Genomic DNA, 55356 nt, shown 5'->3' with positions numbered 1-55356 from the left:
TTCAGGTCGACGGAGGGCGAGATCTCGCCTCGAGCGCGAGCTCGTTCGAGCGCGGTTCGGATGCCGACGACCCGCGGCTCGATCACGGCGTCCACGACCACTTGTCGGAGCTTCGCATCCTCGCGAATGACTGTGAGCAGTCCCGTCAGAAGGCGCGTCTTCTCGTCCGTCGCCTTCGCCGACTCGGAACCGACGATTGCCGACAGATCGTCTCTCAGGCTTCCCGAGTCCGGGCCGACCTGCAGGGGCGCGCCCAGCCCGGATCGAAGGACGGCATCGACGACGAGGACCTGCTTCGTGCCCCAGCGCCGGTAGATACCGGCCTTGCCCGTGCCCGCCCGACTCGCCACCGCCTCCATCGTCATGGCCTCGAAGCCACCGTCGACAAGCAGGTCGAGCGCCGCCGCGAGCACCCTGTCGTCGACGGACGGGTCCCTCCGGCGCCCCGAGCGAGCGGGGTGTTCTGTGGACCGACCGGTGTCGGGGCCTTGCACTTGCGTGGTCACAGAGCGACTGTATCATCGAGACCAGTCGGTTTCGAGACTTGCCAGTCTCTATTCACTCTCCTTCTGAGGCCGGCAAGAGAGGAACTGGACATGGATACGCTCCCTTCGATCGGCACGAGGCTCGACGGCAAGGTGGCCGTCATCGTCGGCGCCGGCGGCGAGATCGCGCGGGCGATCGTCTCGCGATTCCGGGCCGAGGGCGCCACCGTCGTCGGCATCGACCGCCGAGGCGACATCGAGACCGACGCGACGCTCTTCACGGCCGACATGCGCAACGAGGACGCGGTCATCGAGACGATCCGCGCCATTGTCGAGCGCTTCGGCAGGATCGACGTGCTCTACAACAACATCGGCCCCCTCAACCCGGACGACCGCGCTCTGGAGACGAACACCACAGACACCTGGGAGGCCGTCTTCCGCGACCTCGTCCTGCCGGTCGTCCTGACCTGCAAACACGTCGTCCCCCTCATGCGGAGCAACCCCGGCGGCGGGTCGATCATCAACACCGGCTCGTTCCTGGCCGGCCAGGGTTCGGCGACGGCCCAAACCGCCTTCAACGCCGCAAAGGCAGCCGTGACGCAGATCACACAGGATCTCGGTGTCCACCTGGCGCGCGCCGGCGTCCGCGTGAACTCCCTCAGTCTCGGCCCCGTCGACTCGCCCGAGTCACGCGCCATGTTCGAGCGCCTCGGCGCCGATGGAGTCAAAGCCCGCCTGATCCACGTCCCGACCGGCCGATTCGCGACCCCCGCGGAGGTCGCGGGCGCCGCCGCTTTCCTCGCCAGCGACGACGCCGGATACGTCACCGCCTCCAGTTTCCCCGTCAACGGCGGGATCCCCGGCGCCTACACCATCCCGGCCTAGGAAGGACACCATGACCACGAACTCAGCACCCTTCGACGGCGAGAAGGTCGTCATCATCGGCGGGACCTCCGGGTTCGGCCTCGCCACCGCGCAGGCCGCCGCCCGCGAGGGGGCCACCGTCGTCGTGATCTCCCGAGCGCAGACCTCCGTCGACCACGCGCTCGAGCAGCTCCCCGATTCGGCGACCGGTCTCGCCGTCGACGTCCGCGACGAGGTCGCCCTGGGCGCGGCCCTCGACACCGTGGGCGATTTCGACCATCTCGTGTTCACCGCCGGCGATGCGTTCCGCCCGATGCCTGTCGTCGACACCACCATTCAGGATGCGAAAGCGTTCTTCGACGTTCGATTCTGGGGCGCCTACGCCAGTGCCAAATACGGCAGCCCGCACATTCGCCCCGGCGGCTCCATCGTCCTCACAGCCGGAACGGCCGGCCGGCGTCCTTCTGCGGGGAGCGCACTCGGCGCCAGCGTCAGCACCGCGATGGAGGGCCTCACTCGGGCTCTGGCCCTCGAGCTCGCACCCGTGCGCGTGAACCTCGTCATCGCCGGCCTCATCCGCACCCCACTCTGGGACCCGTTCCCCGCGCAGACACGCGAGGCGATCTTCGCGAGCACCGCTGCGCGCATCCCCGCCGGACGAGTCGGCGAGGGCGAGGACATCGCCGCCGCGAACCTCTATCTCATGCACCAGGCCTACGCCACCGGCACCTCGGTCGTCGTCGACGGCGGCAGCCTTCTCGCCTGACGCCGAGCAGACCCACGACGGCGCCGGCCGTGACCACTGTGACCGAGGACCCCGCCACTCGGAGAGATCACACGTCTGCACCTCGATCACCGCGGATGAATTCGGGCGTCGCGCGCGACGACGGTCGCAGGCCTGCAACTCCGGCTCGTCTACCTCCAGGCGAAGGCGGAGATGTGGGATGCACGCGATCGGCACGACGCGGACGCCGAGCTCCGCGCCACCACAGAAGTCATCCACGCAGCAGAACGCATCTCAACGGAAGTCCGAGCATCCCTGTGACCGATTCAGTCAGCACCTCCCCCGCGACCGACACGAGCACGCACGTCTGTGACCTGACCGGGAGGAACTCATCGAGTCCTCCTTCGTCAGGCGCGGATTCTGGCCTTGCGCCGGGATGAGGGCCAGAGGGCGCGCTCGTCCGCACGCTCGTCCTCCGTCAGGTGCGAAGTGACGTCGAAGCGCATGCTGGTCCGCTGCTCGGCCGTGAAGGGCGGCCATCCCGGATCGCCGGTCTTCGCGAAACGCACCCATGCAGCGTGCATCCGCGTGGCGAGCTCCTGGGGGGCGGGGCCACCGAGCATGGCTGCCGCCTCGGGGTCGTCGAGGGTGTCGAACACGAAGGGCAGCTCCATGGCGTGGCAGGCCCCGAGACGGCCGTCGAACGCCCCCGATTTCCAGGCGAACTCGTAGACGTGTGCGTGCGGGTGGAGTCCGGCGAGCCTGAGAGCCGGAATCCGGTAGAAGCCGTCCGTCAGGATCGCTGCGGCCAGAGTCCCCGCCGACACTCCCGGGCGGTTGCGACGATAGCGCCTCACCGTGCCCGGGCGTCGGGCTCCGTAGAGCCAGGCGAAGACGGATGCGATGATCGACGGCATTCGATCGACAGCCCCGCTCGGAACGAAGAAGAGGTTCGCCTCGTCGGAGTTGGTGCCGATGAGCAGGTCGATGTCGTGACCGGCCCCTGCCGCGATGAGGTCCTCGGGGATGCCCGGCAGGATGTCGCCGTCGACGACGGGTTCGAAAGCCATGAGGTTGCGACCGGCCTCGCCCCACAGCGTCGTGAAAGGACGCTTGGTGAGTTCTTCGCCCACTGTGGACGCCCCGGCGAGCACCCGGTCGACGGGAAGCGCCGAGATCGCGGAACGGGTGGGCCTGATGCCCAGGAGGGCGGCCAACCGGGCGGCGACCTTCTTCGCGGACCGAGGGCTGATCACCGAGACGCCGGCTCCGGATTCGGCGATCGCACGGTGGAAGAGTCCCTGCGCACGGGGCATCGCCATTAGTGAGACGACGCTCATGGCACCGGCCGATTCGCCGAAGAGGGTGACCTGCTGCGGATCTCCTCCGAAGGCCGCGATGTTGTCACGCACCCATTCGAGCGCCGCGATCTGGTCGAGCAGACCGAGGTTCGCCACTCCGTCGCCGACCCAGAGGAACCCGTCGGGCCCGAGTCGGTAGTTGATCGTGACGAGGACCACCCCGTCTCGCGCGAACCGCTCACCGTTGTAGACGGAGACCGACCCGGACCCGGTGCTGAACCCGCCGCCATGGATGAAGACCATGACGGGCGCCGCCCCGTCGAGGGTCGGTGTCCAGACATTCAGGTTGAGGTACTCGTCGCCTGGCGCGATCCGGTTCGGAAGGATCTCGTTCATCGGCCCTTCGCCCTGTGGCTGCGGTGCCGTCGGGCCGTACTTCGTGGCATCCCACGGTTCGGGCCACGGGCTGTGCGGAACCGGCGGTTCGAATCGCAGCTTTCCCACCGGGGGTGCGGCGAACGGGATACCGAGGAACTCGAGAATGCCGGTCGGGAGCTCAGCGCCTGTGACGTCGCCGCTCGCGCACGATGCCGTAGTCATGACGTCGGACCCCCTGCACTGGCGTGAATGTCACCGGGAATGAGTAAGGCAACGTCGGGACCGAACGCTTTCGCGGCCTCCCCTTGATAAGCCTCTCCGACCACTGCGGCACTACGAGTCACGTCGATTCCAATCTGCGCTGATGGATGGTGAATCCCAAAATACGTCGAATCCTCGCGATTGACGACGAGCAACTCGACCAGCGTCGCGATCCTGCACTTGCGTGTTCACATCACGAATGTATCATCGAGACCAGCCGGTTTCGAAACCGCTAAGTCTCTATTCACGCTTTTTAGGAAGCCGATGGGAAAGGGCATGAACGTGGATGCAGAACTCCCCTTGGTCGGTGACGCGACGGCAGGGCGGCCGTCATCGTGACGGAATTCCGGGCGCGCACACCACTCGGCCTGAAGCGGATTCGGGTCGGGTTACTGGCCATCACCACCGGCGATGACGCGGAGTTGACGCCTGAGCTTCTGCGCGGAGATGTGGCCCAGCCGGCCGGTCAGCTCATCGTTGAGATCGTTCGTCGCTGTGATCATGGCGCGGCAGAACTTCTCGCCGCGATCCGAGAGGGCGACGAGGGTGGCCCGGGCGTCGTTCGAGTCCGGTTGCGACACCACGTAACCGAGGGCCTCCACCTCGCGCACCATGGCGCCCATCGCCTGGCGGCTCACGCCCGCCTTCCCGGCCAGGACCGTGATCCTGGTGCCTCCGGGCTCGAGTCCAGCGAAGACGGGGATGTGCGACGGGCGGACGTCGGGAAAGCCCCCGGCGACTACCCGGGCCAGTGCCGTCTCGTTGACCGTGCGGGCCGCAGCTTCGAGGAGACGCCCGAGATCCTGCTGCGCGGACTCGGCGAAATCTGCCAGAACGTCATCGCTGATAAGAAACCTCCTTGACAAAATAAGGAAACCTGATTGACTATTGATTGTCAACCTAGTTGCGTATCTGAGTGATCCGCGACGAGCATCCTCAAGGAGTCATTATGTCCGAAGCCCTCTATACCGCCATTGCCACCTCGACCGGTGACGGTCGCGCCGGTGGGCGCGCCGTCTCGTCCGACGGCCTGATCGACTTCACCCTGGCCATTCCCAAGGAGATGGGCGGCCCGGGAGGCGCGACGAACCCCGAGCAGCTGTTCGCGGCCGGCTGGGCCTCCTGCTTCCACTCGTCCCTCAAGGCGGTCGCCGCCATGCAGAAGATCACCTTCACCGATTCGGCCGTCGTGGCCGAGATCAGCGTGCTCCCCACCGAGGCCGGCGGCTTCAGCCTCTCCGCCGCGCTGCACACCGAGTTCGCCGGCATCGACCAGGCCACGGCTGACTCCCTTGTCGCGGCCGCGCACCAGATGTGCCCGTACTCCAACGCGACTCGCGGCAACATCCCCGTCACGATCGATGCGAGCGTCGATGCCTGAGGTCGGCGGCGTTCCCGGCCCCGGCGGTCGGCTTAGCGACATCCACCTCACAGGGCCCCTCGATGAGACGACCACTCTGAGTGCAGAGACCGACGGGATTCGTTCCGTCGTGTTCTTCCTCCGCTCCAGTACGTGCGCGATCTGTCTCGGTCACGCCCGAAACCTCATCGCGATGAAGGCCAGCGGGGAACTCGGAGAGGCCCGTGTTCTCGCGGTCACGCCAGGCGGCGCGCGCGAGGCCGATACGGTGCAGAGCCGACTGCGCTCCGAAGCGCTCTCCGTGTTCGCGTCCGGCGACGGACATGCCGCGGTCGGCCTGGGGAAGTTCCTCACGCTCCAGCACAGCGGCACCTTCGTGCTCGATGCCGACGGGACGATCCTGAGCGCTCGTACGGCGACCATCCCGACGGGCAGCTTCTCGAAAGACGAGGTCAAGGCGGCTCTCGCCGCCTGAGTGCACCTCGAGCCGGACGGGACGGATCCCTTGCGCGATCCGTCCCGTCCGGACTTCCCCGCACACGCCGAAGACGACCGCTCCGGGAGGAGTTCTGATGGCCACGGACATGCACGACCTGATCGACACGCACGCGCACTTCGTCACGGGCGACTACATCGCCGCCGCGACCGAGGCGGGGCACGAGTCACCCGACGGAATGCCGGGGTGGCCCACGTGGGCCCTGCCGACGCAGCTGGCTGAGATGGACCGCCGGGGCATCCGTCGCGCGGTCCTGTCGATCTCCACCCCGGGAGTCCATTTCGGCGACGACGACCGGGCCGGCGAGCTGGCCCGGTCCGTCAACGACGAAGCGGCCGCGATCGTTCGGACGAACCCGAGCCGATTCTCGTTCTTCGCATCCCTCCCGGTACCCGACGTCGACGGCGCGATCCGAGAGGTCCGCCGGACGATGGGCGAGCTGGGCGCGGTAGGCGTTCTGCTGGAATCCAACGCCCACGGCCAGTACCTGGGCGATACCGCGCTCGACCCGCTGTGGGTGGAACTCGACCGTCGGCACGCCGTCGTGTTCGTGCATCCCACCTCCCCGCCCGGGTGGGAACGCACGGCGCTGGGGCGTCCGCGCCCGATGCTGGAGTTCATGTTCGACAGCACCCGGAGCATCGTCGACCTCGTGCTCGCCGGGGTCCTCATCCGCTACCCGAACCTGCGGGTCGTCGTTCCGCACGCCGGAGCCACCCTGCCTTTCCTGTCGGATCGCATCGCGCTGTTCCAGGAGGTGTTCGGCACCGCCGACAACGCCATGCCGTGGCGGGATGCGATGCGTCACCTCTGGTTCGACATGGCCGGCACCCCGTTCCCGACCGGTGTTCCCGTCTTGACCGACATTGCCGGAACCGACCATCTCGTCTACGGCAGCGACTCCTGCTGGACGCCCGCGCGCGGCGTCGACGCTCAGATCGGCTCCATCGACGCCGCTCCGGCGCCGATCGGAGCATCGAATTGGCGCGCGCTCACCACCAGAAATGCCGTCTGCCTGCTCCGTCTCTCCTGAAACCCGATCGTCGCTCACCCGAGCTCGGGTTCACCGTCCGCCCGAGCTCGGCCTGCTGAATCCGTCAACCGAAGTGGGACCCACCAGTGAGCCCAAGCGGGACCCACTTTGCCGACGAGGCAGCCGGGCTTTCGCTTCAACGGTGTGGTTCGAGCCCTCCGCCGCTGCATAGTGATGTTATGGAAATGAAGGAGGCGGCCGAGGCCTATTGCCGGGTCATCGAAGCCGCAAGGGGCGCAGAGCGCTCGACTTTCGCAAACGAGGTTGCGATGAGCTTGTCTGCGGTCGTAGCCGCTGCATATCGACTGCCCGACGTTGATCTCGATTCCTCAACCGTCTTCGTGGGTCCGGGCGAACCCATCTCTCATGCGCGGTGGTTCTCGCGAATGAAAGACATCCAGAGCGTCCTGGAGGATTGGGACAACTACTGGACCACGCACGATGCCTACTACGTCGACGAGACGACTGGCCTGCCAGATTTCTATCTCGGCACTCTCGAGGAGAAGGTGGCGAACTTGTCGCTCGCCGATGATCTCGCCGATATCTGGCGGGACCTGCAGAACGGGCTCGACTCCCTGAGTCGTGGCATGACGTTAAAAGAGGTGACCTGGGATTGGCGATTGACCTTCGGAAGTCATTGGGGTGCGCATGCCACTGAAGCTCTCCGGGCCATCCACCAGCAGGTGACGGATTAGTTCCGAGACCGGGACGAACGACGAGGGCTCGCTTCCGGCCGCGGACGATCTGACTCCAATACCGTCTGTGAGATGTGATGGCGAGCGAAAGAGTTGGGCCGTTCGCGATAGCATCCGCCGATGAAGTGGATTCTTTACGACATCGGCGGTGTCCTCGAGATCGTCGATGACCACGGTTGGCCGCAAAGCTTGCACGAGCGATGGAGTACCCGTCAGGGTCTGACTGTCGATGAGCTGCGAGCTCGGCTGCAGGCGGCCGAACTGCCCGACATGGCTTTGAGAACTGGCGTCGCAGAGGAGTACTGGCGGAAGCTCGGTGCCGCCCTCGACGCCGACGAGCCCGCTACGGCGACAATGCGGAGCGAGTTCTGGGATGCCTACTGCGGTCGGGCGAACACGGAGTTGCTCGCTCACGCCAGGTCGCTTCAAGGTCGCGCCGGCCTCGCCATCTTGTCGAACTCCGGCGATGGCGCACGGGAAGAGGAAGAGCGACGTTTCGCATTCTCCTCGCTCTTCGATCCGATCTGCTACAGCCATGAACAGGGAGTCGCGAAGCCGGACGCAACCGCCTACCTGACCGCTCTGGATCGAATGGGCGCCTCAGCCGAGCATGTCCTCTTCATCGACGACAACGAGGAGCCCGTGCGCGGCGCAGAGGCCTGCGGGATTCGCACCGTTCTCCACCGCGACAACGTGACCACCATCGCTGCGATCGAGACCTTCCTCGCGAGCTGAACCAGCACGGTTCCGCACGTCAGGTGCCGCAGACTAGGGGAACGCTGGAAGTTCGCACGCGCCCCTTGTGATGAAAACCTGTACTGGCCTGAACGGTGGTCGTGATGTCGGCATCCCCGGTTCGGGCGTTAGTGTCCGTGATGACGACGGCGCCGGCGATGCTCTGCAGCACGCGGCATTGCCGAGCATGGCGGCTCGATGCCACGCCGCCTGCGAATCTTCGGCTGAACCGGGGACGACTCGGTGGCCTCGGATTGCCAGCGTGTCCGCAAAAGAAGCGCCCGCAAGCATGACGCAGCCGAGCTCGGCGTTCTCGATCGGCACACCAGCGGGCTGTCCGTTCCTGTGCGACCGTTGCCTCAGGCGGACAAATCCCGTCTCCTGCCTTTCAGCCGTTCTCCCTCAAGGCGGTCCAAGATCGAGGTGTGAGAAACCAGAAGGAAAGGCCCTCGGATCGTTCTCAAGAGCAGCTGACCGGCGGTGCTGCCATCGGTGTGGGAATCTTCTCCCTAGCGTTCGGCGCTTTCGGCTGGGTTCAAGTCGCCGCCGGAGTCTCCGAACCAGCGAGGTCCTACGGCGAAGCACTGCTGGGCACAATCCTCGGGCTTTTTCTCCTGATTTACGGGATGGTCAGGACTTTCCGAAAGAAGTGAACGCGAGCGCTTCCCCTGTACATCGCGCCACTACTCTTTCCTGACACCATGACTTCGCACGTGATCCGAGAGCTCACGGAGCAACTCGCCTCCGTGGCCGATGTCAGCAGTTCCGGCCCTGACTATGTGTTCGAACCCAAGAACGGCGTCGATACCGCTCTTGAGCTTTTCGGCTACGACGGCGAATGGTTCCTCTTCGCCGGCGGCATCGTCCGAATTGAGCCAGATCATTCGAACAGCTCCGACGCGGACCTGGAAGCCAAGACGGTCGCTTGGGCACTCGCCACCGGAGGTGCGGGCAGATACCGCCTCGGGTTCCGCAGACGCTGGATCCTCGGTGACCACGCCGCCATCGCACGCCGGCTGAGGCCGGGACGGGAACCCAGACTTCTCGAGTCGCGAAGCCCCTGGGACACGTCAGGTCTGCTGGTCGTGCCGCCGGAACTCACTCCGCTTCAAGACCGCTTCTGCATCCAATGAAGCCTCGCCCACCACTCACGGCTCGGTGACTTCGAGAGCGATTCGCGAATGCCACGGGTGAGCTACACGGGTGCAGTCGCCTGTTGGCCCTTCCACTCTTCAGCGAGCAGGGCGTATCCGACCCCGTCGATCCACCCGAGGTCGCGGTGGAGGGAATCACGCACTCCGTAGAGTTCGCGACGCATTCCGACGCGCTCGGCAAGGCGACACGACGGCTCGTTGGATGCGAACGCGTTCGCCACGACACGGTGAAGTCGAAGATCTTCGAAACACAGCCGCAGTGCTTTCCGCACTGCCTCGGTCGCGTAGCCACGCCCACCCGAGCTCGGGTTCACCGTCCACCCGAGCTCGGCCTGCCGACCGGCGGCCTGGGCGGCTCCTTCGCGCTGCCCCCACGCATCCTCGACTCTGACCATGACGTCGCCGATGACCAGCCCGCCTGATTCGATGACGAGGAGATCGCGGAGGCGCTTCTCGAGGAGGGCATGCCAATCGGCTCGATCCGCGGGATGCCATTAACCCCATCGACTGACCTCCTCGAGCTTCCGGTATCCCCACATGGCATCCTCGTCGGCCATTGTCACTCTGCGCAGGGTGAGTCGCTCTGTTGACAACGGCCACGCCACGCGGTCGAGGGGTGAAGGGGAAGGGTCGACAAAGCCGATCATGCGGCAAGCCTGCCAGCCCTTTCCATCCCCTCGAAATGCGACGTCCGACTCCGACCTTGCAGAGGGGTTCGGCCGAGGGCGAGCTCTACGCTTGTCGCATGACCCGTGTCCGCCTTGCCTAGCAGCGAGACGCAGAGGTCATCGAGGGGATCGAGAACGACGCCGATCAACTTCTCATCCATAGGCTGAAGCCAGCGTCCTGGTCTCCTGCGCCCACGGGAATTGCCCGATTGTGTGAGCCGGGATTTCTTCTCGTCGCGGAACTCGAGCATGGCCCGGTCGCGGGCTTTGTGCACGTCTTGGAGGTCGGCGGTATCTGCCACCTGGAGCAACTGTCTGTCGCGCCCGAGCACGCTCGGCAGGGCTTGGGCCGGTTGCTCGTAGAGGCCGCTAAGCAACGAGCTCGAGAGCTCGGCTATTCTCAAATTTCGCTCCGCACCTACGCTGATGTTCCGTGGAATGCTCCCTTCTACGGGACTGCCGGCTTCGCGGAGGATCAGCCGGCGACACCGTTCCACCGGTCGCTGATAGACGTCGAGGCTCGATATGGCCTGAACCGATATGGACGCCGCGTGCAGATGGTCGCACCGCTGGCGCCGCCGCAGGGTCGTTGACTCGGTGAGCGTTCACGGTATGGGCATCTTCCGGGATGACACCTGGGCTATGCGAAGGACGCTCGGTAGATGACGCCCTCGGTGTCATCTCCGAAGGAGACGCCACGAATCGTCGAGGCCCTTCCGATCTCCTCGAATAACGCCAGCTCGGCTTCACGCCCCTGGAAGAGCACGAGGGGCTCGATTGGCCCGGGCCCAGCCTGATTCTTGTTCGCCCCTGTGAAAAAGCCCCCGTCAGACCCCCCGCGGTCGTAAGGGATTCAAGAGCCCCGGGGCACCGGCACGTCCGCCCACAGGACGTCACCCGTTCTGAGCAGCGTGGTCTGGACGAGTCCGTCGACCGACCTGAACATCTCGGGCCACTCGAAGGACGGGTCTGCGAGGTGTCCGACACGGGATCTGCCGAGCCAGACCTCGACCTGGAGGCCATCGTCGGAGAGCCGCAGCAGACCCGTCTCCTGACGCCACCCCACCTCCGTCGCCTGGTGCTCGATGACCGGAATGCGCGACCTCCGCCCCGGCTCCAACACACTGACCGCGACCTGCACACCGAAGAAGTTCTCAGCGCTCGGCTTCGGCTGGCGAGCGAACGTCGTCTCCGGAATGCGTTCCAAGGCCTGGATCAGCTCGCCCGGCTCGGCGACGTCGTAGAAGGCGGTCGAAAGTCGCCAGGTGTTGAGCAGATCGAGGCCCGTGTTCCCGTGGTCCACCCGCGCCCAAGCGAGAAAACGTCCGTCGAACGACACGCTCACATGACGACCGTCGCGAGACGTATGCACCCTGAGAGCGTGAAGAGATAGCCCGGCTCCGCGACCCTGTCCGAGAGGAGCGCTGACGATCGCCCGACGCGTCGTGAGCGTGTACGACGTTCGCTGCTTGATCCACCGCTTCACGAAGAAGCGTCCCACCAGGGTGTAGACGACGGCAAGGTCAACGGCAACAGCGATTGCGATGGCGGTAGTGCCCAGACCCGGAAAGTCGTCGGCGTAGGCAAGGGGCGCCAGGAAGAAGGCAACGAAGGAGATGTACAGGCCGACGAGCGCCGAGAAGACGCTGTACGGGATGAAGAAGAAGTCGGCGGGCGTGAAGATCACGTCGGGGTCAGGGCGGCCCGACCACAGGACGGATTCGCTCGGAGAGAGCTCGACGGCTGTCTCCGCTCGAAAAAATGGCATGGGACCCCCCGTCGGACTCTCGAATAGTAGGGCCGATTCCGGTCGCCGCCCACTCCCCCGAAGGAGAGCCGCGCTCGACCCGTCGCTCGGCGACCGCGGGCGAGATCATCAACTGAGGTCGGGCGCGCCCCCGGCCCGTGCCGCTCGAACACACCCCGGCGGCACGAACACCACGCCTAGGCGGAATGTTCGTGCCGGTGCGGTGTGTTCGACCGGCGCCAGTAAGCGCCACGGCTACGGCACCAGCACCACCTTCCCGTGCGGCGCCCCCGACAGGCTGAGCTCGGCAGCGGCCCGCCACTCGCCGAGCGGGAACGTCGCCGCGATCGGCAACGTGAATTCCCCTCGAGCGGCCAGCGCCGCGTAGTCGGCCAGGAACGCCGACGACGGGTATCCGCCCGCGGCCAGAAGCTCGTCGACGTTCACCCGAGCACCCTGGCTGCGCGCCTCGTCGTGGTTCGAGATCGTGACGACATGCGTGGGATCCCCCGCGATCTCGATCAGGTCGGCGATGGCGCCGGTGTTCGGACGCGAGACGTCCAGCACGTGCTGCACGGGGCCGTCGGCGAGCCCCCGGACCCGCTCGACCATTCCCGATCCGTACGGGGTCACCTGCGCTCCGAACCCTTCGAGGTCGCCGGCGAACGTCGGGCCAGCGGTGGCGATCACGCGGGCTCCGAGACGCAGCGCGACCTGCACGGCTGCGTAGCCGACCATGCCGCCGGCGCCGTGGATCAGCACCGTCTCGCCTGGCTGCACTTCGAGAAGGTCGAGACTCCAGACGGCGGTCTGCAGCACCATCGGCAGGACGGCGGCCTGGACGACATCGAGCCCGGCCGGAACAGCGAACCACTGACTCATGATCGTGAAGTCCGCGGCACCGGCGCTCGGCTGCACGGCGAAGTCCGAGGCTCCGAAGACGAGGTCGCCGACCGCCACATCGGTCACGCCGTCGCCGAGCGCGTCCACGGTGCCGGCGACGTCGAAGCCGATGCCGCGGGGCAGGACGCCCGGCATGAAGCCCCGGCACAGCTCCCAGTCGGCAGGATTCAGCCCGGTGGCGGACACGCGGATCCGGATCTTCCCCTCCCCGGGCTCGGCGATCAGAGTCCGCTCCTCCCGCAAGACGTCGAGGGGCTCCCCCACCTCGTGGAATCGGACGACCCGGGACTCGACTTCGCTCATGGCGCTCTCCTTCAGAATTGACGTGGGATGCTCGGGCCGGCTGAGCACGGCGCGCCGGTGAGGTTCCGTTCCCTCGCCGTGGGTCGTGTGTATCCGCCCCTGCATCCGTAGTGACAGTCGCAGACGCTACCACGTTGTGACAGTCGCTGTCGCTACGTGCGCTACGCTGTCTGCATGCCGAGGAGCGGGAAGGAAGCGCGCGAGCGCCTGACCAAGGCCGCGCTCGAACTGTTCGCCGAACGAGGGTTCGACGACGTGACCACCGCCGAGATCGCGGCGCGGGCCGAGGTGACCGAGCGCACGTACTTCCGGCACTTCCCCGACAAGCGCGAGGTGCTGTTCGACGGCGAGCGGATGCTGACCGAGTGGGTGACCGCGGCGCTTTCGTCCGTTCCGAGCGACATAGCGTCCTGGCAGGCGATGCGTCGCACCGTCGACCTGATCGTGCCGCGGCTCGAGGCGAACCGGGTGGACGGCGATCGACTCGCGGCGCTGATCGAGGTCACGCCCGGCCTGCGAGAGCGCGCGGCGGCCAAGGAGGTCACTCTCATCGGCCTGCTCGTCGACCTGCTGGTGGCTCGGGGTGCGGCTTCGGACGAGGCGGCTCTCGTCGCGCGGACCGCTTGGGGTGTGCTCGGACACGCCATCGGCTCGTGGCGCGCTACGCCCGGCACCCCGCTGCAGCAGCACGTGGATCGGGCCTTCGCCTTGCTCGGTGGGCTCGTCGGCGGCTGAGACCTTTCGAGGCCGCGCGGCGCAGCCCGGTTCCGTCCGGTGTCGTACCGGCACCCTGCCCTGACCGATCCGCCATGCTGGGGGGATGCGCCACCCGACCCTCACCGAGCCGCTCACCCTCGAGTACGGAACGATGCCCCGCGCGGAGCTGCTCGCGGCTCTCGGCGTGGCCGGCGTCGAACTGAACCCGTCGGCTTCGACCCTGCTCGAGGAAGCGGTCTTCGACAGACCCGAGCCCGGAGTCGTCACTCTCGTCGAACGATCCGTCGCCGAGCTCGGTCTCGCCGATGGGGCGACGCTCCCCCACCTCTTCCGGGCCGGAGTCGAGAGCGGGTTGGTTCTGTGCCCCCTCGATACCGCGCCCTACCTCCGCCTTGCGCTGCCCGGACAAGCCACGGCCCCCGACGCGGTGATGTCGAACGGACGCGCCCCATCCGCATCCCTGACCATCGCCTCTCCTCCCCCGCGTGCTGATGCCGAGCACCCCAAAGGGTTCTATCTGCGGGTCGTCGAGGGTCGGCCCTGGCTTCGCGGCTACCGGTGCGACGACGAGTTCAGGTGGGATCCGGAGGACAGCTTCGTCTTCGCGCTCCCCCGTTGAGCGTCGTACGTCGAATGCCCGGGCGGTGCGTCGCCTCGGCGCGTGAGCGAGACGCGAAGGGGCAAGTCTGCCTCTGAGACCGCGTCTCACACGGGCGGCCAGTGCCGGAGTGCGAGGTCGGCGACTGCTTGGAGCTGTTGGCATGTAGCGCCCGTGGCCGCTTGGACGGCGATGCCGTTTCCCGTCGTCATGACGAAGCGCGCGATCAGGTCGGGATCGGCCGCGGCCGGAAGATCGCCCTCGGCGACGGCTCGGCGGAAACGCTCGGAGAGGAGCTCCTGGCCGTCCGCTCGCCACCCGGCCAGGATGTTCCTCGCCGCAGCGGCGGCGTCGCCGGTCGCGAGAGCCCCCTGGACCCCGAGGCATCCGGCAGGGCTGTCCGGCATCGTCGTCGCCTGGGCCGCACCGGCGAGGAAGAGTTCGGCGACCTCGCGAGCGGTCGAGGCTTGAAGGGCACGTGCGACGTAGGACGCCGGGCCATTCGTGTAGCGCTGAAGCGCTTGTCGAAAGAGTTCCTCCTTGTTGCCGAACGCCGCGTACAGGCTCTTGCGGGAGATGCCCATGGCGTGAGTCAGCTCGGTCAGACTCGCCCCCTCGAAGCCCTGCTGCCAGAAGACGAGCATCGCCTTCTCGAGAGCGTCGTCGGCATCGAAGCCACGAGGTCGACCGAGTTGCGCTTGTTCCATAGGGGAACCATACGCCTTCTGCACCGATCGGTTTCGCTGTGCTACGGTCACTTCGGCACCCATCGGTGCCGAATTAGTCCCGTCGGCTGTCGATCGCCTGGCCGACGGGCGACCCTGAGGAGAACCCCATGACCACGACCAACGCCGACCTCCGCGCCTGGTACGACCGCTACGCCGCCGCACTCAATGCTCACGAGTTCGACGGAATGGACGAATTCATCGCCGACGACGTACTCGCCGGGGGTGAGCACGCCCGTCGGGACGACGTCGTCGGAGTTCTGAAAGGGATCGTCGACGCCGTCCCCGACATTCGTTGGGACGTCGAAGAGATTCTCTTCGACCGCGACGGAATCGCCGTGAGGGCGGTCAACACGGGTACACCGACGAAGGAATGGCTCGGCGTCGCTCCGACCGGCAACTCCTTCGAGATCGTGGAGTATGCGATTTACAAGGTGCGCGACGGCCGATTCGTCCACATGACCAACCTGCACGACTCGGCCGAGATGCTTCGTCAGCTCACCGCCTGACCGGCGGGGCCTCGACGTCTTTTTCCGCCGGTGGTCACAACTTCGAGGGCGGTCCTGTCTTAGCTGTTGACCGGATGGCACAGCTGCCCCGGCATCATCGGAAGGCACACCATGAAGATCGTCGTCATCGGCGGAACCGGACTCATCGGCTCCCGCACCATCGCCAAGCTCACCGAGCACGGCCACGAAGCAGTCTCCGCCTCGCCCAGCTCGGGCGTCAACACCCTGACCGGCGAAGGCCTGGCCGACGTTCTCACCGGCGTCGACGTCGTGCTCGACGTGTCCAACTCGCCGTCGTTCGAAGACGCCGCGGTCCTGGACTTCTTCACCCGCTCGACCACGAACATCCTCGCAGCCGAGAAGGAGGCCGGCGTCAAGCACCACGTCGCCCTGTCCGTCGTCGGCTCGCAGAACCTCCCGGAGAGCGGCTACATGCGCGCCAAGGTCGCCCAGGAGAAACTGATCCGCGACTCCGGCGAGCCTTACACGCTCGTGCACGCCACCCAGTTCTTCGAGTTCGTCAACAGCATCGCCGGTGCCGCCACGGTCGGCCAGGATGTTCACCTGTCGCACGCTCTGATCCAGCCGATCGCCGCGGACGACGTCGCCACCGCCGTCGCCCGCGCCACCGCCGGCGAACCGCTCAACGGCACCCTCGAGATCGCACGACGAGACTGGCGATGAACGTCGCGCAGTCCGCCCGCGCCCGGCACGAGACCTACATCGGACCGTGGCTCCCCGACCCCATCGATACGAGGGCCGATCCGTCGCTGGGGGCCGAGCGGGGCGAAGCCATCGAGTACGCCGTCTTGCTGTTGCTGGAAAAGTTGACGCCGGCCGAACGCGCCGCCTACGTGCTTCGTGAGGCCTTCGACTACCCGTACCCGCTCATCGCGGACATCATCGGCACCTCCGAGGCCGGTGCTCGCAAGCTCTTCAGCCGTGTCAGGCAGCCCCTCGCCGCCGAGAGGCGAAGGCCCGCACCCGCGCCCGAGCACAAGCGCCTCCTCAGTGCATTCCTCACCGCCGCGCAGTCGGGCGACGTAGCGAGCCTCGAGAAGCTCTTTGCGGAGGATGTCGTCAGCTACTCCGACGGTGGAGGCGTGAAGCTCGCGGCCCGCATACCGATCCTCGGTCGAGCCCGTGTCGCGAGATTCGTCGCTGCCTTCTCCTCGCATTTCTGGACCGGCGTCGACATCGTATGGGTCGAGGCCAACGGCAGGCCCGCTGTCGAGGTGTCGCGAGGCGGTGTTCCGTTCACCATCCTCAGCGTGACGACGTCCGACTCCGGTATCGACCAGTTGCTCTGGCTCATGAACCCCCGAAAGCTTCGGTCGATGACGGCATTAGGACCTCAGAAGCTGTAATCGACGAGCCAGATGGTCGTGGACCGCACTCTTTGTGACCCGTAGCGTTGTAATCCTTCAACGACGAAAGGTCTGCGGTATGGCTGGCGGGACTCTTTACACCGGTGCGCGAATCATCCGGGGCGACGGCTCCGAGCCGATCGACGACGGCTTCCTCCTCGTGCGGGACGGCCTCCTCGAGTCCGTGGGGCCGATGTCCGAAGCGCCGTCCGACGAGTCTCTCGCCTCGGTGGACCTGGCGGGCAAGACGGTGATGCCGACGATCGTGAACCCTCACGGTCACATCGGCTACCTGAAGCACGGAGTGACCGACGCCGCAAACTTCTCGCGCGAGAACGTCCTCGACCATCTGCGTCGACTCAGCTACTACGGCGTCAGCGTCTTCCAGTCCCTGGGAACGGACCGCGACGACATCGAGATCACGATCCGCAACGAGCAGCGCGATGGCACCCTCGACGATCCGGAGCTGGCCCTCCTCCTCTCGGCTGCCACCGGCCTCGCCGCTCCCACGCCGGGCAGCACGAACGGAGGCGCGTTCTTCGCGCCCGAGGCCATCCTCGAGGTGTCGAGCCCCGACGAGGCTCGCGCGGCCGTTCGTGCCGTCGCGGCCAAGCGACCCGACGTGATCAAGTTCTGGGTCGATTCCCGCGACGGTACGAAGGAGAAGCTCGCCCCCGAGGTCTACGCCGCGCTCATCGACGAGGCGCACCGGCACGGGCTGCGGGCGATCGCCCACATCTACGAGCTCGACGACGCCAAGGGCGTCGTCGCAGCCGGTGCCGACGGAACCGCGCACATGGTGCGCAATCCCGGCCCCGACCAGGAACTGCTCGACATGCTCGTCGCGAAGGACGTCTTCGTGTTCACGTCGATGGGGATCCAGCGGGCGCTGCCGGCAGGCCCTGGCTGGCTCGACGACCCGACCCTGCTGGAGACGGTTCCCGTCGAAGACACGTCGGGCGTGCGCGCCATGATGGCGGCCATCCCGGAGGAGGTCGACGATCGACTCCGGGAGGGATACGCGGTTCTCGAGCGGGGCTTGCGCGACTACCTCGCGGCCGGCGTTTGTGTCTTGCTCTCCGCCGACAGCGGCGTCATGCACCAGTTCATAGGCTACGCCGAGCACCGCGAGCTCGAGGCGATGGTAGTCGCCGGCATGCCCGCTCTCGACGCGATCACGGCAGCCACCCTGCGCCCGGCAGAGATGCTCGGCCTCCACGACCGCGGGAGTCTCGTCGCAGGCAAGCGAGCCGACCTCCTGATCCTGCACGACGATCCGCTCACCGACATCACGAGCACTCGCAGGATCTCGTCCGTCGTCATCGGCGGCACCCCCCTCGATCGCGTCGCGATGCGCGCGACCTGGATCTGAAGCCCGAACCGGAAAGGAACACCGTCATGTCATCCACCCTTCGCCAGGCGATCGCCGGCAGTCACCCCCTCGTCGTCCCGTCGATCTACGACGGGATCTCGGCCCTCCTCGTCCGTGACCTCGGATTCGAGGCCGCGTACATCGGCAGCTACGCCACCGGAGCCACCCGGTACGGCGTGCCCGACATCGGCTACATCGGCCTCGAGGACATGGCCGACCAAGCCCGCCGTCTCGCACCGATCGCCGGCGTCCCCCTCATCGTCGACGGCGAGGGCGGTTGGGGCAACGCCATCCACGTCGCGCGAGCAGTCCAGGTGCTCGAGCGCGCGGGCGCCGCGGCCACTCACATCGAAGACCACGATTTCGGCAAGCACCTGACCATCAAGTCGTCGGTCATCCCGACCGGGCAGGCGGTCGACAAGATCAAGGCCGCCGTCGACGCCCGCGACTCGGAGGACTTCCTGATCATCGGGCGCACGGACTCGATCGGCGTCGAGGGCCCCTCGGCGGGTGTCGATCGCGCTCTCGCCTATCAAGAGGCCGGCGCCGACGGTCTCTTCATCGCCGGATTCCTCGACGCGGACTCCTGGGCTCGCCTCACATCCGATGCGCGCGTGCCGATCTACGTGCCGGACTTCCCGCGCCAGTCCGCCGCCGACCAGGCCGCACAGGGTGCCGACGTCGTGCTCTATTACGGCCTCGCCCACATCGCGGCGAAGGCGGGGATGCAACAGGCCCTCGAGGTCCTCAAGGCCGAGTCGTCGACGCAGAGCATCGAGAGCCGGTTGAGCACCGCCGGCTTCGACGAGTTCCTCGGCATCGAGAAGGCCCGCGTCCAGGCGAGGAGGTTCGGTCTCATCGATCCGGACGACGACTCCATGGCCGAGGCCACCCGGGCGTTCGAGGCTCAGAAATGACCGGCGTCCTCGCGGTCGTCGGCGTGGGCGGCATGGGGCAGGCCATCGCGCGGCGCCTGGGTTCCGGCGACAGGATCCTGCTCGCCGACTTCAATCGCGACTCCCTGGAGACGACCGCGACGCGCCTCCGCGGCGACGGATTCGACGTCACCACCCACGTCGTCGACGTCTCGTCGCTCGACTCCGTGCACGAGCTCGCGGTCGCGGCTGCCGCACTCGGGTCGGTCACGCGACTCGCGCACACGGCGGGGCTCTCGCCGGTCCAGGCCTCCGTCGAGGCCATCCTCGCCGTCGACCTCGTCGGTGTGGCGCACGTGCTCGCCGAGTTCGAGCACGTCATCGCCCCCGGCGGCGCGGGTGTCGTCATCGCCAGCATGGGCGGGCACATGATGCAGCCGCTGCCGCCCGAGCAGGAGGTGCGGCTCGCCCGGACCCCGTCCGACCAGATCGCTCGCCTCCCCTTAGCGGCTGCCGACCAGTTCGACAACGGCGGGAGCGCCTACAGCTTCGCCAAACGAGCCAATGCGCTCCGTGTTCGGGCCGCGAGCGTCGCCTGGGGCAAGAAGGGCGCCCGCATCAATTCGATCAGCCCGGGCGTCATCGCGACGCCGATGGGGTTGGCCGAACTCGACAGCCCCACGGGTGGTGCCATGAGGGCCATGATCGACGGCTCGGCCGCGCGACGCCTCGGGACGCCGGAGGACATCGCGACGGCGGCCGGGTTCCTGCTCTCCCCCGCTGCCGGCTTCATCAGCGGAACCGATCTGCTCGTGGACGGCGGCGTCGTCGGCGCCTTGACGACCGGTCAACTCGACCTCGGCGGGATCACGGCCGCGGGCTGAGGTCACAACTCGATCGGGGCGAGGAACCGGTCACGCGCGATCGAGAGGATCGGGCCGAGATCCTGGGCCGAGTCCCGATCGGTGCGCCAGCACAGGTAGGTGACGGCGCGGACGGAGTCGAGAGCGAGAGGTCGGATGACGACGCCCTCGGCCGCGAGGTAGCGGTGCCAGGGCGCACTCGGATTGGCGACGGTCACGCAGCAGGACCCGCCCGCCGCGACCATGGCCGCGATCCCGCCGACGATGTCGGAGCTGACATCGATGGTTTCGAGGACCTCGCGCACGAAGGGCTGGAGCTCGGGCGCGTTCCGGTCGGATCCGGGTTGGAGGAGGAGCCGGAGGCCGGCCAGGTCCGCGGGATGCACGTCCGTCAGCTCGCGGTAGCGCGGCTCGTCCGGCAGAGCGATCCCCGGGGCCTCGTGCAGCACGGCGAGGTACTCCAGTCGGTTGTCTTCGCTGCGCCGGTTGACGAGCCCCAGCGAGAGCTTGCCGGAGAGGATGTGGTCCATCTGCAGGAATGAGTCGAGGGGTTCGAGCCGAACGTCCGCGCCGGGTTCCGCCTGTCGGATCACGTCGTCGATCACGGCTCGGATCAACTCCGGCGGCACCGACCGCATGCCGACGTAGAGCTCGACGTGCCCGTGGACCCGGCGTCTCATATCGCGCTCGAGATCGTCAAAGTTGGTGATGATCCTGGTCGCGTGCGGGATCAGCGCGACGCCGAGAGGCGTGAGCTCCACCTTGCGCGTGCCGCGGACGAAGAGCGGCGCGCCGATGTCGAGTTCGAGCTGCTGGATGCTCCTGCTCAGGGGCGACCCGGAGATGTTGAGCAAGCGCGCAGCCCGCGTGTAGTTGAGGGTCTCCGCCACGGCGAGGAAATGGCGGAGGTGTCGGAGTTCCATCGGCCGATCTTCGCCTATTGCGACCTCAGCGGCAATGGAATCCTGCCCATTCGGTCGTGGATTGTTGCTGATTCCGATCCTACAGTCGCACTCACACACAAAGAAGTGGGCCCATGATCACGTCTCCGACCCTTCGGAACGACCGGATCCGGGCACGAACGAAGGACAGATAATGACGTCTCCCTTTTCCACCGGCGCGACGCCGCAGAGAGCCCGCCCGTATGCGCTGATCGTGATCGTGTTCATCGTGATCGAGGCCACAGGCATCTTCGAGCAGCTCATGGTCTACGTAGCCCTGCCGACCCTCGAGAGGGTCCTCGACATCGACATCGCCGCCGTCTCTTGGACCATCACGGTCTTCCTCCTGGTCGGGGCGGGAACCGTCGCGCTCGTCGGCCGCCTGGGAGACGTCTACGGTCGCCGCAGGATGCTGGTCATCCTGCTCGTGCTCTCCATTGCGGGATCGGCCGTCAGCGCCGCTCTCGGCAGCTACGAGGGGATCCTCATCGGGCGCGCGTTGCAAGGGACGAGCGCGGCGGTGTTCCCCCTCCTCGTCGGCATCGCCCGGGAGGCGGTTCCCGCGCCGCGCGTGCCCGTCCTCGTCTCGCTCACCACGGGAACCGCGCTCATCGCCGGTTCGCTCGGCGCCCTCCTCGCCGGGGTCCTGCTGGGGCTCGGGCAGTGGCGCCTCATCTTCGTGGCGTCGGGAATCTTGTCGATCGTCGCGCTGCTCCTGACCATCTTCATCCTGCCGAGGTCGGTGGTCGCCCCCCGCGAGAAGACGAGACTCGACGTCGTCGGGGCGGTCCTCCTCGCTCCTGCCGTCGCGGCCGTCCTGTTCGGCATCGACACCGGAAGCGGAGCGGGATGGCGAAGCCCGCTCGCCGTCGGCCTGATCGTTCTCGGCGTCGTCCTGATCGCGGTGTGGATAGTCGTCGAACTGCGGATCACCAGCCCGATGTTCGACCTCCGGATCTTCCGCGATCCGGCCCTCACGATGACCCTCGTCGCGACCGCGCTGATCGGCCTGGGGGTCTTCGCCGCCGGGTCGCTGCTCAACCCGATCCTCATGCAGAGCCCGACGAGCTTGCCCGTGGGTCTCGGCCTCACGCCGACGGTCGCCGCTCTCTACGGTCTCATCGTCGGTGCCGTCGGGTTCGTGTTGTCACCGGTGGCGGGCCGCATCGCCGCCCGTCGCGGCGCGAAGGTCACGCTCTCGATCGGCGTGGTGCTCGCCATCGTGGGCTTCATCGGCTTCGCGATCGGGGTCCACAACCTCCCCGTGGCGATTCTCGCCACGGTCTTCACCGGTGTGGGGAGCGCCTTCATCCTGGCGGGGCTTCCGAATCTCATCGTCGAGGTCGTGCCGCCGCACAACACGGGCGAGGCGGTCGGCATCATCTACGGAGTCGGTCGCACTCTGTTCGAGGCCGTCGGGACGGCACTGGTGGGCCTGCTGCTCGCCTCGTCGGTCGTTCCGCAGACCACCGCGCCGACACGGGCCGCGTGGAACATCGTGATCGTCTTCATCGTGGTCGCGTCGGCCATCGCGCTGATCATCGCCCTTCTCATCAGGAAGGCGAAGCCGATGGACCAGCGTGGTGAGGTCGTCGAGGCAGTGGCCGAGGTGACGCAAGACCCGACCACCGGGCCGGAACGGAATCGGGGTGCCGCGACGAATCGTCTCGGCAAGCCTGCGGTCCCGGGGCAGTGAGGCAGGAGCCCCGTGTCGCTCAGGAGCTTGTCGACGACTCAGGAGCGCCGAGGCGCCGGACGTAGGTCTGCGTGGGCCGGCCCAGGAGCGAATGCTCGAAGGGGGCTCCGAGGGGGCGCCACCCCGCCGCCTCGTAGAGTCGCACGGCGACGGCATTGTCGGTGAGGACGTGGAGGACGGCGGTCTCGCATCCCCCGGCTGCCAGTCGGCCCTCGATCGACGTGAGCAACAGGCGACCCACGCCACGGCCCTTGGTTGACGGATGCACGGCGAGGAGCCCGAGCAACGCGGCGTCGGGCGGGTCGGTCGGAACGCCGGTTCCGGCCGCGGTGGCCAGGGCGAAGCCGAGCACGTGGCCGCGGGCGTCCTCGGCGACGACCCAGCCCGCCGAGTGGTCGAACTTCGGGCGGGCCCGCTCGGCGACTCCCGGATGGGCGACTCCGTCGCGGTCGGCGCAGCTCGCGGTCCAGAGCGCGACGCAGGCCTCACGGTCGGCCGGCATGCCGTCACGGAGTCGGGGTGCGCGGCGGGCGAGGGGAGGGCTCACGAGCGTCAGCCGACGGCCACGGTGACCGCGTGCAGAGGTGCGGCCGGAACCGCGCCAGGGTACGCGCCGAGAGTCGGACGGAGGTACTGCCCGTCGACCTCGACGGTTCGGCCCGCCCCGGTGGCACCGTTCCAGCCGTCTTCGACGGCAGCGAGGAACAGGTTCACGGATGCACCACCATCGACGTTCACGACCACCTGCTCGGGCTCTCCCCCGTCGGCCGCCCAGGCCATCCGCACGAGATAGCTCACGAGGGCCTTGGGATCGGCGACCGTCGTGCCGGATCTCAGGTGCACCGTGACCGTCTCCTCGAACGTCTGCACCCGGTCGGCGCGGGAGGTGATCTGCGCGCTCGAGACCCCGGGCACCTTCTCGATGTCGGCGGTGAGAGTGGGCACGTTGCTCTTCGGGAGGAAGAGGAAGAGGCACAGCATCGTCAGCCCGAACAGGGCGGCCGTTGCGACGAAGAACCCGACGGGGACTGCCCAGAGGGGGTAGGCGCGGCGCTGGGCCCAGCGCATCCATCCCGAGAACTTGTTGTCGCCCGACTCGTAGGCGAACGGGCTGTCGGATCTCATGCGTGTCTCATCCCCTGCTCCTGCTGGCGGCGGCCTCTAGCTCTCTAACGGACGGCACCGGTCAGCGCGACGATGGTGATCGCGATACCCGCCGCCAGGAATCCGATGCCTCGCCCCAGCAGGACGGGCGGTGCCCACGAGGATTCTCGCCGTCCGATCTCGACATCGGCCCGCGGGTCGGCCCCTCGACGCAGTTTCGCCTGTCGCCACAGGAGGAGGGCGGCTCCCAGGACGATTCCGATGATGCCGAGGATCAGGGAGGCAACTCCGACGCCAGTCATGACCGAACTCTGGGGCACCGTCCGGCCACGTGTCAAACCGCCGGCCGTTGCAGCGGTGGGCGGTACATCCCCGAGGCGCAGTTTTTGCTCCGGGAGAGTTGTAGGCCGGCGTGAATTCACCTGGACGGACAACTGGTCGGGTTGTCGCCCAGCGTGAATTCACCCGAAGCGACAACGGCTCGCGGGAATGAACCGATTGCCGGGGCCGGCGCGGCGGTGCATCCCCCGGCGACGTGAAACACCGTGCAGCCGGTGGCCGTCCGGGGCGGACCCGATGACGCAGACCGCCGCCGAAGACTCCCAGGCTGACGCACCCGCCCAAAGAGCCCCTCGAGAAGCGGAGCGCGCGTACTCTGGGCCGCATGATCGGATCACTGGAGTTGGTCATCGTCGACTGCCCCGAACCGCAGGTGCTCGCGCGGTTCTATTCGGAGCTGTTCGGCTACGAGATCGTGGGCTACGACCCCGACTGGGCGGAGCTCGTGCCGCCGGGCGGAGGGCGACCCCTCGTCGCCTTTCAGCAGGTCGCGGACTACCACGCGCCGGAGTGGCCGAGTCAGTCGGTTCCGCAGCAGTTCCACTTCGACGTGCGAGTGGAGGACTTCGAGGTCGCCGAGCCTGCAGTGCTGGCATTGGGGGCAACGAGAACCGGCAGCGAGACGCCCTCGTTCCGGGTGTACCTCGACCCCGCAGGCCACCCGTTCTGCCTGATCAAGCCGGAGGACTGAGGCCCGACCTAGCGCGGCCCGGGCGAACCGCGGCCCGGGCGCAGACGCCAGGGGACCGCACACGCCAGCGAACCGCAGACGCCCCCGAACCTCAGCCGCTCAGCGCGAGCCGCCGTAGGCCGCCGGCACGAGGTCGAGGCGCGGCGCACCGGTGCGGATGAGCTCGAGGATGGCGTCCGCGACCTGCTCGGGCGTGTCGAAGTCGGCACCCGCAGTCATCGCGAGGGCGTCGTCGCGGCCGGCCCGGATCGACGTCAGGAACTCCGTGCTCGTGGCGAACGGGATGACCGTCGACACCGCGATCCCGGTGCCCTCGAGCTCGTTCCGGGCGATCGCCGACAGCCTCTCGAGCGCGATCTTCGAGGCGACGTAGCCGCCGGTGCCGGGCACGTCGGCGAACGTCGTGCCCGAGCTCACGTTGACGATGCTTCCCGCTCCCCGGCTCCGCATGGCCGGCAGCACGGCCTGCATCATCGCGAGCGGCGCGACCACGTTCAGGTCGAGCACCGCGCGGAAGTCCTCGACCGCCAGCTGCTCCACCGTGGCCTGGAGCCCCTGGCCGGCGTTGTTGACGAGCACGTCGATGCGACCGTAGGCGTCGAGGGCGGCCTTCGCGACGCGCGCGACGTCGTCGGCGTCGGTGACGTCGGCGCGAACGGCGATCGCCTGCCCGAGTTCGGCAGCGAGTGCCTGCACGCGATCCTCGCGCCGAGCGGCCAACACGAGACGCGCCCCCGCCGCAGAGGCCGCGCGAGCCGTCGCCGCTCCGATGCCGGAGGACGCTCCAGTGATGACGACGACCGATCCGTTGATGTCCATGGTGCCTTCCTCTCGGCGACCGGAAGTCGGCCGCCTCGCCAATTACGCTACTCCTCAGTAGCGTAATTCGTGCATCCTGCCGTAGGGTCGTCGTTGTGAAGGGTTCCGAAAGCGATGCCCGTGTCGACCGGTCGGCGCCGGACGGTCAGCGGCCTGGTCGGCCGTTCGATCACTCGCGGGATGCACTGGTCCTGTCGACCACGCTGGACCTGCTTGCCGAGCGCGACTACGACCGGGTCACCCTCGACGAGGTCGCGACGCGCACGGGCAAGGCCAAGACCACGCTGTACCGACGCTGGGCGACCAAAGACGACCTGATAGTCGCCGCGATCCGCGCCGCGGGGAGGCCGCCCGAGGTCGACGACCTGCCCGACCTCGGCTCCCTGCGTGCCGACCTCCTCGCCGTCGTCGACTCGCCGTGGCTGGGTGGTTCGGCCCGACGTCTCGCGATCTTCCTCAACCTCGCGTCGGCCGCGCGTGGTTCGGCGCGTCTGGCGCCGATCGTGCGGGCGGAGGTCACCGAGCCGTACGTCGACGTCTACCGGCGGTTGCTGGAACGGGCCGTCGAGCGAGGCGAGGTGTCTGCGGGTCTCGTCCCGCGCATCCCCCTGCTGGCTGCCGTCGTTCCGGCCATGAGCACGCACGCTCTGAGCGCCGGATCCGGGCCCGTCGAGCGAAGCCATTTCGTCGCCGTGATCGACGACGTCGTGCTGGCGGCCCTCGGTGTCGTGCCCCCGCGCGACTGACGCCTCGGCCTCGACAACGCGCGATTTCACGGAGAACGCGCCATTCGAACGACGTGTTCTCCGTGAAATCGCGCGTTCTCGCCGGGAGGCCGATGCGCGGGCAAACGCACAGCACCTCGAAGGCCCGTTGCTCCGAACACAGGGGTGACGGCGATACGATGCGCTGTCCCCTCCTGACGACGAAAAGAACCGATGACCACGCGCGCTCTGCCTCGCAGCGGCAAACCCCTCTCCCCCCTCGAGCGCCACCCCCGGGCCGTCAAGGCCGTCGGCCCCGTCCTCGCCGCCATGGGCGTGGTGTTCGGTGACATCGGCACCAGCCCGATCTACGCCGCGAGCACGACCTTCGGAGTCGGCGGCTCGACCGGAGGCGGCCCCTCGCGCGAGTTCGTCCTCGGATCCACCGCGACTCTGATCTGGTCGCTGTTCCTCGTCGTGACGATCCTCTACGTCCGCTTCCTGATGCGTGCCGACAACCGCGGCGAGGGCGGTCTCCTCGCCCTCTTCGGCCTCCTCCGGCGCAGCAAGATGCGCACCCGCACGATCGGCGTCTTCACCGTGATCGCGATGTTCGGGGCGGCCATGTTCCTGGGCGACAGCGTGATCACCCCGGCCATCTCGGTCCTGTCGGCGGTCGAAGGGCTCGAGGTGGTCCAGCCGGACTTCGCGAAGTTCGTCGTGCCGATCGCCCTCGTGATCCTGCTCGGGGTCTTCGCGATCCAGAAGTTCGGCACCAGCTTCATCGGCAAGCTCTACGGCCCCGTCATGGCGCTGTGGTTCCTGGCCCTCGCGGTCGCCGGCGTCTTCTCCCTCGCCCAGGACCCCGAGGTGCTGCAGGCCCTCTCCCCCAGCTGGGTCGTGCTCTTCTTCGTCGACCAGCCGAAGATCGCGTTCGTCGCCCTCGGCGCCGTCGTCCTCGCCGTGACCGGGGCCGAGGCGCTCTACTCCGACCTCGGCCACTTCGGGCGCAAGGCCATCACCCGTGCCTGGCTCTTCGTGGTGTTCCCCGCCCTGGTGCTCAACTACCTCGGTCAGGCCTCGCTGGCTCTGCGCCACCCGCAGGACGCCGCGACCTCGTTCTTCGGCCTCGTCCCGAACTGGGCCCTGCTGCCGATGGTGATCCTGGCGACGCTGTCGACGATCATCGCGTCTCAGGCCGTGATCTCGGGCACCTACTCGGTGATCCACCAGGCGTGGCGGCTCGGGGTGTTCCCTCCGCTCAAGGTCGTGCACACGTCGGAGGAGAGCGAGGGGCAGATCTTCGTGCCGGCGATCAACGTGCTCCTGGCGGTGGCGGTGCTGGCAGTGGTCGTCGGATTCCGCAGCAGTGCATCCCTCGCTTCCGCCTACGGCATCGCCGTGACGACGACCATCTCGATCACCGCGATCATCTATCTGGCCTGGTCGTGGAAGACCAAGAAGAAGGTGACGCTGACGATGATCGTGACCGCGGGGATCCTCGTGGTCGTGTTGTTCTTCCTCTCCGCGAATCTCCCCAAGGTGTCGTCGGGCGGCTGGCTGCCCTTGACGATCGGAGCCCTCGTGTTCCTCGTCATGGCGACCTGGTGGATCGGGCTCCGGCGCATCGCCGCCGGACGTCGGCGCAACGAGGTGTCGCTCGACGATCTGCCCGACCTGCTCGCGAAGGCGAAGGGCAGCCTGTACCGGGTGCCCGGCGACGCGGTGTTCATCACGCGGAACCCCGAGATCGTGCCGATCGCGCTGCGCACGATGGTCTCGCAGAACCACTCGCTGCAGAAGCGCGCGATCCTGCTCAGCTACAAGACGATCGACGTGCCGTCGACCGTCGGATCGCCGCATCGGATCACGGTACGGGCGTTCCCGGGCGGGATCGTGCAGGTCGTGGCCAAGGTCGGGTTCCGCGAGTCGCCCCGCATGACGGCGCTGCTCACCGAGGCCGGCCGCGTCGACGACGGGTGTCTCGACGACTTCGCGGCATCCCGCGCCACGTTCTTCATCTCGACGCCGGTGCCCCGCTACAACAAAGGCAGCAAGATGTTCCGCTGGGCGCAGATCCTGTTCCTGGCGCTCGACCGCCTCGCCCCGGACCCGCTCGACGTCATCGAGCTGCCGCGCGACCGGACGATCGTGCTGGGGCGCGAGATCCCGCTGTAGGTGGGATGCGCGGGCCGGGCTGGGGCTCGGGCTGGGGGCTGAGGGCTGCGGCTCGGGCTCGTCGCGCGGCGGCTCGCACCCCCGTCCGGCGCAGCCGCACCCCGTGCCCGCGGAGCTGCACCCCCGTCCCGCGGAGCCGCACCCTTAAGCGCGCTCGCGCCCCCTGGTCGACCGGGGTTTGGTGCGGAGAGCGGGGTGCGGCTCTGGCACGTGAGCGGCTCGCACCCCGGTGCCGCGCAGCAGCACCCCGGTCCCGCGCAGGCGCACCCCGTCGCGCAGCCGCACCCCGTCGCGCAGCCGCACCCCGGACCCGCCACCGGCCGTCAGGCGACCCCGACGGGCTCCAGGTGCTTCCGGAGGATGCTCGCCAGCGTCTGCACCTCGGGGTCGCGCAGCAGCGACGTGTGGTCGGTCTCCGTCGCCTCGACGCGCAGGTCGCCCGTGAGGATGTCCTGCCAGCCCGACAGTCCCCGGTCGTTCGTCTTCGCCAGGACGTAGAGCACCGGGCCGTCGTACGGCTGGATCACGTGCTTCCGCAGCGCGAGGACCGAGCGGTCCGCGATGGCGTCGAACTGACGCTGACCCTCGTGGGTCACGACTCCGGCGAGGTGTGCGCGCACGTGCCGGCTGACCTGGTCGACCTCGGGAAGACCGTAGGGCAGGATCCGACGCACCTGCTTGTCGAGAGCCGCAGCGGCGATTCCACGCAGCCCGGAGGACGGTCGCGCCGCCGATTCGACCGTGGCCGACGGGGTCGACGGGGTCGCGCCCGGCTCGTCGCGAGCGAAGGTGTCGAGGATGGCGACCAGCTCGACCTCTTCGCCGCCCGCCCGCAGGATGTGCGCGACCTCGAGGGCGACGAACCCGCCGAAGCTGTGTCCGACGACCACGTAGGGACCGTGCGGTTGGACGGTGCGCATGGTGCGGATCACTCGCTCGGCATGGGCGGTGACGGTCCGGTCGGGGAGGCCGCGGCGCTCCATGGCGTGTGCCTGGAAGGCGTAGACGTCGCGTTCCGGGAACTGCCGCGCCAACGGCAGGTAGGTGAGGGCGAGGGCGCCCGCACCGGCGATGCAGAACAGCGGTCGCCCGCCGGTGCCCGTGTTCAGCGGCACCACGTCGGGGTCGCTCGGTAGGGCCGATGCGTGGTTGCTCACGCGTTTGGTGAACTCGGCCAGGGTCGGGAACCGCAGGATGTCGCTCGACTCGAGGGTGACCCCGAGGTCGTCCTCGACGGCGGCCAGCAGCTCCTCCGCCGAGAGGGAGTCGCCTCCGAGCGCCATGAAATCGTCGTCCGCGTCGAGACCGGGGATCTCGAGTACCCGGCACCAGATCTGCGCCATGACGTACTCGTGCTGGTCGAGGACGTCGTCGGAGACCACGCGCTCGGGCACCGGGGGCAGATTCTGCCGGTCGACCTTTCCGCGTTCGGTGCGGGGCAGAGCGGTGAGCTGCACGATCTCGGCCGGGACCATGTACTCCGGCAGCGTCTGGCGGAGGGCGCGCCGCACCGCCGGCGTCGACGGGGCGCGGAGCCCGGCCGTCGGCACGATGTAGGCGAGCAGGCGCGTCGGCTTCTCGTCGGACTTCTGCGCGATCACCACGGCATCGCGGATCTCGTCGAGGCCGGTCAGCGCCGCCTCGATCTCGCTGGGCTCGACCAGGTAGCCGCGGACCTTGACCGCCGAGTCGGCTCGGCCCGCCATGACGAGGTTGCCGTCGTCGTCGAGACGGCCCAAGTCGCCCGACCGGTAGCGACGTCGACCGTCGTCCGTGACGGAGAACAGCTCGGCGTTCCGTTCGTCGTCCCTCCAGTAGCCGCCGCTCAGACCGCGTGACACGAACACGATCTCGCCGACCTCGCCCTGAGGCAGCTCGACGCCGTCGTCGCCGACGATGAGCACCTCGGCGTTGGGGGCGGCCCGACCGGCGGGGATCACGCCGGTGGGTGCCGGGGCGTCGCCCGGCAGGGTCCAGGCCACGATCATCCCCCCGGTCTCGCTCGATCCGGCCCCGTTCACGTAGAACGCGGACTCGGGCAGCACTCGTCGGAGAGCCGCGACGCCGGCCGCCGTGATGGCCTCCCCGCCGGTGAGGATGAAACGGAGGTGCTCGAGCTTCTCCCCGTCGGGCAGCGACTCGGCGAGCGACTTCGCCAGGTACGGCGTGCTGTAGTACGCGGTGAGCCGCTTGTCCTCGAGGTAGGCCCGGAGCGCGGGGATGCCCTCTTCGCGAGCATCGAAGCACCACATGCCGGTGCCGTTCAGCAGGGGCGCGAGGAAGGTGGCGACGCCGGCGACGAACCCGAGCGGGAAGGTCAGGAGAGCTCGGTCGCCCGGCCCCACTCCCACCAACTGGCGGTGGTAGCCGACCTGCTGGCGCAGGGTGTCCTCGGTCTGGAGCACGCCCTTGGGGAGACCGCTCGAGCCGGAGGTGAAGACGATGGAGACGCCGTCGCTCCCCTGGCGATCTCGGCCGGCCGCGAGGCGCTCCTCGACCGCGTCGGCGAGGTCGGTTTCGCTGAGCGTCGACGCGACGGCCCGGGCGACGATCTCGTCGAACGGGAGGGACGTGGCGATGTCCGCCCCGATCTCGGCCTGGTTCGTCGAGACGAGACAGACCTTCAGGCCGGATGCTCGGGTGTAGTACCCGAGGCGCTCGACCGGGACGTGCGGGTCGAGGAACACGTGCGTCCGACCGCTCTTCAGCACCGTCAGGATGGCGAGCAGCGCGTGGGCCGTGTGCTCGGAGAGGATGCCGACGGGCTCGTCGCCGTCGCCGAGGGCATCGACGAGGTCGAGCGCGGCGAGGTCGCTGAGTCGGTCGGCTTCAGCGAAGGTGAAGCCGACGCCGGCGGAGGTGAGGGCGGGCTGGTTCGGAAGTCGGGCGGCGATGAGACGCCACTGAGCGAGAAGGGGGGACTGGGTGGAGTCGTCGGTGGCTGCGGGCACAGCGGTGGCGAGCGTCATGAGGATTCCCTTCGGGTCGGGAATGGATCGGCAAAGAGTTCGGGCTCTCGAACGTAGGCGTCCTCCATGCGGAGGACAAGGGAACGCCGGGGGACAATCCAGGCGGCGCACGAGATGATCGGGGGTGAAGAAAGGACCACCCGTGACTTCCTCCTCTGACGAACGACTCGACGCACGACGCGATGACCGACTCGGCGAAGCGCTGCTCGAGCGCCTCCGCGCAGCACTTCCCGAGGGCGCCGTCGTCACTGCCGTCGACGCGATCGCCGAGCGCAGCTCCGACCGGTCGGGCGTGCTCGGCCAGACCGGAGCCCTCGCGGTCGTCCGCCCGAGGACCACCGCCGAGGTGGCAGCCGTCCTGGCCCTCGCCAACGAGACCCGTACCCCGGTCGTGCCGCAGGGAGCCCTGACAGGCCTGGCCGGAGCCGCCAACGCCGTGGAGGGGGCGATCCTCCTCGACCTCGGTCGACTCGACCGGATCCTCGCCATCGACGCCACCGAGCGCACCGCCGTCGTGCAGCCCGGCGTCATCGTCGCCGACCTCCAGCAGACCGTTGCCGCACAGGGCCTGTTCTACGCTCCCGACCCCGCCTCGGCCGAATGGGCGACCGTCGGCGGCACCATCGCCACGAACGCCGGTGGGATGCGCGCTCTCAAGTACGGCGTGACCCGCGACTCCGTGCGATCCCTCGAGGTCGTCCTGGCCGACGGCACCGTTGTCCGGACCCGCCCCGACACCGTCAAAGGCGTGGCCTCGCTCGATCTCACCGCCCTCGTGATCGGTTCGGAGGGCACGCTCGCGGTCGTGACCGAGGCGACGCTTCAGCTCCGGCCGGCACCGGGCATCCCCCGCGGTGTCGCTGCCACGTTCGCCGACGTGCCCAGCGCGCTGGCGGCCGCCAACGCCGTGATGACCTCGGGGTCGCTGCCCACGACACTCGAGCTGCTCGACGACGTGGCGCTGGGGGCGATCCGCGCCTGGGCGCCCGACCTCGGGCTGCCGGAGGAGGCGAACGCGTGGGTGCTGGCGGTCTCCGATGCCGCGGACGGCGACGAGGAGCTCTCGCGCTTCGAGGCGGTTCTGCAGGCTAACGGGGCGATCACGGTCGAAAGAGCCGCCGACGCCGAAACCCTCGACAAGCTGTTGGACGCCCGGCGTGCCCTGAATCCGGCCCTCCGCGAACTGCGCGGCGCCTCGCTCAACGGCGACGTCGCAGTCCCCCTCGGACGGCTGGGCGAGTTCTTCGCCCGCCTGACCGCGCTGGCGTCCGAGCGCGGCGTCGAGATCTCGGTGGCGGGCCACGTCGGCGACGGCAACCTGCACCCGGTGGTCGCGTTCGACGGGGACGACCCCGAGCAGGTGGCGGCCGCGCATCGGGCTCACGACGAGATCCTCGGGCTCGCGCAGGCGGTCGGCGGCACGATGACGGGCGAGCACGGGGTCGGCGTCGAGAAGCTGCCCGGGCTCGGCGGCGAGCTGTCCGAGCGGGTGCGCGACCTCCAGCTCGGCATCAAGGCCGTCTTCGACCCCCGCGGCATCCTGAACCCCGGGAAGAAGTTCGGCTGAGGCGCAGAGGAGCACAGTCCCGAAAGGGCGGCACCCCTTTGGGTGATTGCAGCGGGGTACACGCACTGGGAAGACTGTGGCGATCCCTCTTCGCGTACCCCCGACAGCCGACGAGGACACCCACCCGGAGTCCACCCGCATGCCGTTCCTCGCCCGCACCGCTCGACACCGCCGTCGACCCTCGCTGCTCCGCGCTGCCGCCCTGGCCGTGGCCGGCGTGCTGGCGGTCGGCGCCTTCGCAGCCGTGACACCGAGCGCACCCGCCCGTGCCGCGACGATCACCCCCATCCAGTGCACCGCCGGCGCCGGGCTCCTCGTCAGCTCGAACGGCAGCGCCAGCATGCTCTCGCGGGTCGTCATCACGTCGGGCGGCGCGACGACGACCCCCGTAGGGCAGCTCAACGACGTCGTCAACGCGATCGGCTGGTACAGCCCGGACGGCACGAACGGCTACCTGTACGGCATCAACGATCAAGGCCACTACGTGCGCTTCGGCGAGAACGCCGGCGCCGGGGAGCAGGACCTCGGAGTCTCGACGGACTCCTCGGGAGCCACCGTGTCGCTCACGTATCAGAACGGCGTGTCGATGGTTCCCGCCCCGGCCGGAGTCATGACCGACGACGGCTACCACCTGGCGATCAACCAGGTCGCGCAGGCGAACGGCTACTACCGCATCGTCAAGACCTACCTCGGGGGTGCCGGGCCCCTCACCAGCACCTACATCCCTCTGTCCGGTGTCCTGCTCCCGGCGAACCCCGTCGACTTCTCCTTCAACCCCTACGACGGCCTGCTGTACTCGTACATCGGCGGCTCCGTCTATTCGATCGACGCCGACACGGGCGTGACCGCTCTCGTGCCGACCACCACCGCCCCCGGGACCACCGCGATCAACGCGAAGGCGGGCGGCTCGTGGACCGACTCGCTCGGCAACCTCTACTTCTACGAGAACCTCTCCCCCGGCACCGACATCCTGAAGCTCGACCCGAAGACCGACATGCTCACCCGGGTGGCCGCCTCCTCCCAGTTCAGCCAGTTCGACGCGACCGCCTGCCTCCCGCCGTCGCTCGGCAAGACGGTCTCCCCGTCGTCCGCCACCACCGGAGGTGCCCTCACCTTCACCTTCTCGCTCGCCAACCCGACGGCTCACGCCGAGGCGGGTGCCTCCTTTGTCGACACCCTGCCCGCGGGCAGCGGGCTGACCTGGGATGCCTCCTCCATCGCTCCTCCGGCCGGCAGCACGGTCGCGATCAGCGGGTCGACCCTCACGGTGACGGGCATCAGCATTCCCAAGGCCAGCGACGGTCTCCTGCAGTTCACCGCCGGGGTCAAGGTCACCGGCGCCTTCACACCCAAGGGCTACACCAACACCGCGAGCTTGACGGCGGGTGGCACGACTGTCGCCTCCGACGATCCCACGCTCCCGGGCAGCACGGATCCCACCCCGTTCACGCTGTATCTGAACCCCGCGGCGCAGCCCGACACGGCGACCACACCGCAGGGAGTCGCCGTGACCACCGCCGTCGCAGCCAACGACAGCGGCAACGGCGCCGTCGACGCGACGACCGTCCGGCTCGTCGACGGCACGGGCGCGCTCGTCACCTCACGCACCATCGCCGGACAAGGCACCTACACCGTGGGATCCGACGGCACGGTCGCCTTCGCCCCCGTCCCGACCTTCACGGGAACCGCGACGTCGGTCGCCTACAGCATCGCCGACTCGTCCGGGCACCGCTCGACCTCGACCCTCGTCGTGACCGTGACGCCGGCACCCGCCCCCTCCGGTGTCCCCGACACCGCGAGCACGGCCTGGAACACGGCCGTCGGCATCACCCCGACGAGCAACGACGACGCGGGATCCACGGCCGCACGGTTCGACCCCACCTCCGTCCGACTGACCGACCCCGTGAGCAGCGCGGCAGTGACCTCGGTCACCGTCGCCGGTCACGGGTCGTACGCCGTCGACACGACCACCGGAGTCGTGACGTTCACGCCCGTGCCGGCCTTCTCGGGGTCGGCGACTCCGGTCGGATACACCGCATCGACCACCTTCGGCACCGCGGTCTCTTCGACGATCACCGTCTCCGTCGGCGCCCCTGCGGCCCCCACCGCCACCGACGACACCGGATTCGCCCCCTTCGCCCACCCGCTCACCCTGACCCCGTTGGCGAACGACGACGCCGGTCCGAACGGCGCCGTCTTCGACTCCACCTCGCTTCGCCTGCTCGACTCCGCCGGCACCTCCCGCTCGACGGTGTCGGTGGCGGGTGAGGGCGTCTGGACGGTCGGCGGCAGCGGCTCCGTCGTCTTCACGCCGGCCGCGGGCTTCTCCGGTGCGGCCACGCCGCTCCGCTACACGGCCACGACCAACGGCGGCGCCACGGTGACGGGACGCATGACCCCGACCATCGGCGCCGCGCCCACCGCCGCGCCGAAGGCCGTTCTCGTGCCCGCCGGACGCACCGCGACGCTGGCGCTCCTCGCCGGAGACGCCGCCGGTAGCCGCGCGACCATCGACGCCGGCTCGGTCGTCGTGGTCGACAGTGCCGGTGCCTCGCACACCACCCTCACGATCTCGAGTGTCGGCTCGTGGACGGTCGGGGCCACCGGCTCCGTCGCGTTCGTCCCCGTCACCGGCTACGCCGGGACCACCACGGTCGGCTACCGGTTCGCGGACTCCGACGGCAACACGGCTTCTTCGACAGCCTCCGTCACGGTGGCGACTCCCCCGGTAGCCGTGGCCGACAGCGCCGTGATCCGCTCGGGAGAGACCGCGACTGTCTCGCCGTCGGCCAACGACTCCCGTTCCGGAACGGGGGCGGCCTTCGTCTCCTCGACGCTGCACCTCGTCGACCCGACGACGGGGGCCGCGGTCGACACCGTGACCGTCGACGGCCAGGGCACCTGGTCGGTCGGCAGCGCGGGCGCCGTGACGTTCGTGTCGTCGGAATCCTTCAGCGGCAGCGCCACCCCGGTCCGCTACACCGTGCAGGACCGCGACGGCGAGAGCACCGGAGCGCCGATGTCCGTCACGGTGAACGCGATTCCCGCGGCGGCGGCGCCCGACACGAAGACCGCGAAGCCAGGGCAGACCGTCACGATCGACCCTCTCGCCAACGACAGCTCGGGCCTCGTTCGCACCACGCTCCGTCTCGTGAATCGCGCGACGAAGACGCTCGTGACCACGCTGACGGTCCCCGACGAAGGCACCTACGTCGTCGACACGACGACCGGCTTGGTGGCGTTCACTCCGGCCACCGGTTTCACCGGCACGTCGACCGTCACCTACTCGGCGTCGAACGCGTCCGGCGTCGCCGTGGAGAGCACCATCGTGGTGTCGGTCGCGGCCGCGTCGACGATCGCACCGGCACGGTCCGGCGATCCCGCACTCGCCTTCACCGGCTCGCGGGGTGTCGGCCCGATGATGCTCGTCGCACTCCTGGCCGTCGGGGCCGGCGTGGGGCTGCGCCTCCGCCTCGGTCTCCGACGCCGCCGGGGAACGGCCGGACGCCATCGTTCCGTGAACTGAGCGTCGTTCGCTGGGCTGAGCATCGGTCGCCGGGCGATCGGCAGCCTCCGAGGCGTAGCCTCCGATCGACAGATGGAGACCCCCTTGACGCTCACCGCCACTTCGACACTTCTTTCCGCAGGGCCCCTGCTCTTCGCCCCCGACACCTCCCCCGACGGAGCGGCCGTGCTGTTCGCCGCCGACGTCTCTCAGGCCACGATCTTCGCGTTCGAGCTGCCGTCCGAGACGACCGGCGACGCCGGCGACGGTGCAGGCGGGCCGGAGGGCGCGACCGCGGAAGCGGCGGCGGACGTCCGCGTCGACCGCTTCGGCACGAAGGTCGCCGCGCTCTTGGGGGTGGAACGCGAGGATGCGGTCGTGCGAGGCATCGCCGTGCATCCCACGTCTCACGCCGTGTACTTGTCGGTCGCCCGCGGCCACGGCGCCGACGCCGGTCCGGCCATCGTGCGAGTCGGGACGGACGGCGAGCTGAGCGTCGTCGAGCTGGACGCCCTGCCGGCCACGACGTTCGAGCTCGACGACGCGCCGGCCGCGGACGACGAGCGCACGGATGTCTGGCTCGACGGCACCGACCCGGCCTCGGCACCGCGGGAGATCTACGGGGTCACGCTCGACATCGCGCAGGTGCCGGTGCGCCGCTCGACGATCACGGGGCTGGCCTGGGTCGACGGGACCCTCTTCGTCGCGGGGCTGAGCAACGAGGAGTTCAGCTCGCGGCTGCGGCAGATCGCCTACCCGTTCGAGGCGTCCGCCACCGAGACGTCCGTGGAGATCTACCACGTCGACCACGGCACCTACGAGACGCAGTCGCCGATCAGGGCGCTGACGTCCTTCGACAACGGGTCGAGCATCCTCGCCAGCTACACCTGCACGCCGGTCGTGCAGTTCTCGGTCGCCGACCTGCGCGGCGAGGGCCTGGTCCGCGGACGCACCGTCGCCGAGCTCGGCCCGATGAACCAGCCGTTCAGCATCGTGTCGTACGACCGCGACGGCGAGGAGTTCCTGCTCGTCTCGAACACGCGCCACCCGCTGCTCAAGATCCCGGCCTCGACCATCGACGGCCAGAGCCACCTCGACCAGCCGCTCTCCGACGACGGCGCGTCGCGGGGAGTGCCGCGCGAAGAGCTGCCCCAGCCCGGCATCACCTGGATGGCCGCTCTCGACCGCGACAGCATCGTCGTGCTGCAGGCCGCGGGCGACGACACGCACCTGCGCACCCTGCACGCGGACGAGCTCTGAGCGAGGCCGCGGGCGACGCCGCCGCCGCCTACCCGGCGGGGGCCACAGAGCACGTTGTCTGGCGCGACGGGGTCTTCGTCGTCTCCGGCCTGAAGGAAGCAGTCGTCTCCGGCCTGACGGCAGAAGTCGTCTCCGGCCTGACGGCGGCCCCGGCCGGGCATCGCCTCGCGGTCGTCCCGGCCGGCGCCGTCGCCCTCGGGTCCGAGCTCGTCGGCATGGCCGGTTCGTGGCGGACCATCGCCGACGAAGCGCGGTTCACGCCACGCTTCCCGCCCGTCCGGGGAGCCGACTACGTGGTCGTCGAGCGGGTCGAGCGCGTCGAACTCCTTCGCCAGGGGGATGCCCCCGCCTCCCCCTGGCGGGAACTCGCCCGCCTCACGATCCCTCCGTTTGGCCTCGCGGCCACCACCGTCGTCGAGACGATCGACCCCGACGTCGCCGAGGTCCCGGCCAACCTCCTCCGCTTCGCCGTCACGTTCTCGAACCCGATGGAGGAGGGCTCGGCCGCCGGCCACCTCCACCTTCTCGACGAGTCGGGCACCGAGCTGGGCGGCAGCCTGCTCGGGATGCCGCCCGAACTCTGGGACCGCCCCCACCGCCGCCTGACCGCGCTGGTCGAGCCCGGGCGCCTCAAGCGCGGACTGCAGCCGAACGTGCAGGCGGGTGCGCCGCTCGGCGAGGGCGACGTCGTGACCCTGGTCGTCGATGCGGCTCTGCGCGACAGCACCGGGGCGGAACTGGCGCGGGAGGCACGGCGCACGTTCCGGGTGGGCCCGGCGGTCCGCTCCCGGGTCGACCCGGCACGGTGGGAGCTGCGCTGGCCGTCGACACCCGGCGCCCCGCTCGTGGTCCGGTTCGACAGGCCCCTCGACCGCGCGCTGGTGGAGCGGTGTCTCCGCGTGAGAGACGGGCTGGGGCATCCCACGCTCGGCCGTTCGCTTCTGCAGGGGGATGCACGGACCTGGGTCTTCACGCCGGCCGCCGACCCCGCCGGGACGGGTGCCGGGCCGACCGCCCCTCCGGCTGCCCTGCCCCACGCCCTGCATGTCGACACGACGCTCGAGGACCTGGCGGGCAACTCGGTCCGGCGCGTGTTCGACCGCGACCTAGGCTCGGAGGCGGACGACGGGATCGCCGCGGCCGAGGTGGTCCTGACCCGGGTGCCGATCTGTCTCTGAGGCGGCGCCCCCGCCACGCGTACCCAAGTGGACCTTGCCCCGCGTCGGTGGCTCGCGGCACGCTGGCGGCATGACCGAAATCCTCCGCCTCGCCGCGTTCGCCTCCTCTCCGACGGGAGGGAACCCGGCCGGCGTCGTGCTCGACGCGACCGGGTTGAGTGATGCCGAGATGCAGCGCATCGCGGCGGAGGTCGACTACCCCGAGACCGCGTTCCTGATCGACCCGCGGGTCGACGGCGACGAGCGGCATGTGCGGATCCGCTACTTCTCGCCCGACGCCGAGGTGCCGTTCTGCGGTCACGCGACCATCGCCACGTCGGTCGTGTTGGCCCAGGGGCGTGGAGTCGGACCCTTCACGCTCGAGACGAACGTCGGCCCGATCGGGGTGTCGACCGTGCTGTCCGACGACGGAAGCGTGATGGCCTCGTTCACCAGTGTCGAGCCCGCCGTGCGTCCGCTGGCCTCCGATGTCGCCGCCCGCCTGCTCGACCTGCTGGGGCTCAGCCGGGACGACCTCGACGGGCGGTATCCGCTCAGCGAAGCCTTCGCGGGCAATTGGCACCCGATCGTCGCCGTGCGAGACGCCGCGCTCTTCGACTCGTTCTCGTACGACGGGGCCGCCGTCCACGAGCTCATGCTCGCGAGCGGCTGGACGGGCACGGTGTCGGTGGTGCACGTGGGCGCTGCGGGGTCTCCTGTCGCTGCGTCGGGCGTCTCTGCGTCGGCCGCTTCGACGCCGGGCGCCTCGGTATCGAGCGTCCCTGCGTCGGCCGCCGCCCTCGTCGTCGTCGAGGCGCGCAACATCTTCCCCGTCGGAACGATCACCGAGGACCCGGCCACCGGCTCGGCCGCGGCAGCGTTCGGCGGCTACCTCCGTGCGCTCGGTCTCGTCACTCCCCCGGCGCGCGTCGAGATCCACCAGGGTCGCCACGTGGGTCGCCCCAGCCTGCTGGTCGTCGACGTGCCCGCGGTCGGCGGCATCACCGTGAGCGGTTCGGCGCGCCCCATCGTCTGACGCGCGTCGTCCCGCCCTCGCGCACTGACGCCTCTCACCGAGCCCCAACGTGTGGCTCGCGCCTTCCCCCACGAGCGAACCGACGCGGTTCGGCCATGGCGCCACGTCCGCGGCGCTGGCACCCCGGCCGAATTGCGTCGCATCACTCCAGCTCCCGCGTCGCCCCAGCTCCCGCGTCGCCCCAGCTCCCTCGTCCCTCGGAGACCCGTGTGCCATCCGGAGCAGTTGTCGCCGGCCGTGAATTCACCCCTCGTGACAACTGTCATTTTCCGTGCCCAGTTGTCCGTGGGCATGAATTCACCGAAACGGACAACTCCGGCGGTCCTCGCCCGGTTGTCCGTGGAAGTGAATTCACCAGATGCGACAACGGCACGAAAAGAGAAACCTCTTCCCCCGGCCGCGGCGGAAACGAGACCCGGACGCAAACGAGACCCGGACGCAGGGCGGAGGCGCCCCCTAGCCCGGCTTGCCCTCCGACTCGGGGACAGCTAGAAAGGTCTACTCGCCGAATGCGGGGCCGGTCGGACGATCGGCAGGAGATCGCCGGAAGGCGAAGCGACGCGAGGGATGCACGGTGACAGGCCCACACGACCCGACGGTTGCATCTGCAGCCGGCACCGCACCGGGGCTGGTCGCCCTCAGCGCGACCGCACATCGGATCCTGCACGCCTGCCGAGCCGTCGGCGGCGTGCCCTTGATCGTGGGCGGGACGGTCCGCGATGCCATCCTGTCCGGCGACACCATCGCGCCCGCCGCCGCCATGACCTCCTCCGCGCGTGCCGCGAAAGACGTCGACATCGAGGTCTTCGGCGACGTGCGTGAGACCGACCTGATCGCCGAACTGATCCGTGTCGCCAGGGCCGGTGTCGCGCGCGTCGACGTGGCACGGGTCGATGGCGTCGACCGAGCGTCCAGTGTCCTCGAGGTCGCCTGCGACGGCGAGCGGTTCGACGTGTCGATCAGCTCGCAGATCGGCTTCGTCGAATCGGCCGGCAGCCGGGGCTTCACGGTCGACGCCCTGGCGTGGGATCCCGCGACCTCGAGCATCCTCGATCCTGTAGGCGGTCGTTCCGATCTCGCTGCCCGCCTCATCCGCCTCGTCTCCCCCGACGGCTTCGTGAGGGATCCGCTGCAGGTGCTTCGGGCCGTCCAGCTCGTCGCCCGCTTCGGGTTCGCTCTCGACGACGAGACCGCGGCAGCAGCCCGTCGAGCAGCGGATGCGTTCCCGAGCATCACCACCGATCGAATCCGGATCGAGTGGCAGAGCATCGCCACGCACGGTCGTCACATCGGTCGGGCCCTGACGGCTCTGCACGAGGTCGACTGGCTCCGCTGGTTCCCTGCGCTGGCAGCGACACGCGGCCTCGAACAGGATCCGCGGTGGCACCCCGAGGGAGACGTCCTGACGCATCTCGGGCTCGCCGCGGAGCACGCTGCCGCCCTGGCCGATGCCGAGGCCTGGCCCGACTCGGAGCGCGAACTGATCGTTCTCGCGGCTCTGCTCCACGACGTCGGCAAACCCACGACGACTGTCAGGCTTCCCGACGGCCGGATCACCAGCCACGGCCACGAGTCCGTCGGCGCACCGATCGCCGAGGCCTTCCTGGAGGCGATCGGGGCTGACGCCTCGCTGAGACGACGGGTGGGGATGCTCGTCCGGGAGCACATGATCCACGTGAGCGTCGCCGGGCGGCCGAGCCGGGCATCCCTCCGCCGTCTGATCCGACGGCTGGGCGAGGCCGGGGTGACCCTCGAGGAGTGGGCGGCCGTGGTGGCCAGCGACGTCGGCGGGCGGGGGGATGCGGCACGCCCGAACCCGGCGGCCGTCTGGCTCGAGGTCGCAGCCGAGGTCGCAGCCGAGGTCGGCGCCGAGAGGGCCCCCGATGCCGGCGTCTGAGCGGACCGTCGCGCCTAGGAGGCCGCGATCACCCGGTCCAACCAGTCGGAGAGGAGCTGCTGCTCGGCGGTCGTGAGCGCGTCGAGTGTTGGAGCGACCGCGCGGAGTGCCACCGCAGCCGCGCGGGGCCCGGCGTCGGGTGCTGCCGGAGCGTCGGTCAGCATCTGCGCGAGGACGCCGTTGAGCACCGCGTCGGCCAGGCCGGGGTCGCGCTCGTCGGGCGGGGTGGCGAGGAGCGTCGTGATGACGCCGACACCCGCCGTCTGGAAGAGTGCGACCGCCCGGTTCTCGGCTACGCGCAGGCGGCCGGCCACTGCGACCCGATGGATGCGTGCCTCGAGCACGCGCTTGCCGAGGCGCGCGGCAGGTGATCCGGAGACGCGGGTGGGGTCGCTGAGCAGGCGGAACAGCGTCGGGTTGCCGAGGCCGAACTCCACCTGGCCCTGCCAGCCGGCACGCAGGTCGGCGACGGGATCGACGCCTTCGGCTTCGGCCGCCTCGACGACGGCCGCCTTCGTCGAGACGAACGTCGACATGACGTGCTCGGCGACCGCTTCGAGGAGGCCGTCCTTGTCGCCGAAGAGGCGGTAGATGGCGGGGGCCTGGACGCCCGCCGCGTGCGCAACGCCTCGCGTGGTCACGGCGGACGGGCCCTGCTCCTGGAGAAGCCGGGCAGCGGCATCGACGATCCGGGCTCGGGGTTCTGAGGAGGTGGCGATATCAGTCACGAATCAACGATAACGCATTCTTGCTATCGCCGCGATTCCAGTGTTACCGTTGGCTTGCTTCCATCGTTAGCACCTCGCATCCCCCGCCCGAAAGGCCCTTCATGATCATCGTCACCGGAGCAACCGGCGCCCTCAACGGCGCTACCGTCGACCACCTGCTCGAGACCCTCCCGGCGTCCGACGTCGTCGTCGTCGCGCGCGACGCCGCCAAGGCGCAGCGCTTCGCCGATCGGGGCGTCGAGGTGCGGATCGGCGACTACGGCGACCCCTCGTCCCTGCCGGCAGCGTTCGACGGCGCCGACCAGCTCCTTCTCGTCTCGTCGAGCGACCCCAAGGCGGACGCCGTGAGCCTGCACCGCTCCGCCGTCGAGGCCGCCGTCTCCGTGGGCGTCGGCCGCATCCTCTACACGAGCCACCAGGGTGCCGCCGTCGACACTCCCTTCGGCCCGGGGCGCGACCACTTCGCGACCGAGCAGATCCTCGCCGAGTCGGGGGTCGCCTGGACCTCCCTGCGCAACGGCTTCTATGCGCACAGCCTGAACTGGCTGCTGGGGGCATGGCGGGAGACCGGCGTCATCTCGGTCCCCTGCGACGGACCCGTGTCGTGGACCTGGCGCGAAGACGCCGCCGAGGCCGCCGCGCGCATCCTCCTCTCGGACACGGCCTACGACGGCCCGACGACCCTGACCGCCACTGCCGCGCCGACCTTCACCGAGATCGCCGCGATCGCGACGGAGGTCGCCGGCCGTCCGGTCGAGACCCGCGTGCTCGGCGAAGAGGCCTACATCGCGGCTCAGGTCGCCGCGGGGCAGCCGGAGTTCATGGCGAGGTTCATGCTCGGCATGTACGAGGCCGCCGATCAGGGCTTCTTCGCCGGAACGTCTCCCCTGCTGGGCGAGCTGCTCGGGCGCGAGGCGCGCACGGTGCGCGAACTGCTGGAGGCGCCCGCCGCGGCTCACTGAGGCGTGCGCGGGGTGCCCGGCATCCCGCCGCGTCGACGCTTTGCGCTCCAGGGCGTACCGTTAAGTCCATGAGTGACAAAGGGGTCCGTTCCGCCCGCACCGCCCAGGGCCAGCCCGTCGTGAAGCGGCCCTGGTGGTTGGTCGCACGCAGCATTCCGTTCGCGGTCGTCGTTGCGGGGGTCTGGACGGTCCTCTTCGTGTCGCGCCTCGTTGCCTACCTGACCGGCTCGATCGCCGGGGGATCGGGCATCCTGCTGATCGTCATCACCGGTGCCTTCGCCGCAGCGACGATCCCCTCGGTGGTCTGGCTGCTCCGGCACCGCCCTGGATCATCGCGCTAGGAGTCCGGCGCCAGCGCTGCGGCGCTCACACCCGAAGCGCTCACACCCGAGGCCTTCACACCCGCACGAACAGGTAGACCGCCAGCACCAACCCGCACAGTGCGATGAGCGGCCGTAGCACCCGGGCCGGCACCCGCCTCGCCACCGACGGCCCGATCAGTCCGCCGAGCAAGGCACCCACGCCGAGCGGCCACACCGCGTGCCACACCACGCGGCCGAGCACCGCGAACAGCACGGCGGGCAGCAGATCCGCGGCGAACAGGATCACGTTCTTCAGCGCGTTGGCGCGGTGGAGCACCGGCTCCGTCGTCAGCAGCATCAGCGCGATGAACAGCACTCCTGATCCCGCCCCGAAGTACCCGTTGTAGAGCGCGACCCCTGCGCCCGACAGGCCGACGGTTCCGCGACCGAGGCGGCTTCCCCGGCGTTCCTGCCAGCCCGTGATCGTCGGCTGGAGCAGCAGGATCACCGAACCCGCCGCCACGAGGAACGGAACCACCCGGTCGAACACCCCGCTCGGCGTCGCGACCAGCAGGGCCGCGCCGCCGAGCGACAGCAGCACGGTCGGCGGCAACCACGTCTGAAGGGTCCGCCGGTGGCCGGCCAGATCGGGGGATGCACGGAGCGCCGACCCGAAGCCGCTTCCGAGCAGCGCGACCGAGTTCGTGACGTTGGCGGCGAGCGGCGGGATTCCGACCGCGAGCAGAGCCGGGTACGCCACCAGTGACGTGATGCCGCCGGCCGTGCCGATGACGCCGGCGACGACCCCCGCGGCCAGCAGGAAGAGCAGCTCGATCGGACCGGACATCGCCCTCAGCCTGTCAGACGGGGAGTCGTGGCGCACACGGCCCGCCGGAACGGGCCAGACTGGGTCTCATGTCTGCTTCTCGTACCGCCGGCCGTCTCCTGCTCGGCGGGGTCCTCGTGTTCGCCGGAACCACCCACCTCACCATCGCCCGGAAGGCGTTCCGGGCTCAGGTGCCCAAGTCGATCACCGACAACCTCCCCGTCTCCGAAGACCAGGTCGTGCTCGGCTCCGGCGTGGTCGAGATCCTGCTCGGGGCCACCATCGCCTCCGGCATCAAGCGTCGCGCGGTGGGCACCCTGGCCGCGGTGTTCTTCACGGCGATCTTCCCGGGCAACCTCGCCCAGTACATCAACAAGCGGTCGGCGTTCGGGCTCGACACCGACGCCAAGCGGGCCGGTCGCCTCCTCGGCCAGCCGCTGCTCGTCGCCTGGACCCTCTGGTCGACGCGCCGCTGACGCCCGGTCAGACCGGCGACGACGTCCCTGCAGCGAAGTCGCCCGTCAGCAGCGACCACACCTGCTTGTCGTAGAAGGTGTCCCCCACCTTCCAGGCCTCACGCGCCACCCCTTCGAACGTCATGCCGAGACGCTGGGCGACGGCGGAGGACCGTGCATTGTCGGCGCGGCACCGCCACTCGGCGCGGTGGATCCCCCGTTCTTCGAAGGCCCACCGCAGGATCGCCCGGCTCGCGAGCGTGATCAACCCCTGCCCCTCGGCGCCCGGCTCGAGCCAGCAGCCCACCTCGCAGGTGCCCGCCGCCGCGCTGAACTCGACGAACATGACGCCGCCGACGAGGGTCCCCTCGCTCCAGATGCCGTAGATGCGGGCGCCGTCGCGGGCCGTCTGCTCGGCGTAGCGCACCAGCGTCGCCGTGGCGCCCGCCAGGTCGGTCGTCACGAAGCTCGGCCCCACCCACGGGCGGATGTGCTCGCGGGCGCGGTCCAGGTGCGCGGCGAACTCGGCCGCGTGCCACGTCTCGAGGGGGCGGAGCTCGGCGGCGGGGGTGAGTGCGGAGGCGAACATGCCGCCAGCTTCCCACAGCTCGGTCCGACCCCGAGGGCGTGGGATGCGCGCCCCGCCGCCCGGTCGGAGGCCGCCTCCCCCTCGCCCCTCGCTCCGGCCTCCGGCGGCGAACGTTTTCGGTTGTGACTTGTTGTCCGTCGGCGCCCGACGCGGGGCGACACGCCCGGGGCCGTCGACAGTCGCACCCCCGAAACACGTGCCGACACCCGGTCGACGAGGGGGCCGAAGTGGCGTCCGGGGTGCACGTCCGCGGCACCGGGGTGCACCTCCGCGGCACCGGGGTGCGACTCCGCGGGCTCGTGGTACGCGGAACGGTCAGCCCGCGCCCCCGGTCACCCCCGCCGAAAGCCGCCCTCCGTCGACAACACCTGCCCGACCATCCACCGGCCCTCGTCGCTCACCAGCCAGGCGATGAGCCGCGCCGGGTCGTCGGGCTCGCCGAACCTCCCGCCCGGGAATCGCGCGACCAGCGACTCGACGACGTCCGACGGCCGATCCCCACCGACGAGGTCGAGGTACCCCGTGTTGACCGGGCCGGGGTTCACGGTGTTCAGGAGGATGCCCTGCGGAGCGAGCCACGCCGCCACCGAGGGCGTGACCCCGGCCAGCGCGGCCTTCGACGTGGCGTAGGCGATCTCCGACGGCATCGGACCCTGCGTCTGCCCGGACGTCATCCAGATCACCCGCCCGCCCGGCCTGCCGTCGTGCTGCGCGGCGAAGTCCCGCGTTGCGAGCAGAGTGGAACGCGTGTTGACCTGCCAGTGGTGATCCAACCGCTCGGCCGTCATCGACGCGAGATCACCGTCGTCGCCGCTGAGCGCGTGGTTGCAGACGAGCACGTCGAGGTGGCCGAACGCCGCCACGCCCCGCGCGATCAGGTGGGATGCCCCCTCCGCCGCAGCGAAGTCCACCGACGTTTCCTCGACCCGGGCCCCGGCCACCGCCGACTCCCGGAGTGCAGCCACGACCTCCTCGATCGGGTCCGAGCCCCACGGCTGCGCTTCGTCGTGAGGAGCCCAGTGCTGCACCAGCACGCTCGCCCCCATGCCGAGCAGCCGCGACGCGATGGCGAAGCCGATGCCCCGCCTCCGGCCCACCCCCGTGACGACGGCGACGCGCCCGCCGAGCGGCAGATCGGGCGCGGGCGGGTCGGACAGCGGCAAGACGTCGTCGGCGTGCATCCCGCCATCCTCCCACCACGCCAGCCATGCCTCGCCGCGCCGCCTCCCCGCGCCGCCTCCCCGCGCCGCCTCCCCGCGTCGGCCGCACGAACACACGCGAGCGGCACGAAGACACCGCCAAGGCGGGGTGCTTCTGCCGCCCGGGTGTGTTCAACCAGCAGCGGCGGCGAACCGCACGGCCAGCGCCGCGAACGCATCGGCCAGCTCGACGGGTTCCACCTTCGACACGTCGGCGTCGAGCTGTCCGAATCGCGCTGCCAGGCCGGCCCACGACCACGCCCCGAGCGTCAGCCGGCACCGTCCCTCCCCCAGGTCGACCACGGTGTCGCCCGCGAGATAGGGCGAGACGACCGAGGCCCCGACCGCCAGCTCGACCGAGCCGCGACACGGCCACTGGTCGACCCCGGACGAACCCTTGAAGCGGGCCTCGACGAAGGTCGCCACGTCTCCGCCCGGCAGCTCGCGGGGAACGAAGCCGAGTCGGGTCGAGACCGGCCGGGTGATCCGATCCACCCGGAAGACGCGCCAGTCGTCGCGCTCGAGGTCCCACGCGACGAGGTACCAGCGACCGCCGCGGGAGACCACGTGGTGCGGCTCGACGCGACGAGGGGCGTGCATCCCCCGTTCTGGCGAGGCTTCGCCCGGCGACGCCTCGCCCGTCGGTGAGGCGTAGTCGAACCGGAGCACTTCGTGAGCCATCGTCGTGCGGCTCACCTCCGTCAGCACGTCCAGATCGAGGGCCGCGGACGGGGATGCACCAGCCGCAGCCACCGCGGTGAACCGAAGCCCGTCGACCCGATGCCGCAGTCTCGACGGCAACACCTGGCGGACCGTGGCCAGTGCGCGCGCGCCCGCCTCCTCGAACGCGGTGCCCGCGACGGCGACCTGCTGCAGCGCGACCGCCAGCACCACGGCCTGCTCGTCGTCGAAGAGGAGCGGAGGGAGCTCGGTCCCCGCGTCGAGGCGGTACCCGCCGTCCGGGCCCTTCGTCGCCTGGATCCGGTAGCCCAGCTCGCGGAGGCGGTCGACGTCGCGGCGGACCGTCCGGTCGCTGATGCCGAGGCGCTCCGCGAGGAGCTGTCCGGGCCAGTCTCGCCGCGCCTGGAGCAGCGACAGCAGGGTGAGCATTCGCGACGAAGTGGCCATGCGTCGATTGTCGCCGAAGAAGCGGACAGAAACTGACCTGAATGGCGGACAGGCTGGTCTCACCGCAGCAGCGAAGGCTGCCGGATCACGACACGAGGAGATCGACATGACCGTCACCAACACCACCCACCTCAACTTCCGCGGCCAGGCTCGCGAGGCGCTCGAGTTCTACCACTCCGTGTTCGGCGGATCGCTCACCGCAATCACGTTCGCCCAGATGGGTGCGGCCGAGGACCCGGCCGAGGCCGACCAGATCATGTGGGGACAGGTGGAGGCGCCGAACGGGTTCCGCATCATGGCCTTCGACGTGCCGTCGGCCCGGGCGTTCGACCGCGGCACGGAGTCGTTCTTCGAGTCGCTGCGCGGCACCGACATCGAGGAGATCACCGCGCTCTGGGCCCGGCTCGCCGAGGGAGCGTCGGTGCGGGTGCCGCTCGCGCCCGCTCAGTGGTCGCCGATCTACGGCATGCTGACCGATCGCTTCGGCATCACCTGGGTCGTCGACGCGGCGGCCGACCAGGCGGCGTGATCGCCCGGTCGCTCGAGAGAACGCGCGATTTCACGGAGAACGCGCCGTTTGAATAGCGCGCCGACCGTGAAATCGCGCGTTGTCGGGCAACGCCGGCGGTTACCGGCGGGCCGGGCTCAGGCGCCGGCGGGCACGCTCTGCGGTTCGGCGACGGCCGCCGCCCGCGAGGCGAGGGGGCGTCGACGGAGCGTGGGATCCACCAGAGCCGGGGTCCGGTACGCCATGTCGAGCGCACTCACGTCGGTGCCGGGCGGCACGATCGCGTCGATCCGGTCGAGGATCTCGTCCGACAGCACCACGTCGACACCGGCGAGCAGGTCGTCGAGCTGCTCCATGGTGCGCGGGCCGATGATCGCCGAGGTGACTCCGGGGTGCGCGACCGCGAACGCCATGGCGAGGTGCGTCATCGAGATGCCCGACTCCTCGGCCAGGGGCACGAGCTGCTCCACCACGTCGAGACGGCGCTCGTCGGAGAAGTAGCTGAAGTGGGCGGCGCGGCTGAGGTCGGTCTGCTGCCCTCGTCGGATCCGCCCGGTGAGCATCCCGCCGCCCAGGGGGCTCCAGACGAGCGTGCCCATGCCGTACTTCTGCGCGACCGGCAGGACCTCGCTCTCGATGCCGCGGTTGAGGATCGAGTACGTGGGCTGCTCGGTGCGGAAGCGCTCGAGGCCCCGGCGCTCGGAGACCCACTGGGCCTCGACGATCTCGGAGGCGGGCATCGCCGACGACCCGAAGGCGCGGATCTTGCCGGCGTGCACCAGGTCGGACAGTGCGGAGAGGGTCTCCTCGATGTCGGTCGAGGGGTCGGGGCGATGGATCTGGTAGAGGTCGATGTAGTCGGTCTGGAGTCGGCGCAGCGAGTTCTCGACCTCCCGCACGATCCAGCGGCGCGAGTTGCCCTGGTGGTTCGGGTCGTCGCTCATCGGCAGGTTCAGCTTGGTGGCGAGGACGACGTCGTCGCGCCGCCCGACGAGGGCCTGACCGACGATCTCCTCCGACTCGCCGTACGAATACATGTCGGCGGTGTCGACGAAGTTGATGCCGGCGTCGACTGCGCGGTGGATCATGGCGATCCCGGCCTCGTGGTCGGGGTTGCCCATGGCGCCGAACATCATGGCGCCGAGGGCGTAGGGGCTGACCTTGATTCCGGTCCGGCCGAGGGTGCGGTACTGCATGGTGTCCTCCTGGGATGACGAGTGGGGATGACGTAGGATCGAGCTAATCGGAACGCTCTTCCGCAACTATACGGAAACGCTTTCCGTTTGCAAGCTCCCACCGACCCCGAAAGCGAGACGACGGATGCGCGCCGACGCCCAGAGGAACCTCGACTCCCTGCTCGACGCCGCCAAGGCGGTCTTTCTGGAGCAGGGGGTGGATGCACCGGCCAAGGTGATCACCGACCGGGCGGGTGTCGGCGTCGGCACCCTCTACCGTCACTTCCCGCTCCGCTCCGACCTCGTAGTTGCCGTCTTCCGCCACGAGGTCGACGCGGCCGCCGACGCCGCCCCCGCCATCGCGGCCAGGTACGAACCGGGCGAGGCGCTCTCGCGCTGGCTCGACCGGTTCACCGAGTTCGTGGCGGCCAAACGAGGGCTCGCGGCGGCGCTCCACTCCGGCGACCCGGCGTTCGAACCCCTGCCCGGGTACTTCCAGGAGCGCTTCGGCCCTACGCTGACGAGTCTCTTGGAGGCCGCGGCCGCGGCCGGCGACATCCGAGCCGACGTCGACGCCGTGAACCTCCTCCACGCCGTCTCCAACCTCTGCATGTCTCCCACCGACGACGGCCCCGACTACAGTCGACGGATGGTCGCTCTCCTCGTCGATGGTATGCGCTTCGGCGCGCCCGCTCGCTAGCCCTCCGTTCGCTCGATGACCGACGCTCCGCGCCCTCCCCGCGACCCCCGCGGGCTCCCGTTCTTCGACCCGAAGGCGCGGCCCGGCGATCCGAAGCCGCCACGCCTGGGCGAGCCGAAGGCCCCTCGGGCGCCCCGACCCAAGGCCCGCAAGGTGGGTCAGCAGGACATGCGCGACATCCGCGCTCGCTTGCGCGGCACGCTCTACGAACGCGTCACCCCCGACGCGGGAATCAGCGGCGATCAGTACTCCGCCCGTCAGATCGTCGACTTCTCGCTCGACCTCGGCGAGGTCATGCTGTCGTCGGGCGCCGACGTGCGAAGCGTCGAGGTGGCGATCGTGGCCGTCGCGACGAAGTGGAACCTCGCGCCCCTCGAGCTGGACATCTCCGGCAGCGCGATCACGATCCAGTACGCGCCGGCCGAAGCGACTCCCCTGGTCAAGGTGCGGGTGATCCATGCCGAGGGGGCCAACCTCAACCGGCTGGCGAACGTCTACAAGATCGTCGACGGCCTCCTGTTCGACGATCTCGACATGACCACCGCCGTCGAGTCGCTCGTCGACGTCCTGCGCTCCCCGCCGCGGTGGCCCCGCTGGCTCATGGACGGCGGACTCGCGCTCCTCACCGTCTCGGTCAGCTTCCAGGCCGGCGGCTCGTGGCAGGCCGGCGTCGGCGCCTTCGTGTTGATGCTCGCGCTCCAGGTCGCGGGGCGCCTCCTGGTGCGACGCGGCATCCCCCAGTTCTTCGTCTCGGGAAGTCAGGGCGCAGCGGCGGCCGCCATCGGGACTCTGGCGATCTGGGCCGGCGTGCTCAGTGCCGGCGGCGCTGCGGCGATGGTCGCGGCGGCGGTGGTCGTGCTGCTCCCCCACCCCACGCTGGTGACCTGGGCGCAGGATGCGATCTCCGGCTTCCGCGCCATGGCCCTGTCGCGCGCGCTCATCATCGGGCTCGCCATCGGGGGCGTCGTGGTCGGGGTGCCCGCGGGCCTGGCTCTGACGCACGGCCTGCACCTCGAGGTCGACCCGACGAACATCCACCTCACGGCCCTGCCGCTCGGTATCTCGCTACTGTCGACCATCGCCGCCGCCGGAGCGAATTGCTTCGTCCAGGGCGCCAGCGCGCGCATCATGCCGATCGCCGTCGGCGCGTCGCTCCTCGCAGCGGTGGTGCTCTACGGTCTCCGGCAGTACGGCCTCCCGCTGCTCGGGGCGACGTTCCTGGCCGCGGCGGTGCTGGGCGCCGTCACGACGGTGGCGGCCGCTCGGATGCGCACCAACGCGGCCGTGATCGCGGTGCCGGCGTTCTGCGGCGCGCTGCTGCCGGGCATCCCCGTGTCCACTGCCCTGCTCGGGTTCCTCGGCGGCACGCCCGGCGCCGACCTCGACTTCGTGGCCGCGGTGCTGGTGGCGCTCGGCATCGGGGCGGGCCTCGTGCTGGGCAACCTCGTCGCCACGCCGGGGGCGCGCCGTTACCTGCGGCGGTCGAAGCGGGTGCAGGTCCATTCGCTGCACACCGACACGACGCCGCTGCACGTCATGCCGAACCTCGGGCCGGGCGATCCGCGCGGATGACGCCACGGGCGCCTGACGCCCGCGCGCCCGACGCCCCGTCGCCGGCCGGCCCAGTCGCCGCCGCGTCGCCGACCGCCTCCCCGCTAGCCTCGACGGGTGAAGAAGTTCGCTGCCGCACTCGTCATCGCCCTGGGTCTCCTGTTCGCCGTCGCCGCTCCCGCGCGGGCCGACGTGAACGACTTCCGCTTCTCGAGCATGAAGGTCGCCTACTCGCTCGGGCGCGACGACCACGGACACTCGACGCTTCGCACGGTCGAGACTCTCACCGCAGTCTTTCCCCAGACGAACCAGAACCACGGCATCGAACGCGCTCTGATCGACGACTACGACGGGCATCCGACCGATCTGCACGTCGTCTCGGTGACCGACGCGTCCGGACGGGCGCGGCCGTTCGACATCGACCGCGAAGACGGCGACACGACCGTGACGAGCCGCGCCTCGGGGTTCGTGCACGGCAGCCAGACCTACGTCATCACGTACGAGCAGACGAACGTCACGCTGCAGAACGCGAGCTCGGGCAACGACGAGTTCTACTGGGACGTCAACGGCACCGACTGGGGGCAGCCGTTCGGCCGCGTCGACGCCACGGTGACGGTCGAGCCCGCCCTCGCGGACTCCCTCACCGGCGACCTGCGGGCCTTCCAGGGGCGAGAGGGGTCGCGCACGCCCGCGACCATCGACCGCGCTTCGACCTCGACGATCAGGGCGTCCGCGTCCGATCTCGGCGCTCACGAGAACCTGACTCTGGCGGTCGGTTTCCGCGCGGGCACCTTCACCCCGCGCGACGACAGCGTGCTGGCCGCGCCGTGGCCGCTGCTGTCGATGGGCGGTGGACTCCTGGCGCTCCTCGCCGTGGTCGCGGCCGTCGTCGCTCGGCGCGGGCCGCTTCGTGATGCGCCCGGACGCCCGACCATCGTCGCCGAGTACGAGCCGCCGGAGGGGATCGGCCTTCCGTTCGCGGGCCACTTCGTCGGCCGCGCCTCCACCGCGCCCGAGCTGCTCTCGCTCGCCGTCCGAGGGGCCCTTCGCCTCGTCGAGAAGTCGAACACGGGTCGCCTCACGAAGCGGGCGCCGGCGTTCGCGATGCGATACGAGACGGATGCCCGGGCCGACGCCGACGACCTCGTCTTCCTGCACGCGTTGTTCGGCGATCCCCTCGTCGCAGGCAAGGAGCGCGACGTCATCTCCAAGAACCGCAACGCGATCCAGCGCATCAGCACCCTGGGACGCTCGCTTCCACAGCGCGCCGTCGCGGAGGGGTACCGGCTACCGGTGCCGCGGCGACTGCTGATGGGCATCCTCGTGCCGGCCGCCGTCGGATTCCTCGTCGCCGTCGTGTTCGGGGCTGTCTCGATCGGTGCGTCGATCGGTGGCGCCTGGCCGGTCGTCGCTCTCTTCGTCGGGGTCGTCGCGGCCGGTGTCGCCCCCGTGCTCGTCGTCCGTCGCCCGCTCACCGCAAGGGGGGCGGAGGTCCGCGACCACCTCAAGGGCCTCGAGCTGTACGTGAAGCTGGCCGAGGCGGATCGCCTCGCCTTCCTGCAATCGCCCGAGGGTGCGCAGCGCGTCGCCGCCGGTGACGAGGCCTGGCTGCGGTTGAACGAGGAGCTCCTGCCCTGGGCGGCTCTGTTCGGGGCACAGAAGCGGTGGTCGGAAGAGTTGGGCGCCCACTACGAAGAACGGGGTGCGGCACCGGGCTGGTATTCGGGGCAGTCGACGTTCACCCCGGCGATCTTCGCCGCGAGCATGGGCGGCTTCTCGTCCAGCACGGCAAGCGCCTTCAGCTCGTCGACCGGAGGGAGCACCGGCGGCGGCTTCTCGGGTGGAGGCGGCGGCGGAGGTGGAGGCGGCGGCGTGTGATGCCGGCGTGCCGTGGCGCAGGCCGTGCCGCGGCACGGTCAGCACCGCTGCCCGACGGGCGGCGAATGTACAGAATCGGGGCCCGATCGATCGATCCGGCCCCGATTTCGCACACTCGGCACCCGAATCAGGCGGAAACGCCCGCCCGCACGGGCACGTGCCGCTCGTCCGGCCCGACGTACTCCGACAGCGGCCGGATGAGCGAGTTCGCCTCGAGCTGCTCGACGATGTGGGCGGTCCAGCCGACGATGCGGCTCGCCACGAACAGCGGCGTGAACATCTCGGTGTCGAAGCCGATGAGGCGGTACGCCGGCCCCGACGGGTAGTCGAGGTTCGGCTTGATCGGCTTGCGGGCTGCCATCGCGCCCTCGAGCGCGTCGTAGAGCGCCAGCAGGTCGTGCGCCTCGAACTCCTCGACCAGCGTGTCGAGTGCGGCCTTCATCGTCGGCACCCGCGAGTCGCCGTTCTTGTAGACGCGGTGGCCGAAGCCCATGATTTTGCGCTTCTGCTCGAGTGCCGTGGCGAGCCACGCATCCGCCGCGGAAGCCGTCCCGATCTCGTCGAACACGTGCATGACGGCCTCGTTGGCGCCTCCGTGCAACGGACCCTTCAGGGCGCCGACCCCGGCGACGACCGCCGAGTAAAGGTCGCTCAGCGTCGACGTGACGACGCGAGCGGTGAAGGTCGAAGCGTTGAACGAGTGCTCGGCGTACAGCACCATCGACACGTCGAACGCCTTGACCACCACGTCCGACGGCACCTCGCCGAAGGTCATGTACAGGAAGTTCGCCGAATAGCCCAGGTCCTCGCGGGGCTCGATCAGCTCCTGCCCACGACGGCGCCTCTGGTCGTAAGCCACGATCGCGGGGGTGGCGGCGAGCAGATGCAGGGCTTTGGCGTGGTTCGACTCGGGCGAGGCGTCCGAGGCCGTCGGATCGTTGGCGCCGATGATGCTCAGAGCCGTCCGCAGCACGTCCATCGGGTGTGCCGAGACCGGCAGATCGTCGACGGCGCGCCGCACGTTGGCCTCGAGCGCCCGCCCGGCCCGCTCCTCGGCCTGGAAGTCCGCGAGCTGCCCGGCGTCCGGCAGCTCACCGTTCCACAAGAGGTAGGCGACCTCCTCGAACGAGCAGTTCGCCGCGAGTTCCTGCACCGGGTAGCCGCGGTAGAGCAGCGAGTTGGTCTCGGGGTTCACCTTCGAGACGGCCGTGGTGTCGACCACGACGCCGGCGAGGCCCTTGTGGATCTCTGGTGCGGTGTCGGTCATGAGGCACTCCTTCGTGCGTTGGGGGCGTGGTGGATGGCGAGTGGTTCAGAGGGTGAAGTCGTACACGGACGAGTCGAACGCCCCGTAGGCCT

The 55356-nt window shown here is 69.5% G+C and carries 56 protein-coding genes (2 of these 56 only partly in view); 35 read left to right on the top strand and 21 right to left on the bottom strand.

The window, feature by feature from the left end:
* On the bottom strand, positions 1-506 hold the 5' portion of the coding sequence (locus ABEA39_RS03950; protein ID WP_345373432.1) for a TetR/AcrR family transcriptional regulator. Its footprint begins 142 nt before the window's first position; the window shows 506 of its 648 coding nt (coding positions 1-506); the start codon lies at positions 504-506; the stop codon falls past the left edge of the window.
* A 90-nt stretch (positions 507-596) separates the two neighbouring features.
* Between ABEA39_RS03950 and ABEA39_RS03945 the strand changes: the two genes are divergently transcribed.
* Both ABEA39_RS03945 and ABEA39_RS03940 read left to right on the top strand, forming a co-directional pair.
* Complete coding sequence (locus ABEA39_RS03945; RefSeq protein ID WP_345373430.1) at positions 597-1370, top strand: SDR family oxidoreductase; 774 nt, start codon at positions 597-599, stop codon at positions 1368-1370.
* 10 nt (positions 1371-1380) lie between these two features.
* Positions 1381-2115 carry an SDR family oxidoreductase gene (locus ABEA39_RS03940; RefSeq protein WP_345373428.1) on the top strand — a complete coding sequence of 245 codons (735 nt, stop codon included), beginning with the start codon at positions 1381-1383 and terminating at the stop codon, positions 2113-2115.
* Between the two features lie 365 nt (positions 2116-2480).
* On the opposite strand, the gene ABEA39_RS03935 is transcribed toward ABEA39_RS03940, so the two are convergent.
* Both ABEA39_RS03935 and ABEA39_RS03930 read right to left on the bottom strand, forming a co-directional pair.
* Positions 2481-3974 carry a carboxylesterase/lipase family protein gene (locus ABEA39_RS03935; protein WP_345373426.1) on the bottom strand — a complete coding sequence of 498 codons (1494 nt, stop codon included), beginning with the start codon at positions 3972-3974 and terminating at the stop codon, positions 2481-2483.
* A 428-nt stretch (positions 3975-4402) separates the two neighbouring features.
* Positions 4403-4912, bottom strand: a complete 510-nt coding sequence (locus tag ABEA39_RS03930; protein WP_345373424.1) for a MarR family winged helix-turn-helix transcriptional regulator — start codon at positions 4910-4912, stop codon at positions 4403-4405.
* A 50-nt stretch (positions 4913-4962) separates the two neighbouring features.
* Here ABEA39_RS03930 and ABEA39_RS03925 point away from each other — a divergent pair, with 50 nt between their 5' ends.
* From ABEA39_RS03925 to ABEA39_RS03895, 7 genes are all read left to right on the top strand, one after another.
* Positions 4963-5394 carry an organic hydroperoxide resistance protein gene (locus ABEA39_RS03925; RefSeq protein ID WP_345373422.1) on the top strand — a complete coding sequence of 144 codons (432 nt, stop codon included), beginning with the start codon at positions 4963-4965 and terminating at the stop codon, positions 5392-5394.
* 172 nt (positions 5395-5566) lie between these two features.
* Entirely contained in the window at positions 5567-5848 is a 282-nt protein-coding gene (locus tag ABEA39_RS03920; RefSeq protein WP_345373420.1) for a hypothetical protein, read from the top strand.
* A gap of 97 nt (positions 5849-5945) precedes the next feature.
* Complete coding sequence (locus ABEA39_RS03915; protein ID WP_345373419.1) at positions 5946-6902, top strand: amidohydrolase family protein; 957 nt, start codon at positions 5946-5948, stop codon at positions 6900-6902.
* Positions 6903-7081: 179 nt separating this feature from the next.
* Entirely contained in the window at positions 7082-7597 is a 516-nt protein-coding gene (locus ABEA39_RS03910) for a DUF5063 domain-containing protein (protein ID WP_345373417.1), read from the top strand.
* Between the two features lie 120 nt (positions 7598-7717).
* The gene (locus ABEA39_RS03905; RefSeq protein ID WP_345373415.1) at positions 7718-8332 is read left to right on the top strand and encodes an HAD-IA family hydrolase; all 615 of its coding nucleotides are present in this window, start codon (positions 7718-7720) and stop codon (positions 8330-8332) included.
* A gap of 425 nt (positions 8333-8757) precedes the next feature.
* Entirely contained in the window at positions 8758-8985 is a 228-nt protein-coding gene (locus tag ABEA39_RS03900) for a hypothetical protein (RefSeq protein WP_345373413.1), read from the top strand.
* A 48-nt stretch (positions 8986-9033) separates the two neighbouring features.
* Complete coding sequence (locus tag ABEA39_RS03895) at positions 9034-9465, top strand: hypothetical protein (protein WP_345373411.1); 432 nt, start codon at positions 9034-9036, stop codon at positions 9463-9465.
* Positions 9466-9527: 62 nt separating this feature from the next.
* Here the strand turns inward: ABEA39_RS03895 and ABEA39_RS03890 are convergent, their stop codons facing one another.
* A complete protein-coding gene (locus ABEA39_RS03890) occupies positions 9528-9899 on the bottom strand; it encodes a GNAT family N-acetyltransferase (RefSeq protein WP_345373940.1) in 372 nt (123 codons plus the stop codon).
* A gap of 464 nt (positions 9900-10363) precedes the next feature.
* Between ABEA39_RS03890 and ABEA39_RS03885 the strand changes: the two genes are divergently transcribed.
* Positions 10364-10747 carry a GNAT family N-acetyltransferase gene (locus tag ABEA39_RS03885; protein ID WP_345373409.1) on the top strand — a complete coding sequence of 128 codons (384 nt, stop codon included), beginning with the start codon at positions 10364-10366 and terminating at the stop codon, positions 10745-10747.
* Between the two features lie 260 nt (positions 10748-11007).
* Here ABEA39_RS03885 and ABEA39_RS03880 read toward each other — a convergent pair whose 3' ends face one another.
* Positions 11008-11922, bottom strand: a complete 915-nt coding sequence (locus ABEA39_RS03880) for a hypothetical protein (RefSeq protein WP_345373407.1) — start codon at positions 11920-11922, stop codon at positions 11008-11010.
* A 234-nt stretch (positions 11923-12156) separates the two neighbouring features.
* Positions 12157-13107, bottom strand: a complete 951-nt coding sequence (locus tag ABEA39_RS03875; protein ID WP_345373404.1) for an NADP-dependent oxidoreductase — start codon at positions 13105-13107, stop codon at positions 12157-12159.
* 174 nt (positions 13108-13281) lie between these two features.
* Between ABEA39_RS03875 and ABEA39_RS03870 the strand changes: the two genes are divergently transcribed.
* Positions 13282-13842 (top strand): TetR/AcrR family transcriptional regulator, encoded by a 561-nt coding sequence (locus tag ABEA39_RS03870; RefSeq protein ID WP_345373402.1) that lies wholly within the window; start codon positions 13282-13284, stop codon positions 13840-13842.
* An 85-nt stretch (positions 13843-13927) separates the two neighbouring features.
* Positions 13928-14443, top strand: coding sequence for a hypothetical protein (locus ABEA39_RS03865; protein WP_345373400.1), 516 nt, complete (start codon positions 13928-13930; stop codon positions 14441-14443).
* A gap of 86 nt (positions 14444-14529) precedes the next feature.
* On the opposite strand, the gene ABEA39_RS03860 is transcribed toward ABEA39_RS03865, so the two are convergent.
* The gene (locus ABEA39_RS03860) at positions 14530-15129 is read right to left on the bottom strand and encodes a TetR/AcrR family transcriptional regulator (protein WP_345373398.1); all 600 of its coding nucleotides are present in this window, start codon (positions 15127-15129) and stop codon (positions 14530-14532) included.
* A 128-nt stretch (positions 15130-15257) separates the two neighbouring features.
* Here ABEA39_RS03860 and ABEA39_RS03855 point away from each other — a divergent pair, with 128 nt between their 5' ends.
* The 6 genes from ABEA39_RS03855 (at position 15258) to ABEA39_RS03830 (ending at position 20154) form a co-directional block, all read left to right on the top strand.
* A complete protein-coding gene (locus ABEA39_RS03855) occupies positions 15258-15656 on the top strand; it encodes an ester cyclase (protein WP_345373396.1) in 399 nt (132 codons plus the stop codon).
* Between the two features lie 111 nt (positions 15657-15767).
* The gene (locus ABEA39_RS03850) at positions 15768-16340 is read left to right on the top strand and encodes an SDR family oxidoreductase (protein WP_345373393.1); all 573 of its coding nucleotides are present in this window, start codon (positions 15768-15770) and stop codon (positions 16338-16340) included.
* Entirely contained in the window at positions 16337-17023 is a 687-nt protein-coding gene (locus tag ABEA39_RS03845) for a sigma factor-like helix-turn-helix DNA-binding protein (protein ID WP_345373390.1), read from the top strand. Before ABEA39_RS03850 ends, ABEA39_RS03845 begins: the two co-directional genes overlap by 4 nt.
* Positions 17024-17102: 79 nt before the next feature.
* Positions 17103-18395 carry an amidohydrolase family protein gene (locus ABEA39_RS03840; protein WP_345373388.1) on the top strand — a complete coding sequence of 431 codons (1293 nt, stop codon included), beginning with the start codon at positions 17103-17105 and terminating at the stop codon, positions 18393-18395.
* Between the two features lie 26 nt (positions 18396-18421).
* Entirely contained in the window at positions 18422-19312 is an 891-nt protein-coding gene (locus tag ABEA39_RS03835; protein WP_345373386.1) for an isocitrate lyase/PEP mutase family protein, read from the top strand.
* Positions 19309-20154: an SDR family oxidoreductase gene (locus tag ABEA39_RS03830; RefSeq protein WP_345373384.1), complete on the top strand. Its 846-nt coding sequence runs from the start codon at positions 19309-19311 to the stop codon at positions 20152-20154. Before ABEA39_RS03835 ends, ABEA39_RS03830 begins: the two co-directional genes overlap by 4 nt.
* A gap of 2 nt (positions 20155-20156) precedes the next feature.
* Here the strand turns inward: ABEA39_RS03830 and ABEA39_RS03825 are convergent, their stop codons facing one another.
* Entirely contained in the window at positions 20157-21056 is a 900-nt protein-coding gene (locus ABEA39_RS03825) for a LysR family transcriptional regulator (RefSeq protein ID WP_345373382.1), read from the bottom strand.
* A 172-nt stretch (positions 21057-21228) separates the two neighbouring features.
* On the opposite strand from ABEA39_RS03825, the gene ABEA39_RS03820 reads away from it, so the two are divergent.
* Positions 21229-22770: an MFS transporter gene (locus ABEA39_RS03820; RefSeq protein WP_345373380.1), complete on the top strand. Its 1542-nt coding sequence runs from the start codon at positions 21229-21231 to the stop codon at positions 22768-22770.
* A gap of 19 nt (positions 22771-22789) precedes the next feature.
* On the opposite strand, the gene ABEA39_RS03815 is transcribed toward ABEA39_RS03820, so the two are convergent.
* From ABEA39_RS03815 to ABEA39_RS03805, 3 genes are read right to left on the bottom strand one after another with little or no spacing between them, the layout of a single operon-like run.
* Positions 22790-23317 (bottom strand): GNAT family N-acetyltransferase, encoded by a 528-nt coding sequence (locus tag ABEA39_RS03815; protein WP_345373378.1) that lies wholly within the window; start codon positions 23315-23317, stop codon positions 22790-22792.
* A 5-nt stretch (positions 23318-23322) separates the two neighbouring features.
* Positions 23323-23895, bottom strand: a complete 573-nt coding sequence (locus ABEA39_RS03810; RefSeq protein ID WP_345373376.1) for a hypothetical protein — start codon at positions 23893-23895, stop codon at positions 23323-23325.
* Positions 23896-23939: 44 nt separating this feature from the next.
* Positions 23940-24176 carry a hypothetical protein gene (locus tag ABEA39_RS03805; RefSeq protein ID WP_345373374.1) on the bottom strand — a complete coding sequence of 79 codons (237 nt, stop codon included), beginning with the start codon at positions 24174-24176 and terminating at the stop codon, positions 23940-23942.
* A 362-nt stretch (positions 24177-24538) separates the two neighbouring features.
* Between ABEA39_RS03805 and ABEA39_RS03800 the strand changes: the two genes are divergently transcribed.
* Positions 24539-24904 (top strand): VOC family protein, encoded by a 366-nt coding sequence (locus ABEA39_RS03800; RefSeq protein WP_345373372.1) that lies wholly within the window; start codon positions 24539-24541, stop codon positions 24902-24904.
* 99 nt (positions 24905-25003) lie between these two features.
* Here the strand turns inward: ABEA39_RS03800 and ABEA39_RS03795 are convergent, their stop codons facing one another.
* Positions 25004-25723 (bottom strand): SDR family NAD(P)-dependent oxidoreductase, encoded by a 720-nt coding sequence (locus ABEA39_RS03795; RefSeq protein WP_345373370.1) that lies wholly within the window; start codon positions 25721-25723, stop codon positions 25004-25006.
* A gap of 95 nt (positions 25724-25818) precedes the next feature.
* On the opposite strand from ABEA39_RS03795, the gene ABEA39_RS03790 reads away from it, so the two are divergent.
* Together ABEA39_RS03790 and ABEA39_RS03785 are read left to right on the top strand one after the other, a co-directional pair.
* On the top strand, positions 25819-26469 hold the full coding sequence (locus ABEA39_RS03790) for a TetR/AcrR family transcriptional regulator (RefSeq protein WP_345373368.1): 651 nt from the start codon (positions 25819-25821) through the stop codon (positions 26467-26469).
* 192 nt (positions 26470-26661) lie between these two features.
* On the top strand, positions 26662-28605 hold the full coding sequence (locus ABEA39_RS03785; protein WP_345373366.1) for a KUP/HAK/KT family potassium transporter: 1944 nt from the start codon (positions 26662-26664) through the stop codon (positions 28603-28605).
* A 323-nt stretch (positions 28606-28928) separates the two neighbouring features.
* On the opposite strand, the gene ABEA39_RS03780 is transcribed toward ABEA39_RS03785, so the two are convergent.
* Complete coding sequence (locus tag ABEA39_RS03780; RefSeq protein WP_345373364.1) at positions 28929-31574, bottom strand: alpha/beta fold hydrolase; 2646 nt, start codon at positions 31572-31574, stop codon at positions 28929-28931.
* Between the two features lie 142 nt (positions 31575-31716).
* Between ABEA39_RS03780 and ABEA39_RS03775 the strand changes: the two genes are divergently transcribed.
* The 6 genes from ABEA39_RS03775 (at position 31717) to ABEA39_RS03750 (ending at position 41996) form a co-directional block, all read left to right on the top strand.
* Entirely contained in the window at positions 31717-33141 is a 1425-nt protein-coding gene (locus ABEA39_RS03775; protein WP_345373362.1) for an FAD-binding oxidoreductase, read from the top strand.
* Between the two features lie 139 nt (positions 33142-33280).
* Positions 33281-36667, top strand: a complete 3387-nt coding sequence (locus ABEA39_RS03770) for an Ig-like domain-containing protein (RefSeq protein ID WP_345373360.1) — start codon at positions 33281-33283, stop codon at positions 36665-36667.
* 72 nt (positions 36668-36739) lie between these two features.
* Positions 36740-37906, top strand: coding sequence for a hypothetical protein (locus tag ABEA39_RS03765; RefSeq protein WP_345373358.1), 1167 nt, complete (start codon positions 36740-36742; stop codon positions 37904-37906).
* A gap of 215 nt (positions 37907-38121) precedes the next feature.
* Complete coding sequence (locus ABEA39_RS03760) at positions 38122-39084, top strand: hypothetical protein (protein ID WP_345373356.1); 963 nt, start codon at positions 38122-38124, stop codon at positions 39082-39084.
* Between the two features lie 70 nt (positions 39085-39154).
* Positions 39155-40099 carry a PhzF family phenazine biosynthesis protein gene (locus ABEA39_RS03755; RefSeq protein WP_345373354.1) on the top strand — a complete coding sequence of 315 codons (945 nt, stop codon included), beginning with the start codon at positions 39155-39157 and terminating at the stop codon, positions 40097-40099.
* 574 nt (positions 40100-40673) lie between these two features.
* The gene (locus tag ABEA39_RS03750; protein WP_345373352.1) at positions 40674-41996 is read left to right on the top strand and encodes an HD domain-containing protein; all 1323 of its coding nucleotides are present in this window, start codon (positions 40674-40676) and stop codon (positions 41994-41996) included.
* Positions 41997-42010: 14 nt separating this feature from the next.
* Here the strand turns inward: ABEA39_RS03750 and ABEA39_RS03745 are convergent, their stop codons facing one another.
* The gene (locus ABEA39_RS03745) at positions 42011-42724 is read right to left on the bottom strand and encodes a TetR/AcrR family transcriptional regulator (RefSeq protein ID WP_345373350.1); all 714 of its coding nucleotides are present in this window, start codon (positions 42722-42724) and stop codon (positions 42011-42013) included.
* A gap of 101 nt (positions 42725-42825) precedes the next feature.
* Between ABEA39_RS03745 and ABEA39_RS03740 the strand changes: the two genes are divergently transcribed.
* Both ABEA39_RS03740 and ABEA39_RS03735 read left to right on the top strand, forming a co-directional pair.
* Positions 42826-43686, top strand: a complete 861-nt coding sequence (locus ABEA39_RS03740) for an NmrA family NAD(P)-binding protein (RefSeq protein WP_345373348.1) — start codon at positions 42826-42828, stop codon at positions 43684-43686.
* A 68-nt stretch (positions 43687-43754) separates the two neighbouring features.
* Complete coding sequence (locus ABEA39_RS03735) at positions 43755-44027, top strand: hypothetical protein (RefSeq protein WP_345373346.1); 273 nt, start codon at positions 43755-43757, stop codon at positions 44025-44027.
* A gap of 55 nt (positions 44028-44082) precedes the next feature.
* On the opposite strand, the gene ABEA39_RS03730 is transcribed toward ABEA39_RS03735, so the two are convergent.
* A complete protein-coding gene (locus ABEA39_RS03730; protein ID WP_345373344.1) occupies positions 44083-44835 on the bottom strand; it encodes a sulfite exporter TauE/SafE family protein in 753 nt (250 codons plus the stop codon).
* A gap of 68 nt (positions 44836-44903) precedes the next feature.
* Here ABEA39_RS03730 and ABEA39_RS03725 point away from each other — a divergent pair, with 68 nt between their 5' ends.
* On the top strand, positions 44904-45290 hold the full coding sequence (locus ABEA39_RS03725) for a DoxX family protein (protein ID WP_345373342.1): 387 nt from the start codon (positions 44904-44906) through the stop codon (positions 45288-45290).
* 7 nt (positions 45291-45297) lie between these two features.
* Here the strand turns inward: ABEA39_RS03725 and ABEA39_RS03720 are convergent, their stop codons facing one another.
* The 3 genes from ABEA39_RS03720 to ABEA39_RS03710 form a co-directional block, all read right to left on the bottom strand.
* The gene (locus ABEA39_RS03720; protein ID WP_345373340.1) at positions 45298-45858 is read right to left on the bottom strand and encodes a GNAT family N-acetyltransferase; all 561 of its coding nucleotides are present in this window, start codon (positions 45856-45858) and stop codon (positions 45298-45300) included.
* 332 nt (positions 45859-46190) lie between these two features.
* A complete protein-coding gene (locus ABEA39_RS03715; protein WP_345373338.1) occupies positions 46191-47039 on the bottom strand; it encodes an SDR family oxidoreductase in 849 nt (282 codons plus the stop codon).
* Positions 47040-47189: 150 nt separating this feature from the next.
* Positions 47190-48185: a helix-turn-helix transcriptional regulator gene (locus ABEA39_RS03710; RefSeq protein ID WP_345373336.1), complete on the bottom strand. Its 996-nt coding sequence runs from the start codon at positions 48183-48185 to the stop codon at positions 47190-47192.
* 106 nt (positions 48186-48291) lie between these two features.
* Here ABEA39_RS03710 and ABEA39_RS03705 point away from each other — a divergent pair, with 106 nt between their 5' ends.
* Positions 48292-48714 (top strand): VOC family protein, encoded by a 423-nt coding sequence (locus tag ABEA39_RS03705; RefSeq protein ID WP_345373334.1) that lies wholly within the window; start codon positions 48292-48294, stop codon positions 48712-48714.
* A 116-nt stretch (positions 48715-48830) separates the two neighbouring features.
* Here ABEA39_RS03705 and ABEA39_RS03700 read toward each other — a convergent pair whose 3' ends face one another.
* Positions 48831-49889, bottom strand: a complete 1059-nt coding sequence (locus tag ABEA39_RS03700) for an aldo/keto reductase (protein WP_345373332.1) — start codon at positions 49887-49889, stop codon at positions 48831-48833.
* Between the two features lie 124 nt (positions 49890-50013).
* Between ABEA39_RS03700 and ABEA39_RS03695 the strand changes: the two genes are divergently transcribed.
* From ABEA39_RS03695 to ABEA39_RS03685, 3 genes are all read left to right on the top strand, one after another.
* Positions 50014-50568, top strand: a complete 555-nt coding sequence (locus ABEA39_RS03695; protein WP_345373330.1) for a TetR/AcrR family transcriptional regulator — start codon at positions 50014-50016, stop codon at positions 50566-50568.
* 15 nt (positions 50569-50583) lie between these two features.
* Positions 50584-52140: a threonine/serine exporter family protein gene (locus ABEA39_RS03690; RefSeq protein WP_345373328.1), complete on the top strand. Its 1557-nt coding sequence runs from the start codon at positions 50584-50586 to the stop codon at positions 52138-52140.
* A 96-nt stretch (positions 52141-52236) separates the two neighbouring features.
* Positions 52237-53997 (top strand): DUF2207 domain-containing protein, encoded by a 1761-nt coding sequence (locus tag ABEA39_RS03685; protein WP_345373326.1) that lies wholly within the window; start codon positions 52237-52239, stop codon positions 53995-53997.
* A 127-nt stretch (positions 53998-54124) separates the two neighbouring features.
* On the opposite strand, the gene ABEA39_RS03680 is transcribed toward ABEA39_RS03685, so the two are convergent.
* Together ABEA39_RS03680 and prpB are read right to left on the bottom strand one after the other, a co-directional pair.
* Positions 54125-55264, bottom strand: a complete 1140-nt coding sequence (locus ABEA39_RS03680) for a bifunctional 2-methylcitrate synthase/citrate synthase (RefSeq protein WP_345373324.1) — start codon at positions 55262-55264, stop codon at positions 54125-54127.
* Positions 55265-55309: 45 nt separating this feature from the next.
* Positions 55310-55356 carry the 3' portion of a methylisocitrate lyase gene (gene prpB / locus ABEA39_RS03675; protein WP_345373322.1) on the bottom strand. It continues 847 nt past the right edge of the window, so 47 of the gene's 894 nt are visible here — the last part of the coding sequence; its start codon lies beyond the right edge, outside the window — the gene reads right to left on this strand; it ends in the stop codon at positions 55310-55312.

The organism is Frondihabitans cladoniiphilus (assembly GCF_039544345.1).
Lineage (GTDB): Bacteria > Actinomycetota > Actinomycetes > Actinomycetales > Microbacteriaceae > Frondihabitans > Frondihabitans cladoniiphilus.
This window is presented reverse-complemented; position numbering and strand designations above follow the sequence as displayed.

Coding starts and splice junctions, on each gene's coding strand:
- ABEA39_RS03835 (WP_345373386.1), top strand. CDS start 18,422: ATGTCATCCACCCTTCGCCAGGCGATCGCCGGCAGTCACCCCCTCGTC.
- ABEA39_RS03845 (WP_345373390.1), top strand. CDS start 16,337: ATGAACGTCGCGCAGTCCGCCCGCGCCCGGCACGAGACCTACATCGGA.
- ABEA39_RS03755 (WP_345373354.1), top strand. CDS start 39,155: ATGACCGAAATCCTCCGCCTCGCCGCGTTCGCCTCCTCTCCGACGGGA.
- ABEA39_RS03765 (WP_345373358.1), top strand. CDS start 36,740: ATGGAGACCCCCTTGACGCTCACCGCCACTTCGACACTTCTTTCCGCA.
- ABEA39_RS03850 (WP_345373393.1), top strand. CDS start 15,768: ATGAAGATCGTCGTCATCGGCGGAACCGGACTCATCGGCTCCCGCACC.
- ABEA39_RS03940 (WP_345373428.1), top strand. CDS start 1,381: ATGACCACGAACTCAGCACCCTTCGACGGCGAGAAGGTCGTCATCATC.
- ABEA39_RS03805 (WP_345373374.1), bottom strand. CDS start 24,176: ATGACTGGCGTCGGAGTTGCCTCCCTGATCCTCGGCATCATCGGAATC.
- ABEA39_RS03740 (WP_345373348.1), top strand. CDS start 42,826: ATGATCATCGTCACCGGAGCAACCGGCGCCCTCAACGGCGCTACCGTC.
- ABEA39_RS03760 (WP_345373356.1), top strand. CDS start 38,122: ATGGCCGGTTCGTGGCGGACCATCGCCGACGAAGCGCGGTTCACGCCA.
- ABEA39_RS03780 (WP_345373364.1), bottom strand. CDS start 31,574: ATGACGCTCGCCACCGCTGTGCCCGCAGCCACCGACGACTCCACCCAG.
- ABEA39_RS03905 (WP_345373415.1), top strand. CDS start 7,718: ATGAAGTGGATTCTTTACGACATCGGCGGTGTCCTCGAGATCGTCGAT.
- ABEA39_RS03680 (WP_345373324.1), bottom strand. CDS start 55,264: ATGACCGACACCGCACCAGAGATCCACAAGGGCCTCGCCGGCGTCGTG.
- ABEA39_RS03785 (WP_345373366.1), top strand. CDS start 26,662: ATGACCACGCGCGCTCTGCCTCGCAGCGGCAAACCCCTCTCCCCCCTC.
- ABEA39_RS03880 (WP_345373407.1), bottom strand. CDS start 11,922: ATGCCATTTTTTCGAGCGGAGACAGCCGTCGAGCTCTCTCCGAGCGAA.
- ABEA39_RS03705 (WP_345373334.1), top strand. CDS start 48,292: ATGACCGTCACCAACACCACCCACCTCAACTTCCGCGGCCAGGCTCGC.
- ABEA39_RS03695 (WP_345373330.1), top strand. CDS start 50,014: ATGCGCGCCGACGCCCAGAGGAACCTCGACTCCCTGCTCGACGCCGCC.
- ABEA39_RS03700 (WP_345373332.1), bottom strand. CDS start 49,889: ATGCAGTACCGCACCCTCGGCCGGACCGGAATCAAGGTCAGCCCCTAC.
- ABEA39_RS03910 (WP_345373417.1), top strand. CDS start 7,082: ATGGAAATGAAGGAGGCGGCCGAGGCCTATTGCCGGGTCATCGAAGCC.
- ABEA39_RS03690 (WP_345373328.1), top strand. CDS start 50,584: ATGACCGACGCTCCGCGCCCTCCCCGCGACCCCCGCGGGCTCCCGTTC.
- ABEA39_RS03730 (WP_345373344.1), bottom strand. CDS start 44,835: ATGTCCGGTCCGATCGAGCTGCTCTTCCTGCTGGCCGCGGGGGTCGTC.
- ABEA39_RS03865 (WP_345373400.1), top strand. CDS start 13,928: ATGCGCCACCCGACCCTCACCGAGCCGCTCACCCTCGAGTACGGAACG.
- ABEA39_RS03710 (WP_345373336.1), bottom strand. CDS start 48,185: ATGGCCACTTCGTCGCGAATGCTCACCCTGCTGTCGCTGCTCCAGGCG.
- ABEA39_RS03715 (WP_345373338.1), bottom strand. CDS start 47,039: ATGCACGCCGACGACGTCTTGCCGCTGTCCGACCCGCCCGCGCCCGAT.
- ABEA39_RS03825 (WP_345373382.1), bottom strand. CDS start 21,056: ATGGAACTCCGACACCTCCGCCATTTCCTCGCCGTGGCGGAGACCCTC.
- ABEA39_RS03820 (WP_345373380.1), top strand. CDS start 21,229: ATGACGTCTCCCTTTTCCACCGGCGCGACGCCGCAGAGAGCCCGCCCG.
- ABEA39_RS03800 (WP_345373372.1), top strand. CDS start 24,539: ATGATCGGATCACTGGAGTTGGTCATCGTCGACTGCCCCGAACCGCAG.
- ABEA39_RS03870 (WP_345373402.1), top strand. CDS start 13,282: ATGCCGAGGAGCGGGAAGGAAGCGCGCGAGCGCCTGACCAAGGCCGCG.
- ABEA39_RS03875 (WP_345373404.1), bottom strand. CDS start 13,107: ATGAGCGAAGTCGAGTCCCGGGTCGTCCGATTCCACGAGGTGGGGGAG.
- ABEA39_RS03895 (WP_345373411.1), top strand. CDS start 9,034: ATGACTTCGCACGTGATCCGAGAGCTCACGGAGCAACTCGCCTCCGTG.
- ABEA39_RS03945 (WP_345373430.1), top strand. CDS start 597: ATGGATACGCTCCCTTCGATCGGCACGAGGCTCGACGGCAAGGTGGCC.
- ABEA39_RS03860 (WP_345373398.1), bottom strand. CDS start 15,129: ATGGAACAAGCGCAACTCGGTCGACCTCGTGGCTTCGATGCCGACGAC.
- ABEA39_RS03770 (WP_345373360.1), top strand. CDS start 33,281: ATGCCGTTCCTCGCCCGCACCGCTCGACACCGCCGTCGACCCTCGCTG.
- ABEA39_RS03855 (WP_345373396.1), top strand. CDS start 15,258: ATGACCACGACCAACGCCGACCTCCGCGCCTGGTACGACCGCTACGCC.
- ABEA39_RS03795 (WP_345373370.1), bottom strand. CDS start 25,723: ATGGACATCAACGGATCGGTCGTCGTCATCACTGGAGCGTCCTCCGGC.
- ABEA39_RS03920 (WP_345373420.1), top strand. CDS start 5,567: ATGAAGGCCAGCGGGGAACTCGGAGAGGCCCGTGTTCTCGCGGTCACG.
- ABEA39_RS03915 (WP_345373419.1), top strand. CDS start 5,946: ATGGCCACGGACATGCACGACCTGATCGACACGCACGCGCACTTCGTC.
- ABEA39_RS03830 (WP_345373384.1), top strand. CDS start 19,309: ATGACCGGCGTCCTCGCGGTCGTCGGCGTGGGCGGCATGGGGCAGGCC.
- ABEA39_RS03925 (WP_345373422.1), top strand. CDS start 4,963: ATGTCCGAAGCCCTCTATACCGCCATTGCCACCTCGACCGGTGACGGT.
- ABEA39_RS03840 (WP_345373388.1), top strand. CDS start 17,103: ATGGCTGGCGGGACTCTTTACACCGGTGCGCGAATCATCCGGGGCGAC.
- ABEA39_RS03935 (WP_345373426.1), bottom strand. CDS start 3,974: ATGACTACGGCATCGTGCGCGAGCGGCGACGTCACAGGCGCTGAGCTC.
- ABEA39_RS03810 (WP_345373376.1), bottom strand. CDS start 23,895: ATGAGATCCGACAGCCCGTTCGCCTACGAGTCGGGCGACAACAAGTTC.
- ABEA39_RS03720 (WP_345373340.1), bottom strand. CDS start 45,858: ATGTTCGCCTCCGCACTCACCCCCGCCGCCGAGCTCCGCCCCCTCGAG.
- ABEA39_RS03735 (WP_345373346.1), top strand. CDS start 43,755: ATGAGTGACAAAGGGGTCCGTTCCGCCCGCACCGCCCAGGGCCAGCCC.
- ABEA39_RS03725 (WP_345373342.1), top strand. CDS start 44,904: ATGTCTGCTTCTCGTACCGCCGGCCGTCTCCTGCTCGGCGGGGTCCTC.